This is a genomic window from Streptomyces albipurpureus, assembly GCF_023701525.1.
Taxonomy (GTDB): Bacteria; Actinomycetota; Actinomycetes; order Streptomycetales; family Streptomycetaceae; genus Streptomyces; species Streptomyces albipurpureus.
Window position 1 is genome coordinate 1 of record NZ_JAMQAW010000075.1, and the last position, 57,671, is coordinate 57,671.

Annotated in this window: 46 protein-coding genes (1 of these 46 running past the window's edge); 18 read left to right on the forward strand and 28 right to left on the reverse strand. The window is 69.5% G+C overall.

Features of this window, described 5'->3' with window-relative positions; genetic code table 11:
- The first annotated feature begins 409 nt into the window (after window positions 1–409).
- Together NBG84_RS35000 and ptsP are read left to right on the forward strand one after the other, a co-directional pair.
- Window positions 410–859: a PTS sugar transporter subunit IIA gene (locus NBG84_RS35000; protein WP_250923725.1), complete on the forward strand. Its 450-nt coding sequence runs from the start codon at window positions 410–412 to the stop codon at window positions 857–859.
- A gap of 58 nt (window positions 860–917) precedes the next feature.
- Window positions 918–2,588 (forward strand): phosphoenolpyruvate--protein phosphotransferase, encoded by a 1,671-nt coding sequence (ptsP, locus tag NBG84_RS35005; protein WP_250923726.1) that lies wholly within the window; start codon window positions 918–920, stop codon window positions 2,586–2,588.
- Between the two features lie 53 nt (window positions 2,589–2,641).
- Here the strand turns inward: ptsP and NBG84_RS35010 are convergent, their stop codons facing one another.
- Window positions 2,642–3,625, reverse strand: coding sequence for a hypothetical protein (locus tag NBG84_RS35010; protein WP_250923727.1), 984 nt, complete (start codon window positions 3,623–3,625; stop codon window positions 2,642–2,644).
- 156 nt (window positions 3,626–3,781) lie between these two features.
- Window positions 3,782–5,755: an acetoacetate--CoA ligase gene (locus NBG84_RS35015; protein ID WP_250923728.1), complete on the reverse strand. Its 1,974-nt coding sequence runs from the start codon at window positions 5,753–5,755 to the stop codon at window positions 3,782–3,784.
- Window positions 5,756–6,017: 262 nt separating this feature from the next.
- On the opposite strand from NBG84_RS35015, the gene NBG84_RS35020 reads away from it, so the two are divergent.
- Complete coding sequence (locus NBG84_RS35020; protein ID WP_250923729.1) at window positions 6,018–8,378, forward strand: glycoside hydrolase family 31 protein; 2,361 nt, start codon at window positions 6,018–6,020, stop codon at window positions 8,376–8,378.
- A gap of 58 nt (window positions 8,379–8,436) precedes the next feature.
- Here the strand turns inward: NBG84_RS35020 and NBG84_RS35025 are convergent, their stop codons facing one another.
- From NBG84_RS35025 to NBG84_RS35045, 5 genes are all read right to left on the reverse strand, one after another.
- Window positions 8,437–8,940 (reverse strand): NUDIX domain-containing protein, encoded by a 504-nt coding sequence (locus NBG84_RS35025; protein ID WP_250923730.1) that lies wholly within the window; start codon window positions 8,938–8,940, stop codon window positions 8,437–8,439.
- Window positions 8,941–9,249: 309 nt separating this feature from the next.
- A complete protein-coding gene (locus NBG84_RS35030; protein ID WP_250923731.1) occupies window positions 9,250–9,852 on the reverse strand; it encodes a GTP-binding protein in 603 nt (200 codons plus the stop codon).
- Window positions 9,833–10,237 (reverse strand): DUF742 domain-containing protein, encoded by a 405-nt coding sequence (locus tag NBG84_RS35035; RefSeq protein ID WP_250923732.1) that lies wholly within the window; start codon window positions 10,235–10,237, stop codon window positions 9,833–9,835. The genes NBG84_RS35030 and NBG84_RS35035 overlap by 20 nt, the downstream gene beginning before the upstream one ends.
- Before the next feature lie 9 nt (window positions 10,238–10,246).
- The gene (locus NBG84_RS35040; protein ID WP_250923733.1) at window positions 10,247–10,699 is read right to left on the reverse strand and encodes a roadblock/LC7 domain-containing protein; all 453 of its coding nucleotides are present in this window, start codon (window positions 10,697–10,699) and stop codon (window positions 10,247–10,249) included.
- Window positions 10,696–13,467 carry a sensor histidine kinase gene (locus NBG84_RS35045; protein ID WP_250923734.1) on the reverse strand — a complete coding sequence of 924 codons (2,772 nt, stop codon included), beginning with the start codon at window positions 13,465–13,467 and terminating at the stop codon, window positions 10,696–10,698. Before NBG84_RS35045 ends, NBG84_RS35040 begins: the two co-directional genes overlap by 4 nt.
- A gap of 524 nt (window positions 13,468–13,991) precedes the next feature.
- Between NBG84_RS35045 and NBG84_RS35050 the strand changes: the two genes are divergently transcribed.
- Window positions 13,992–14,432 carry a hypothetical protein gene (locus NBG84_RS35050; RefSeq protein ID WP_250923735.1) on the forward strand — a complete coding sequence of 147 codons (441 nt, stop codon included), beginning with the start codon at window positions 13,992–13,994 and terminating at the stop codon, window positions 14,430–14,432.
- 439 nt (window positions 14,433–14,871) lie between these two features.
- Complete coding sequence (locus NBG84_RS35055; protein ID WP_250923736.1) at window positions 14,872–15,090, forward strand: hypothetical protein; 219 nt, start codon at window positions 14,872–14,874, stop codon at window positions 15,088–15,090.
- A gap of 81 nt (window positions 15,091–15,171) precedes the next feature.
- Here NBG84_RS35055 and NBG84_RS35060 read toward each other — a convergent pair whose 3' ends face one another.
- The 3 genes from NBG84_RS35060 to NBG84_RS35070 all read right to left on the reverse strand — a co-directional run bounded on the left by NBG84_RS35060 (window position 15,172) and on the right by NBG84_RS35070 (window position 23,053).
- A complete protein-coding gene (locus NBG84_RS35060) occupies window positions 15,172–20,394 on the reverse strand; it encodes a hypothetical protein (protein ID WP_250923737.1) in 5,223 nt (1,740 codons plus the stop codon).
- 54 nt (window positions 20,395–20,448) lie between these two features.
- Entirely contained in the window at window positions 20,449–21,357 is a 909-nt protein-coding gene (locus tag NBG84_RS35065; protein WP_425608759.1) for a hypothetical protein, read from the reverse strand.
- A gap of 169 nt (window positions 21,358–21,526) precedes the next feature.
- Window positions 21,527–23,053 (reverse strand): hypothetical protein, encoded by a 1,527-nt coding sequence (locus NBG84_RS35070; RefSeq protein WP_250923738.1) that lies wholly within the window; start codon window positions 23,051–23,053, stop codon window positions 21,527–21,529.
- A gap of 1,156 nt (window positions 23,054–24,209) precedes the next feature.
- On the opposite strand from NBG84_RS35070, the gene NBG84_RS35075 reads away from it, so the two are divergent.
- The 3 genes from NBG84_RS35075 to NBG84_RS35085 are packed head-to-tail and all read left to right on the forward strand — an operon-like array spanning window position 24,210 to window position 26,448.
- The gene (locus NBG84_RS35075) at window positions 24,210–24,974 is read left to right on the forward strand and encodes a LamB/YcsF family protein (protein ID WP_250923739.1); all 765 of its coding nucleotides are present in this window, start codon (window positions 24,210–24,212) and stop codon (window positions 24,972–24,974) included.
- Window positions 24,971–25,585, forward strand: a complete 615-nt coding sequence (gene pxpB, locus NBG84_RS35080; RefSeq protein WP_250923740.1) for a 5-oxoprolinase subunit PxpB — start codon at window positions 24,971–24,973, stop codon at window positions 25,583–25,585. The genes NBG84_RS35075 and pxpB overlap by 4 nt, the downstream gene beginning before the upstream one ends.
- Complete coding sequence (locus NBG84_RS35085) at window positions 25,582–26,448, forward strand: 5-oxoprolinase subunit C family protein (protein WP_250923741.1); 867 nt, start codon at window positions 25,582–25,584, stop codon at window positions 26,446–26,448. Before pxpB ends, NBG84_RS35085 begins: the two co-directional genes overlap by 4 nt.
- A gap of 274 nt (window positions 26,449–26,722) precedes the next feature.
- Here NBG84_RS35085 and NBG84_RS35090 read toward each other — a convergent pair whose 3' ends face one another.
- The 3 genes from NBG84_RS35090 to NBG84_RS35100 all read right to left on the reverse strand — a co-directional run bounded on the left by NBG84_RS35090 (window position 26,723) and on the right by NBG84_RS35100 (window position 32,653).
- Window positions 26,723–30,325, reverse strand: coding sequence for a hydantoinase B/oxoprolinase family protein (locus NBG84_RS35090; RefSeq protein ID WP_250923742.1), 3,603 nt, complete (start codon window positions 30,323–30,325; stop codon window positions 26,723–26,725).
- A gap of 264 nt (window positions 30,326–30,589) precedes the next feature.
- Window positions 30,590–32,008 (reverse strand): HEAT repeat domain-containing protein, encoded by a 1,419-nt coding sequence (locus tag NBG84_RS35095; RefSeq protein WP_250923743.1) that lies wholly within the window; start codon window positions 32,006–32,008, stop codon window positions 30,590–30,592.
- 252 nt (window positions 32,009–32,260) lie between these two features.
- Window positions 32,261–32,653 carry an ankyrin repeat domain-containing protein gene (locus NBG84_RS35100; RefSeq protein ID WP_250923744.1) on the reverse strand — a complete coding sequence of 131 codons (393 nt, stop codon included), beginning with the start codon at window positions 32,651–32,653 and terminating at the stop codon, window positions 32,261–32,263.
- 434 nt (window positions 32,654–33,087) lie between these two features.
- Here NBG84_RS35100 and NBG84_RS35105 point away from each other — a divergent pair, with 434 nt between their 5' ends.
- Both NBG84_RS35105 and NBG84_RS35110 read left to right on the forward strand, forming a co-directional pair.
- The gene (locus tag NBG84_RS35105; RefSeq protein ID WP_250923745.1) at window positions 33,088–33,282 is read left to right on the forward strand and encodes a hypothetical protein; all 195 of its coding nucleotides are present in this window, start codon (window positions 33,088–33,090) and stop codon (window positions 33,280–33,282) included.
- 52 nt (window positions 33,283–33,334) lie between these two features.
- Entirely contained in the window at window positions 33,335–34,885 is a 1,551-nt protein-coding gene (locus tag NBG84_RS35110; protein ID WP_250923746.1) for an ATP-binding protein, read from the forward strand.
- 138 nt (window positions 34,886–35,023) lie between these two features.
- On the opposite strand, the gene NBG84_RS35115 is transcribed toward NBG84_RS35110, so the two are convergent.
- Entirely contained in the window at window positions 35,024–36,523 is a 1,500-nt protein-coding gene (locus NBG84_RS35115) for an SCO1417 family PLP biosynthesis transcription factor (protein WP_250923747.1), read from the reverse strand.
- Window positions 36,524–36,623: 100 nt separating this feature from the next.
- Here NBG84_RS35115 and yczE point away from each other — a divergent pair, with 100 nt between their 5' ends.
- The 4 genes from yczE to NBG84_RS35135 all read left to right on the forward strand — a co-directional run bounded on the left by yczE (window position 36,624) and on the right by NBG84_RS35135 (window position 40,190).
- Entirely contained in the window at window positions 36,624–37,376 is a 753-nt protein-coding gene (gene yczE, locus NBG84_RS35120) for a membrane protein YczE (RefSeq protein WP_250923748.1), read from the forward strand.
- Complete coding sequence (locus tag NBG84_RS35125) at window positions 37,373–38,137, forward strand: glycerophosphodiester phosphodiesterase family protein (RefSeq protein WP_250923749.1); 765 nt, start codon at window positions 37,373–37,375, stop codon at window positions 38,135–38,137. Before yczE ends, NBG84_RS35125 begins: the two co-directional genes overlap by 4 nt.
- A 40-nt stretch (window positions 38,138–38,177) precedes the next feature.
- A complete protein-coding gene (locus tag NBG84_RS35130) occupies window positions 38,178–39,548 on the forward strand; it encodes an MFS transporter (RefSeq protein WP_250923750.1) in 1,371 nt (456 codons plus the stop codon).
- Between the two features lie 267 nt (window positions 39,549–39,815).
- Complete coding sequence (locus NBG84_RS35135; protein WP_003959706.1) at window positions 39,816–40,190, forward strand: RNA polymerase-binding protein RbpA; 375 nt, start codon at window positions 39,816–39,818, stop codon at window positions 40,188–40,190.
- A gap of 283 nt (window positions 40,191–40,473) precedes the next feature.
- On the opposite strand, the gene fxsA is transcribed toward NBG84_RS35135, so the two are convergent.
- From fxsA to NBG84_RS35155, 4 genes are all read right to left on the reverse strand, one after another.
- Window positions 40,474–41,076, reverse strand: coding sequence for an FxsA family membrane protein (gene fxsA / locus NBG84_RS35140; protein WP_250923751.1), 603 nt, complete (start codon window positions 41,074–41,076; stop codon window positions 40,474–40,476).
- Window positions 41,077–41,186: 110 nt separating this feature from the next.
- Window positions 41,187–41,972, reverse strand: a complete 786-nt coding sequence (locus tag NBG84_RS35145; protein WP_250923752.1) for a polyprenol monophosphomannose synthase — start codon at window positions 41,970–41,972, stop codon at window positions 41,187–41,189.
- Window positions 41,973–42,570: 598 nt separating this feature from the next.
- On the reverse strand, window positions 42,571–44,211 hold the full coding sequence (locus NBG84_RS35150) for an amidohydrolase (protein WP_250923753.1): 1,641 nt from the start codon (window positions 44,209–44,211) through the stop codon (window positions 42,571–42,573).
- A gap of 20 nt (window positions 44,212–44,231) precedes the next feature.
- Window positions 44,232–44,672, reverse strand: coding sequence for an Lrp/AsnC family transcriptional regulator (locus tag NBG84_RS35155; RefSeq protein ID WP_250923754.1), 441 nt, complete (start codon window positions 44,670–44,672; stop codon window positions 44,232–44,234).
- A 202-nt stretch (window positions 44,673–44,874) separates the two neighbouring features.
- On the opposite strand from NBG84_RS35155, the gene NBG84_RS35160 reads away from it, so the two are divergent.
- On the forward strand, window positions 44,875–45,282 hold the full coding sequence (locus tag NBG84_RS35160; RefSeq protein ID WP_250923755.1) for a hypothetical protein: 408 nt from the start codon (window positions 44,875–44,877) through the stop codon (window positions 45,280–45,282).
- Window positions 45,283–45,721: 439 nt separating this feature from the next.
- On the opposite strand, the gene NBG84_RS35165 is transcribed toward NBG84_RS35160, so the two are convergent.
- From NBG84_RS35165 to NBG84_RS35175, 3 genes are all read right to left on the reverse strand, one after another.
- Complete coding sequence (locus NBG84_RS35165) at window positions 45,722–46,894, reverse strand: acyl-CoA dehydrogenase family protein (RefSeq protein ID WP_250923756.1); 1,173 nt, start codon at window positions 46,892–46,894, stop codon at window positions 45,722–45,724.
- Between the two features lie 326 nt (window positions 46,895–47,220).
- Window positions 47,221–47,892 (reverse strand): hypothetical protein, encoded by a 672-nt coding sequence (locus NBG84_RS35170; RefSeq protein WP_250923757.1) that lies wholly within the window; start codon window positions 47,890–47,892, stop codon window positions 47,221–47,223.
- Window positions 47,893–48,811: 919 nt separating this feature from the next.
- Entirely contained in the window at window positions 48,812–49,486 is a 675-nt protein-coding gene (locus NBG84_RS35175) for a TetR/AcrR family transcriptional regulator (protein WP_250923758.1), read from the reverse strand.
- Between the two features lie 134 nt (window positions 49,487–49,620).
- Here NBG84_RS35175 and NBG84_RS35180 point away from each other — a divergent pair, with 134 nt between their 5' ends.
- Window positions 49,621–50,493: a GNAT family N-acetyltransferase gene (locus NBG84_RS35180; protein ID WP_250923759.1), complete on the forward strand. Its 873-nt coding sequence runs from the start codon at window positions 49,621–49,623 to the stop codon at window positions 50,491–50,493.
- Between the two features lie 45 nt (window positions 50,494–50,538).
- Here the strand turns inward: NBG84_RS35180 and NBG84_RS35185 are convergent, their stop codons facing one another.
- On the reverse strand, window positions 50,539–50,679 hold the full coding sequence (locus NBG84_RS35185; protein WP_250923760.1) for an SCO1431 family membrane protein: 141 nt from the start codon (window positions 50,677–50,679) through the stop codon (window positions 50,539–50,541).
- A 144-nt stretch (window positions 50,680–50,823) separates the two neighbouring features.
- Window positions 50,824–52,200 (reverse strand): peptidase C39 family protein, encoded by a 1,377-nt coding sequence (locus tag NBG84_RS35190; protein WP_250923761.1) that lies wholly within the window; start codon window positions 52,198–52,200, stop codon window positions 50,824–50,826.
- Between the two features lie 161 nt (window positions 52,201–52,361).
- Here NBG84_RS35190 and NBG84_RS35195 point away from each other — a divergent pair, with 161 nt between their 5' ends.
- Together NBG84_RS35195 and NBG84_RS35200 are read left to right on the forward strand one after the other, a co-directional pair.
- Window positions 52,362–52,991, forward strand: coding sequence for a uridine kinase family protein (locus NBG84_RS35195; protein ID WP_250923762.1), 630 nt, complete (start codon window positions 52,362–52,364; stop codon window positions 52,989–52,991).
- 370 nt (window positions 52,992–53,361) lie between these two features.
- Window positions 53,362–55,275, forward strand: a complete 1,914-nt coding sequence (locus tag NBG84_RS35200; RefSeq protein WP_250923763.1) for an AAA family ATPase — start codon at window positions 53,362–53,364, stop codon at window positions 55,273–55,275.
- 135 nt (window positions 55,276–55,410) lie between these two features.
- Here the strand turns inward: NBG84_RS35200 and NBG84_RS35205 are convergent, their stop codons facing one another.
- The 5 genes from NBG84_RS35205 to NBG84_RS35225 form a co-directional block, all read right to left on the reverse strand.
- Window positions 55,411–55,869, reverse strand: coding sequence for a PH domain-containing protein (locus NBG84_RS35205; RefSeq protein WP_250923764.1), 459 nt, complete (start codon window positions 55,867–55,869; stop codon window positions 55,411–55,413).
- Between the two features lie 15 nt (window positions 55,870–55,884).
- Window positions 55,885–56,733, reverse strand: coding sequence for an ATP phosphoribosyltransferase (hisG, locus tag NBG84_RS35210; RefSeq protein WP_250923765.1), 849 nt, complete (start codon window positions 56,731–56,733; stop codon window positions 55,885–55,887).
- A gap of 70 nt (window positions 56,734–56,803) precedes the next feature.
- Complete coding sequence (locus tag NBG84_RS35215) at window positions 56,804–57,076, reverse strand: phosphoribosyl-ATP diphosphatase (RefSeq protein ID WP_250923766.1); 273 nt, start codon at window positions 57,074–57,076, stop codon at window positions 56,804–56,806.
- A 34-nt stretch (window positions 57,077–57,110) separates the two neighbouring features.
- Window positions 57,111–57,596: a 6,7-dimethyl-8-ribityllumazine synthase gene (ribH, locus tag NBG84_RS35220; protein ID WP_250923767.1), complete on the reverse strand. Its 486-nt coding sequence runs from the start codon at window positions 57,594–57,596 to the stop codon at window positions 57,111–57,113.
- A 60-nt stretch (window positions 57,597–57,656) separates the two neighbouring features.
- A protein-coding gene (locus NBG84_RS35225) for a bifunctional 3,4-dihydroxy-2-butanone-4-phosphate synthase/GTP cyclohydrolase II (protein ID WP_250923768.1) crosses the window boundary here: on the reverse strand, window positions 57,657–57,671 show its final stretch. It continues 1,371 nt past the right edge of the window; only the last 15 of its 1,386 coding nucleotides appear in the window; the start codon falls outside the window, past its right edge; the stop codon is at window positions 57,657–57,659.

The window sequence follows — 57,671 nt, forward strand, 5'->3', positions numbered from 1 at the left end:
GCGTTTCCAACCTTACCAGACCGTTTTCTCATTCCGTTTCCGGACTTCGAATTCAATCCAACACCTGATTGGAAGGGCTTTTGCCTTTCGGCTGATCCGAACTTTACCAGCCCTTTTCCGGCTTCCCGACCGACGCTCCGCAGACATGCAAAACACCGGGCCGGTTTGGGTCTCAGGTTGGTAAGTCGCCGCCGACCTCAGACGCAATGTCATGTTGGGGCCAGGCAGGGGTACGACACTACCTGGCACTGAGAGGCGGAGGCAAATCGCCTCCGAGGTACCACCTACGCCACCAAACACTAGCTATCAGTCTGAACTAGGACTTCGCATGACATACGCTGCTGAACAGTACGTCGTCTGATACGGGCAGTGACGGCGTTCAACCGAATCTCCGCCTCTGGGAGGCCCCATGACCACAGTGACGTCCCCGATTGCCGGACTTGTCATCGGACTCACGGCGGTACCGGACCCGGTGTTCTCCGGTGCGATGGTCGGCCCGGGTACGGCCGTAGACCCCGTGCGTGAGCCTTCGGTGGCCCTGGCTCCGGTCGACGGCGTTGTGGTGTCCCTGCATCCGCACGCCTATGTCGTCGTGGATGGCGAAGGGCACGGCGTACTGACGCATCTGGGCATCGACACCGTCCAGCTCAATGGCGAGGGCTTTGAACTGCTCGTCAACAAGGGTGACACGGTGAGCCGGGGGCAGGAGATGGTGCGCTGGAACCCGGTCGCCGTGGAGGAGGCCGGTAAGTCCCCCATCTGCCCGATCGTGGCTCTCGAAGCCACCGCCGACTCGCTGACCAACGTCCGGGAGAAGGGCGATGTGAAGGCGGGGGACGAACTGTTCGGGTGGCAGTAGCGGCGGGGCAGCATCCAGTACGGCGGCGCAAGTCGTCGCTCAATCGGAGACGGGTGACATGGAGACAACTCTGCGAGGCGTCGGTGTGAGCCACGGCGTGGCGATCGGCGAGGTCCGACACATGGGCACGGCGGTGCTGGAACCGCCCGCGAAGCAGAACCCGGCGCAGGACACCGGGCGGGAACAGGGCCGTGCCCGCCAGAGTGTGGAAGCTGTGTCCGCTGATCTGATCGCCCGGGGAAACCTCGCCGGCGGCGAGGCGCAGGCGGTCCTGGAAGCCCAGGCCATGATGGCGCAGGACCCCGAGCTCATGGCGGATGTCGAACGCCGCATCGCCGTGGGCAGTACGGCCGAGCGCGCGGTCTATGACGCGTTCGCTTCGTACCGTGCCCTCCTCGCAGGGGCAGGGGAGTATCTGGCGGGGCGGGTCGCCGACCTGGATGACGTACGCAATCGCATCGTGGCGCGGCTGCTGGGAGTGCCGATGCCTGGCGTACCGGACAGCGACGAGCCCTATGTGCTGATCGCCCGCGACCTCGCGCCGGCGGACACGGCTCTGCTCGACCCCACCTTGGTGCTCGGCTTTGTGACCGAGGAGGGCGGGCCGACGAGCCATAGCGCGATTCTGGCGCGGGCTCTCGGCGTTCCCGCCGTGGTGGCGCTTCCCGGTGCCGGAGAGTTGGCCGAGGGAACGTTGATCGCCGTCGACGGCAGCACCGGTGAGGTCTTCGTCGAGCCGAGCGACGAGAAGCGGGCTGCTCTTGAGCGCGCCGCTGCCGAGCGGAAGGCGGCGCTGTCGACTTCCAGTGGGCCGGGTACGACGTCGGACGGGCACAAGGTGCCGTTGCTGGCCAATGTCGGTGGTCCCGGGGATGTGCCGGCGGCTCTGGAGGCAGGTGCGGAAGGCATCGGTCTGTTCCGTACCGAGTTCCTCTTTCTGGACGACAGCAAGCAGGCTCCTTCGGAGGAGAAGCAGGTCGAGGCCTACCGCCAGGTGCTGACAGCTTTCCCGGAGGGGCGGGTGGTCGTGCGGGTACTGGACGCGGGCGCGGACAAACCGCTTGACTTCCTGACGCCGGTCGACGAGCCGAACCCGGCCTTGGGTGTGCGAGGTCTGCGGAGTCTGCTGGACCACCCCGAGGTGCTCCAGACCCAGCTGAGCGCGCTGGCAAAGGCAGCCGAGGGGCTGCCGGTGCATCTTGAGGTCATGGCACCGATGGTCGCGGACCGCACCGACGCGCGGGCCTTCGCGGAAGCGTGCCGTACGGCGGGGCTGCGAGCGAAGTACGGCGTGATGGTGGAGATCCCGTCCGCCGCGCTACGGGCGCGCTCCCTTCTCCAGGAGGTCGAGTTCCTCTCACTCGGCACCAATGATCTGGCGCAGTACACCTTCGCGGCCGACCGGCAGGTCGGTGCCGTATCCCGGTGGCAGGATCCGTGGCAGCCGGCGCTGCTCGATCTGGTGGCGTTGTCGGCGGAGGCGGCCAAGGCCGAAGGGAAGAGCTGTGGGGTCTGTGGTGAGGCAGCGTCCGATCCCCTGCTTGCCTGTGTGTTGACAGGGCTGGGTGTGACATCACTGTCGATGAGTGCGGCGGCCATTCCCTATGTACGGGCGACACTGGCGAAGTACACAGTGGCTCAATGTGAGCGGGCCGCGGCCGCGGCCCGCGCCACCGACACGGCCGATGAGGCACGCACCGCCGCGCGGACAGTGCTCTCCGGCGAGTAGAGCGCGCTCCATCCCGGAGGGGCCCTGCCACGGCGGGGCCCCTCCGGCACCCCCTAGTGGTGGGTCTCCGGATCGTCGATGGTGATGCCGAAGCCGGCGCGGTACTCGACGCCCGGCTCGGGTGGGAGCGGATCGCCCGTCTCCGTATCGGTGCAGTAGGCGCTGAAGACCTCGGCCTCGGTGAGCGGAAGCAGACGGCCCTGGTGCAGTCGCCAACCGTGGAGGTGGTCGGGTGCCTCCGGACTCCTGGTGCGCAGGACCAGTCCTCCTGCGGTGCCCAGGGCGATTCCGGTGGCGAGGACGCTCACGAATTCCGCCCCGTCGGACGTGTCGAGCTCCATGGCGTGCGGCGGGGAGTCCTCGGTGCTGGCTGCGTGAAGTGAGGCGAAGAGTTGTTCGCTGGGGGCGGGGACGCTGCATACCAGGTGGTGACTGCCGGGACCGGCTCCTTCGAGCAGGCGGCCCAGCATCCGGGACGCCTTTTCAAAGGCCGCTCGGCCGATGTCCTGCCCGCAGTCAGCGCACTCTCCGATATCGGCGAGGAGCTTGGTCGCGTACTGCCAGGTGGCCTCGCGGACGGATCGTTCGATCAGCTGGGGCACCAGACTGTCCAGTGCCTCTCCGCTATAGGGGAGGGTGCCGAATCGCCCCGCGGCGTCAGCCGTGTAGCGACTGCGGCTGAGTGGGGAGTCGGGGTCGATTCCCTCCTCGGAGCAGAACGCGCTGAAGTCGTCCGGGTCGAAGAGGACGACGGTGGTGTGCAGATGGCGGGATGCCAGGGATCGCAGCAGGACCTGGAGCTGGCGAAGGTAGTCAGTGTGATCGTCGAAGGCGAAGGTGCGATATCGGCGCATGGCCGCGAAATCCGAAGCGTCGGCCAGCACACCGATGGTGCTGACGGTCTCCTGACGCAGGGCGCGCCGTGGCGATGTCTTGTTCCGAGGGCGGTCGCCGGTGCGGCGTGGGTGGCCGCCACGGCCGCGACGCCTTCTGGTGGTGCGTTCGGTGCGGCTGCCGGATGTGTTGTCGTACGCCATTTCTCCCCCTGCGGTCTGTCACTACTGATGACTCACCGTAGAGGGCGCCACTGACATCGGTCCTCGTACCCGCGGCTGAGGACCTGCCGGACTGCCTTGCCCGCTGTTTCGTCGCGTCGCCGGAGCCTGTGCGGCGGCGGGATCGCAGGGGAGCCTTCATGCCTTTCTGGTCCGCCCGAGTTCTGCGTAGAACGAGAGCAGTTCGGCGTTGTCGACGGAGCCGGGGTTGACCGCCTTGGCCAGGGCGATGCCCTGGAGGAGGCGCTTCACCGGGACTTCGAGGCGCTTGCCGGTGAGGGTGTGCGGGACTGCGGGGATCTCGATGATCTCGTCAGGGATGTGTCGAGGGGAGAGCTCCTCGCGGATCGTGCGCTTGATCCGGTCGCACAGAGCGGCATCGAGGGTCGCGCCGTCGGCGAGGTGGACGAAGAGGGGCATCCAGTAGCCACCGTTGGGCTCCTCCAGACCGATGACGAGGGATTCCCGGATCTCCGGCAGCCGCTCGACGGCTTCGTAGATGTCCGCTGAGCCCATGCGTACGCCCTGTCGGTTCAGGGTGGAGTCGGAGCGGCCGTGGATGACCACGGATCCCCGCTCGGTGATGGTGATCCAGTCGCCGTGGCGCCAGACCCCGGGGAACATCTCGAAGTAGCTGTCGCGGTAGCGGCTGCCGTCGGGGTCGTTCCAGAACCGGATGGGCATCGACGGCATGGCTTTGGTGACCACCAACTCGCCGACCTCGCCGATCAGCGGCTTGCCGTGGGGGTCCCAGGACTGGAGGTCGGTGCCGAGGCAGGGGGCCTGGATCTCTCCGATGTACACCGGGAGGGTGGGTACCGCTCCCGCGAAGCAGCTGCAGACATCGGTGCCGCCGCTGACCGACGCGATCCAGATGCCATGGCCGACCTCGTCCCGGATCCAGCGGAAACCGTCGGGTGGGAGCGGCGATCCGGTGGTGGCGACGCAGGCGATGCGGGAGAGGTCGTGATCGCGCGCGGGGTGGACCTCGGCCTTGCCACAGGCCATCACATAGGCGGCAGACGTACCGAAGAAGGTGGCTCCGGTGCGCTCGGCGATGCCCCATTGGGCTCCGGTCTCGGGGTAGCCGGGGCTGCCGTCGTAGAGGACGACCGTGGTGCCGGTGAGAAGGCCGGAGACGAGGAAGTTCCACATCATCCAGCCGGTGGAGGTGTACCAGAAGAAGCGGTCTTCCGGGCCGAGGTCGCAGTGGAGGGCGAGCTGCTTGAGGTGCTCCAGCAGGATGCCGCCCTGTGAGTGGACGATGGCCTTGGGCAGCCCGGTGGTGCCCGAGGAGTAGAGGATCCAGAGGGGATGGTCGAAGGGAACCTGCTCGAAGAGGGGCTCGACGGTGTTGGCCGTGATGTCGGACCAGTTGAGAGCGCCTTCGGGGGTGTCCTTGCCGAGCAGCGGGATGTTGATGACGGCGCGCACGGTGGGCAGTTCCCCGCGCAGTTCGGCGACCGTGTCGGTGCGGTCGTGCTCCTTGCCGCCGTAGCGGTAGCCGTCAACGGTGAAGAGGACTACGGGTTCCACCTGCTGGAAGCGGTCCAGGACGCTGCGGGCGCCGAAGTCGGGGGCGCAGGAGGTCCAGACACCACCGACGGCCGCGGTGGCGAGGAGCGCGGTGACGGCCTGGGGGATGTTGGGCAGGTAGCCGCTGACGCGATCGCCGGGGCGGACCCCGATGGCGCGGAGTTCAGCGGCGACGGCACCTACCTGGCGGCGGAGTTCGGCCCAACTGACGGGGGTCTGTTCCTGGGTCTCGTCGACGTAGAGGAGCGCCGGGTCGGCGGGGCGTTCGTCGGCTGCCCGCAGGGCGTGCTCGGCGTAGTTGAGCGTGGCGCCGGGAAACCACCGGGCGCCGGGCATCGCCGGGTCGGCGAGGACCGTCTCGTAGGGGGTGGCGAAGCGGACGTCGGACCATTCGGCGAGGGCTCGCCAGAAGCTCTCCAGCTCATCCACGGACCAGCGGTGCAGGGCTGGGTAGCCCCCCTCAGCGGGGGCTCCGTGGTGGTCGGCCGCCCATGCCTGGAAGCGGGTGATGCGCGCGGTGGCGATCCGGTGGGGATCCGGTTGCCACAGGGGCGTGGGGTTCGCTGCTGAGGTCATGGGGTTCCGCTCCCGGGGGCTGTGCGCGGTGGGGGGTGCCGGTCGGTGTCCAGTCGTGGTCCGGGTACGCGCGCGCGTGACTCGGTTGACAGGACGATGCCATGTGATCGTCCCTCGCACCAGGGCGCTCTCCGCCAGGCGCGGAGGAGGGACGCGTTCGGGGCCGGCGGGGTCCTTTGTGCTCTCGCTGGGTGTATTTGTGCGGGTGAACCGGGGCGAAACAGCTCCGCGCATATGCCGGGCCGGTGGCAGGGTGAGGTGTATGGAGTGTCGGGGACTGGTGCGCGGGGTGCGGAATCTGACGACGCCCCGGGGAGTGCGTGCGCTGCTGTCGGCATGGCGGCACCGCCGGTTGGACTCTCGGGAGCTGCCGCCGCGGGCTGTGCAACGGGCCAGGGTGCCGGGAGCGCTGGTGGGCGCGGAGCCTCTCGCGGGTGGTGGGGTCATCCGGTTCGCCCGTTCTGAGCTGCGGATCTGTGTGGTGGCGGGCGGCGCGGTCTTCTGGGGCTGGGACGGGGCGGGCCCCGAACCGTCGTACGCGTTGGCGGGTGCTCCGCCGGAGCCGGATCAGCGGGCGACCTTGGAGCCGGACAAGGACGGCGGTTGGCGTGTGGTGTCCGAGCGGGTGATGGTGCAGGTGTCGCGGATGGGCGCGGTGGAGATGCGTACGCCTGGTGGGGTGGTGCTGCGCCGGGATCTTCCGCCTCGCTGGTGGGAGTCGGCGGCCGGCGGGCCGGCTCGGTGGATGGTGCGGTCCGAGGTGGCGGCGGACGCGCGCTTCTTCGGTCTGGGCGGCCGGTCGTCGGGACCGCGGCTGCGGGATGGGACGTACGGTCTGTGGAACACCGATCCTGAAGGTTCCCTCGGTCCCGGTGATGACCCGCTCTCGATCACGATGCCCGTTCAGTTGGTGGTCGCGGATGCGGGCACGCACCTTGCGTTCCATGACAATTCCTGGGGTGGGAGAGTCGTGCTGCGCGAGGGTGCGGAGGGTGCGGGTTCGGGCCATGACCGGCTCGGGAGCGTCGAGATCCGGATGGACGGCGGCCCGTTGCGCTGCTGGGTGGTGGTGGGGACGCCGGCCCGGGTGTTGGCCCGTTGGGCCCGGTTGACGGGGGCGCCCGCCGCGCCGCCTTCCTGGGCGCTGGGGTTGCAGCACGGACCCCGGGGCGCCACCGGCGAGCGGGACGTGCGGCGGATCGTGGCGGGCTATCGGGAGCGCGGGTTGCCGCTTTCCGCGCTGCATCTCGATGTTGATCACTATGACGGGCACCGGGTCTTCACCGTCGACCGGAAGCGGTTTCCTGATCTGCCGGCACTGGCGAGGGAGCTGGGCCGGGACGGGGTGCGGCTGGTCTCGGCCGTCGGTGCGGCGGTGAAGGTGGAGCCGGGGTATCCGGTCTACGACAGTGGGGTGGCGGTGGGGGCGTTCGTAGGGGACGCGCGTGGCGGCGAGGTACGGGGTGCGGCCCGGCCGGGTGAGTGCGTCTATCCGGACTTCACTGATCCGCGGGTGCGGAGCTGGTGGGGGGCGTTGTACGAGGAGCGGTTGGCGCAGGGGTTCTCGGGGGTGTGGCATGACGTGAGTGAACCGTTCTCCGGTACGCCGTTCGGTGGCAACGCCTGGCCGCGGTCGGCCCGGCACGCGTTGGAGGGGCGTAGCGGTGATCATCGTGAGGCCCACAACGTGTACGGCCTGGCGATGGCGCGAGCGGGCTATGAGGGGCTGCGACGGCTGCGGCCCGATGAACGCCCGTTCCTCTTCTCCCGCTCGGGCTGGGCGGGGCTGCAGAGATACGGCGGGACCTGGTCCGGTGATGTCTCGACGGGTTGGCCGGGACTGCGGGCCTCGCTGTCCCTCGTCATGGGCCTGGGGCTGTGTGGGGTGCCTTACTCCGGTCCTGATGTGGGTGGGTTCGATGGGGTTCCATCGGCCGAGCTCTATCTGCGTTGGTTCCAGCTCGGTGCGTATCTGCCGCTGTTTCGCACCCGCGCGACGATGGCCGCGGGACCTGGGGAGCCATGGGAGTTCGGGCCGTTCGTCCTGGAGCACGCGCGGGAGGCGCTCGTGGAGCGGGAGCGGCTGCGCCCCTACTTCGTGACGCTGGCCCAGCAGGCGCGACTGACCGGAGCCCCCTATGTCCGCCCGTTGTGGTGGGGCTACCCGAAGGACAGGGCGTTGCGTGCGTGTGAGGACGCGTTTTTGCTGGGGGACGCGCTGCTGGTGGCGCCGGTTCTGGACGCGGGGGTCGAGCGCCGGCCGGTAAGTCTGCCGCGAGGCCGTTGGTATGACACGGCGACGGGGCGGGCCTACCAGGGGCCGGGTCAGGTGGTGGTGGATGCTCCGCTGTCCCGGATTCCCGTGCTGGCGCGGGGCGGCTCGGTGGTGCCGGTGCGGGGCGCGGACGGGGCGACGGAGTTGGAGGTGTGGGCTCCGGCAGCCGGGCGTAAGGGGGGCGGTGTGGTGGCGTCGGGCAGTGGTGACGGGTGGGGACGGGCCGAAGTCGAGCGGTACACGACCCGACTGGTCGATGGCCAGGTGAGGGTGAAGCAGATCAGGGGAGATGGAGCGGGGCCGCCCAGGCGACCGGTACGGGTGCGCGGGCTGGGTGCCGGATCGTAGCGGGGCTGCTCGGTGAGCTGGCCAATGCCTCAGCCGAGCTGGCAGGACCGGGTGCCACTCATTCGTAGCGGCCCATGAACCATCTGCGTACCGCGATGGTGTGCAGCGGGAAGGCGAGCTCCGTCGGGGTGCGCAGCAACTGTCGGTCCGATGTCTCGTCCGTAGCCGCCATCGGTGGCAGTTCGGTGTGCTGACGGATGGGCAGCACACCGAAGAGCAGCAGATGGCCGGCGGGCGCGCTCATCGCGTCCGCGAGGCGGACTTCGCTGGCGGCGGCTTCGATGCCGGTCTCTTCCTTCAGTTCTCGGATGACCGCGTGCTGCCACGCTTCACCGAAGTCGATAAAGCCACCTGGTAGGGCGACTCCGCCCAGGGCCGGTTCGATGGCGCGGGTGATGACGACCAACCCCGTGCCGTCCTTGTCGCGTACGGGCTGGAGGGCAACGGCGACCGGAAGCGGATTGCGGTATGCGGTGGATCCGCACGCCGAACAGGTGCGGGGCCAGTCGGTGCGGGAACCGTACGGTGCTCCGCAATTGCCACAGAAGGAGTCGTTAGGCACCTCGCGGACTGTAATCGATCGATTGGTGCGCCGTGGGCGGGAACGGAAACTGATGGCTGGTACGCCCTCCGCCCCTGGTACGCCCGTCCCCGCGCAGGGTCACGGTCCGCACGGGTTGGCCCGTCCCGGCGCAGGGCCGTGAACCGCCTTTCTCCGCCGTCGCCATCGCGGGCGGCGACTGCTGGGGCTGGGCCGCCGGCTTCGGCAGGGTCCATGCGGTGGTGACTCGCGCCGGAACCGTCGACCGCATGGCCCGTACCCCGGTTCGGTGGGAGTACGGGCCATGTCGTCGCAAGGAGCCGCGTCGGTCTAGGTGGTGACGTGGGGACGCTGTCCGCCTACGCGGGCCAAGGCGTGTTCCACCACGGACACCAGCACCATCTTGGCCGACTCGCGCTCACGTGCGTCACACAGGAGCAGCGGCACCTCGGAGTCCAGGTCGAGTGCTCCCCGGACGCTCTCGGCGGGGAAGCGGTCGGCTCCCTCGAAGCAGTTCACGGCCACGGTGAAGGGGATACCGCGGCGCTCGAAGTAGTCGACCGCCGCGAAGGAGTCCTCCAGGCGACGGGTGTCGGCCAGCACCACCGCGCCGAGCGCGCCCTGCGCGAGTTCGTCCCAGAGGAACCAGAAGCGGTCCTGGCCGGGGGTGCCGAAGAGATAGAGCACCAGGTCGTCGCGGAGGGTGATGCGTCCGAAGTCCATGGCGACCGTGGTTGTTGTCTTGTTCTCCACTCCCGCCGTGTTGTCGACCGGACGGCCCACTTCACTGAGGGTCTCCTCAGTGCGCAGGGGCTTGATCTCACTGACTGCCCCCACCAGGGTCGTCTTACCGACGCCAAATCCACCCGCGACCAGAATCTTGAGGGTCACGGGTTCGACGGGTCGTCGGCTGCTAGAGCGCCCGAAGACCATCAATCACCTCGCGGAGAATACTCACATCCGGCAGTTCGGCCGGCGGAACGGGACGGGTTACATGGACCAGCTCGTCCTCGACGAGATCGCCGACCAGGACCCGGACCACCCCAACGGGAAGATCCAGAGCGGCCGCGAGTTCGGCGATCGACTGCGGTGCTTGACCGCAGAGTTCAACGATTTCGACATGCTCGGGTGAGAGTGACTGATCCCGGCCAGGATGATCGGCCGCCGGCTCCGTGACGACCAGGGCGATGAGATCCATCCGGTGCTGGTTCACACTGCTCGTTCGACCACGGGTCATCGCGTAGGGGCGAACGACCGGGCCGGCATCAGCATCGAAGAAATGGTGCGGGTGCTGGGCGTGATGAGTCGATTCACTCATGCCAAACCCTCACCCGCCGGGGGCGTGACCGGTCCGTGGCGCGGTGGCGAGGTGGACTCCAACCCGCTTGACCATGAGCGTCATCTCGTACGCCACCTGGCCCACATCCGAATCGGCGTCGGCGAGTACGGCAAGGCAGCTGCCGTCGCCGGCAGCGGTGACAAAGAGAAAGGCCTCGTCCAGTTCAACGACGGTCTGGCGGACCTGACCCGCGTCGAAGTGCCGCCCGACCCCCTTGGCGAGGCTGTGGAATCCGGAAGCGACGGCGGCGAGATGTTCGCTGTCCTCCCGGGTCAGCTCACGGGAGGTGCCGGTGGCCAGTCCGTCGCTGGAGAGCACCAGGGCCTTGTGGATACTGCCGACTCGGTCCACCAGTTCGTCGAGCAGCCAGTTGAGTTCGCCCGATCCTCTCGTGACCGGGCGGGCGCCTGAGGCGTTCGCTGCGGTATGCGGTGCGGTCATCGACCGTCCCCCTCTGATGTCGTTCGTGGTGCTGTCTGACCGGGGCTGTTGCCGCCGGCCTGGGCGGCGCCGTCCACCCCGTGTGCGTTTCTGAGGCGGCCCCGCTGCCAGCCTCGTTGCATGGAAGCCATGCGGTTGCGTACTTCTTCCGCGTCGCGTTCGACTTCCCGTGCCGTCTCCCTGGCCGGGGTCCGTTCGGCAGCGGCGTTCTCCCTGAGTTGGGGGGCGAGACTCGCCTGGCGCACCCGGCGGGGCAGACCGTCGATCCGCGCGGGTGACGTCCCTTGGGCCCCGGGGTGGGAGGTGTCGGTTCGGTACGCGCGCAGGGGTTCCTCGGCGCGTGCGGATGTGGCGGCCGGGTGGGTCCGGCCCTGGTCGTCCACTCTGCGGCCGTGGTCGGTCACGAGGGTGGGCGGTTTACGACGCGGCAGCGGCACGGTTTCTGAAGTCCGTTCCGGCGCCGGGTCCAGCGCCTGTTGGTGCTGTTCGTCGGAGATGGCTCGACGGGAGCCACGAGCGCGTGGGCGGAACATACCGCTGTTGTCGCCCCCGTTGTCACCAAAATCGCCGACCTCGGATTCGCTGCGGTCGGATTCACTGAGGTTGGGGAAGCCAGCGAAGGGATCGCGGGAGTCATGGCCACCACCGGCTCCCACGAGTCCATCGCCACGGACGTTGCCCCCGTGGTGTGTCCCCAACGGACCCAGATCGGCGGCGCCCTCAAGGTCGGCCTGGCCGTCGAAGAGCGCGGGCAGGTTCCTGCGGCCGGGGCCGGAGAGCGCGGAGAGCGCCGTCAGTTTGCCGTCGCCGCCGCGTCGGCCCGCCTGCGCATCGCTCTTTCGGTCGAGGCGGAAGCCCACGCCCCGGGTCTCTGGTGCGTCGGTGAGCAAGGCGGCGGGAATGAAGACGATCGCCGTCGTTCCTCCGTAGGGAGACGGCTGGAGCGAGACCCTGACGTTCTGGCGTTGCGCAAGGCGGCTGACGACGAAGAGACCGAGGCGGTCGGTGTCCGAGAGTTCGAACTCGGGTGTCTCCGCGAGGCGCAGATTGGCGTCGAGGAGGAGTTCAGGGGCCATGCCGAGGCCCCGGTCATGGATTTCCAGAGTGAAGCCGTTGGCGACGCGCTCGCCATGCACCTGCACGGCCGTGTGCGGCGGCGAGAAGACCGTGGCGTTCTCCAGCAGTTCGGCTATGAGGTGGGTGAGGTCGGCGACGGCCGGGCCACCGACACCGATGCGCGGCAGCCTACGCACTTCGATGCGCTCGTAGTCCTCGACCTCGGCGACCGCGGCCCGCACGATGTCCATCAGCTGGATCGGCTTGCGCCACTGCCTGGAGGGGGCCGCGCCGGAGAGGATCACCAGCCCCTCGGCATGTCGCCGCATCCTGGTGGTGAGGTGGTCGAGACGGAAGAGGTCGGCGAGCTCGTCGGTGTCCTCGGTGCGGCGCTCCATCGCATCGAGGAGGGTGAGCTGCCGGTGGAGGAGCACCTGATTGCGGCGGGCGAGATTGACGAAGACCTCGGAGACCCCGCGGCGCATATCGGCCTGCCGGACGGCGGCTTCGACGGCGGCGCGCTGAAGGGTGTTGAGCGCCTGGCCCGCCTGGCCGATCTCGTCCTTGTCGTACTCCAGGCGCGGTGCTTCGGTCTCCACATCGACGGTCTCGCCGCCGGCGAGTCGACGCATCACGCTGGGCAGTCTGACCCCGGAGACCTCATGGGCCTCCTTGCGTAGCCGGGTCAGGTCGCGGATGAGCGCGCTACCGATGCGTACGGAGACGACGATCGACACCAGCAGCGCGAGGAAACCGACCACGCCGGCGACGCCAGCGAGGATGAAGACGTTGTACGCGGCGGGGGCGACGCGGTCCTGGTAGCGCTCGCCCGAGGCCTTCGCGGTCTCCCGCAGCTCGTCGAGGACCGGGGTCGCCGCCGACTGCCACTCCTTGGCCTCGGCCTCGCTCGCGTCCCTGACCGATCCCTCTTCGATGAGGCGTTCCTCGGCGTCGCGCAGGGGTTTGGTCTCGGGGCTGCGCCAGAGCTGTAGGTACACCGCCCGCTCCTTGGCGGGCATGGCCTCCAGATTGAGCTCGTAGTACAGCTCGCGGTTGGCGACGAAGTCGGAGAGCTGGCGGACCTCCTTGGAGCTGACCTTGCCGGTGGCCAGGGCGGAGGCGATCAGGGCGTCCTCGCGGGAGAGCAGTTCCATCGCGCGGGAGAGACCGACGAGGCCTCGGCCCTGGCGTTCCATCTCCTCGTCGTGCAGGGCCTGGAGGGTGGTGAGGAAGCCGAAGCCGGGGTCGACGATGCGGTTGTAGAACTCCAGTGCCTCACCGCGCGAGACGGCAGCCGACTCCACGGAGCGCCGCAGGGCGATGAGGCCGTCGAGGCCCTCCATGAGGGAAGTCAGCTTGCGCTCGGTGTCCGAGCGCAGATCGTCGCGGACATCGGGCTTCGCGGCATTCCTGGTGATACGCGCGACCGCCCGGTCGGTGGCCACGCGCGTCTCACGCAGCGCGGGCAGCGCTCCGGACGCCCGGCGGTCGGCGAGATAGATCAGCGTCTGGCGTCGTTCTTCTTGGATGTCGTGGAGCGCATCGGCTACCGGTTCGCCGATCTCCTCGGCGACAGAGCTGGCCTTGAGAAGCTCGCTGGCTTCCTGACCAGTCAGTACCGTGGCAAATCCCCACAAAGCAGTGAGAGAAATAAGCGGCACCAGCATCAACGCCACGATCTTCCGGCGGATGGACTTCCCGCGAAAGCGCATGGCCTCCCCCTGCTCAACCTCGCCCGGTCTGGGCCAAGTTCCGTCAACAAACGGCGTGAGCCTACTACTGCCACACAGACAACTCGAAGACGCGTCCGGACGATTTTCGGCCTACGGGGGGCGAATCGATCGCAGGTTGTCCCGGTATTCAAGGAGTTGGCATTCCCGGCGTGTCGTGCTGCGGCCAGGGGTACGTCACCTTCTGGACAGCGGTAGATGGCTGGAATTGTTCGCTCTTGGGCCAGTGCTAGGGAATCATCCGGGCTCGTCATTCGTCATGACATACGGGGGTTGTGCGGAGTCGTGGGGCTGTCCGGCCCAGGTGATGCCCAGCCCCCTCGCCAAGTCCGGTGGGTCGCGGGCGGTTTACCCGACCGCCCTCCTTCACTGGACCATCCCGCTCCGTTTGCCGGAGGGGGCGCAGGGAAGATGCAAGGCTGGAGTAAAGACGAGTAAAGGCGTGAAAATCGGGCAGCCACCCTGAAGCCGGACAGACATGGGGGGCGTGGGGAGTGAGTACAACCATGGATACGGATGAGCGCCGCGGCGAGCGATGGGCAACAGGCCCTACTCCGATACCGCGGCAGCTCTGGGTAGAAGAGCCGACAACACGCAGACGGATGGCCGATCCGGTGCGCACAGCCGCGGTCCGGGCGGTGCTCATCGTGGCGCTGACCCTGATTCAGGCGATGGTCGCCTTTCTCTCCACCTTGGCAGGCTCGTGGCTAGCCTTTCCGATGGTGCTCAGCAGCGTCGCCAGCACGGTGGTGGCGACCTGGGGGGTGCTCGATGTGTGGGTGACCCGCCAGGTGTGGAACCAACGCAATGGCGTGATGTCGGAGCCGAGCAGCAGCGCACGGCAGTTGCGGCGTGAGCGCCGCCGGGCGCGGCGGGTGGCACGAGCAGAGGCTCGTCAGGGCGCTCGTATACGGCGACGGGGGCCCGGGCGACTCTCCCGGGCCTGAGACTCTCCCGGACCTGAGACTCTCCCGGGCCTGAGCGACGGACGGTACGCGGAGGGAGCCAGGGTTCGCGCTGGTGGAAGGCCGACGCCAGAGCGCCTGAGCTGGCGGGAAGAGCACCGCGAGCGGTGCGGCCGCGGGGTCGGCCATGGGCCCCTGGCCGCACTGGCACCCGGTGCTCCGAGGCTCTGGTGCCCTGCTCTGCCAGCGGTGAAGGTGGCCCGAGGGCTCCTCCAGCGGTGGCCTCGGTCCGGCGGGGACACCCGGTGCGCCACAAGGGCTTCGTAGAGCAGGCCCCTGACGGCCACAGCGTGGCGCGCCCGCAGAATCCGTCTGACGCAGGCTCGTCGCCCCGCGAGGAACAGAGAAGAACAGATCCGTGATCGCTCCCGTGCTCGCGGTTGGCCTGGCCGTGCGCGCTCGGCCGTACGGTTCATCCGCCATGCCGAGCCAGCTGTCCTCGCCAGATGTTCTCCATCGCTGCTTCGGCCCGTATGTCCATGTCACCGAGCAGACCGCACCACCCAACGCACCGCGTCACCGGATGTGCCCCGGAGTTGGCCAAGGCAACCCCGTCGAAGGGGCCACGGCGGCAGTGAACAGCTTCTACGTCCTGGCGAGTGTGTCAGGACAGCTGGAGACCTTCCCTGACCGCGGCTGACCGGCAGGGCAGGTTCAGCCGTCCCATTGAGCCGGCGCGCGGTGTACTGCCTCCGCCCGTCCGCCCATGAGCCGTGGCTCGCTACTTCCTGGTGGACGAGGCGGGCGCCGACTGGTCGGCGGTGGCGGAGCTGCGGCGGAACATACGCGTGGCGGTGATCTCTCCGTGCACGCTCTCGTCCGAGGGGTCCTGTTGCGGCAGACCAGGGCGCAGATGCTCCTCGACGCTGATGTACTTCAGCCCGGCTCGAAGGTCGGCGTCATTGCGAAGCCGAATCACCAGGGGGAACTCCGCGAGCGCGGTCGTATCGAACAGCCCTGTCGTATAGAGCAGCTGAACTCCCAGGGCGTCGGAGACCGCCCGCTGGAGCTCTAGGAGATAGGTGGCGTTGGCCCGGCCGATGGGGTTGTCGAGGAAGAGGGTGCCCGCATGGCGATGGCGGTCCCGTCCTCGGTCATTGCTGCGCAGAGCCGCCATCGTGCAGTACAGGGCGATGGCGGCGGTGAGGAGCTGACCTCCGGAGAAGACATCACCCATCTGTCCGACGGGGACTCGCTCGGCCCGCAGCACCGCGTCCGGTTTAAGGATCTCCACGGCGATGCCCTTCGGTTGCAGCGCCGCTTGAACCCCCCGGAGCAGCAGTGACATGCCGTCCCTCCGGCCTTCGCCGTACGCGGCCGTGGAGTTCTTCCGCACCGCGGTACGCGTCGCCTCGTCGATCACTTCGCCCAGGCGCTCGGCCAACGTCGCATGATCGGGCTCCTCAAAGCGGATGCGGAGGAATTCCTGGCCCGACCACTCCCCCAGCCCCTCGGGCAGTCTGGACAGGCGTTGGGCTGAGCGGAGCGTCGCCAGTGCGGACTCCACCAGCCCGCGCAGCCGGTCCACGATGGTGTCACGGTTGCGATCCAGTTGCTGGAGCTCATCGGTGAGTACGCGCAGCCGAGGGGCGAACGCCTCGGCCCACTTCGCCGCGTGCTCGGGCAGTGCGGCAGCGGGCAGTTCGCGGATCTGCTGGCGGGCGGGGGTGCGCACCTGCTCGTAGCGGGTGGAGTTGGCGTGGCGCACCAGCACATCGCTCGCCTCGCGTACGGCGGCTTCGGCCGCGGATAGTTCCGCTGCGCAGCCGCGTAGCGAACGACGGGCCTCAGCGGCGGACTGCCGGGCCTCGGGAAGACTGCCGGGATAGGACTCGACGGTCTCGGCCGCCGACTCCTCGTCATCGCGGTCTCGCAGCAGGTCGCGCAGGAGCGCTGCGGTCTCCTCGAAGCCGCCAGCGGCGTCCTCGGCGGCCCGATGGGCCTGGAGCAGACCGGTGTGGGTGTCGCGAGCCGTCGCCAGAGCATCGGTGCCCAGGGCGAGTTCGCCGGTGGCGCTGCGCAGGAGGGTCTGTGCCTGCGCGGCGTCGGCGGGAACGAGTTCATCGGGGAGACGGGTGTGGGACTCGGCGTCGGCCGGGGCCAGCCGCTCGGCTTCACCGCGCAGCCTCCCCAGTTTCTCGCTGGCTTCCGAAGCGCGTGTCTCCAACATCTGCACCAGCGACTCCGCGCGTGCCGCAGCCGCCTGGCGGGATGGTCCGTCAGCGCCGTCGGTGCCCTCCAGCAACTGGGCGGCCCTGGTGCGGACCTTGTTGCTCAGCCGATCGAGGTCGGTGAGGGAGGCGCTCTCATCGCTTTCGGCGCGGGCCTGCTCGGCACGGAGGTCCGCGCCGACGCCGACCTTCTCGTACAGCTGTGAAGCCGTGCGATAGGCCTCGCGGAGCTCGGGCAGCGCGGCCCGGGGGGCGTTGGGGTCGGGCTGCGGGAGGCTCTCGGGCGCGCCCGCGATTTCGGCGCGCTCGGCTCGCAGGGCCCGGGCCGTCCGGCGGGCGTCGTCGCCCGCTCGCTGGGCCGCCCGGCGATCCTCGTCGGCGGCCTTCGCCCGCTCCAGGCAGACCGTGGCGCGGGCTTCGGATTCGGCGGCTTCATCGGCCAGTTCGCGCAGCTTGACCTGCCAGCCGGCCCGTTCCCGCAGACGGTAGGCCAGTCCGGCCAGCGCGTCAGCCGCACGGCGGGCGCGCTGGGCCGCTTCCTGGCGCTCCTCGCGGACGCGGGCGGCGTCGGCCGCGGCGTCGTCGACCTCCGCGCGTACCGTACGGGCCTCGGTCAGCTCTGCCTGCGCTTCCTCAGCGAACTCGCGGGCGGTCTGAGCGGCGCGGGCGAGCTCGGCGAGCATTCCGGGAGGGCAGTCAGCGCGCCAGGAGGCAAGGCGCGCGGCAATCGAACGATCACCCGCGAGGCGGGCCGCCAGGGTTCGGATCTCGTCATCACGGGCCGCCGCGCGTGCCCTGAGGGTCTGCCGTTCTTCGTCGGCGGCCTGCTCATCGTGCATGGCTGGGTTAGGCGGGACGAGAAAGACGCTGGTCGCGGCCGGGTGGTCGTCGGTGCCGGGCGCTGGTACGGGTGCGAGCAGCGCGGCGGCGGTGCCGACGGCCACGGCCGAGCGGGGTAGCAGTGCGGCGCCGGTGAGTGCCTCACGAGCTCGGTCATGTGACGCGGGGTCGGTGATGACGACTCCGTCGACCAACTCGGGCCGAGCGCTCAGCACGGCCGCGTGGTCCACGGGGTCGACCGCCTGGGCGAGGTAGCGCCATCCGGGGAGCGCGGGGATGCCGTGCTCACCCAGGTATTCCACGGTGGCGAGGACATCGGGGCTGGGGGGCAGCAGGCCGCCGTCGCCGAGGGCTCCCAGGATGCGTGCGTCGTCGGCGGCGACGGTCCGCAGTTCGAAGAGCTGGCGCTCGGCGGAGGTGACCTGTTGGTCGAGGAGCTCACGCAGCTCTTCCGCGTAGCGGTCCAGTTCCTCTGCGGAGAGCGGGCTTGCGGCAGGGCGCGGTGCGGGGTGGCCAACCGTTTCGGAGCGGTGTCGCTTGCGCTCTCGCCCGGTGTGGATGGGGGTCTCGGCCGCCGGGGGGTACTCGGAGACGTCCTCGGCGGCGGCGGTTGAGGTGTCGGCGCTGCCGGTTGGGGCGTCTGTCGACATATGGACCGCGCGCGGGGGGCCGGCGTGGGTGGATGGCGCGGGTTCGTCGAGCGCGTCCTCCTCGGGGCAGGGGTCCGGGTCGGCTGCGCCGTGCTGTCCAGCCGTGGGTTCATCTGGTCGGGTGCGGGGCCCGGAGGAGCCGTCCGTGGCCCCTTCTGGAGCGGCTTGGGCCGATTCAGGGGTGACGGGATCGCGGTGGGCGGTGTCCGCTGCCACGGCGGATGATGCATCGGAAGGCTCTGTCCCGGTGCCGGATCGGGCGCCCGTAGCCGTGTCCGCGGCGGTCGGCCCCTGTCTGTCGACCGCTGGGGTCGGCCCGTCCGCGGAGGCGTCGGGCAGCGCCGGGGGGCCGTCGACTCTCGCGTGCACCGCGCCCGGCTTGCGGGCGTCGGCCGCGACGGTGCCCTTGCGGGGCGACGGCACAGGTGTGGCCACCGGCGCCGGCAGGCTCAGCAGCTCGGCCAGCCGATGGTCTTCGGCGATGGAGGCCGCGGCGCGACGTTCTGCCTCGTAGGTGTGCTCGGCCGCCCGGGCCGCGTCGGCCGCGCGTGCCGCGGCCAACTCGGCCCGGGCCTCGGTCGCCGCGGTTTCCTTCGCCCGGTCGGCGGTTGCCTGTCCGGCTTCGCGGGCGGCGTCCCAGGCGGCGACGGCCGCCTTCTCGGCGTCATTCGCGGCCAGTGCCGCCCTGGCCGGGTCGGCGTCCGGAGCCGTGTCGTCGAGCCAGCCGGCCCGTACCGCTTCGGCTGTCTCCTGTTCGACCTCGGTCAGGCGTTGGCGTAGATGGCCGATCTCGCTACGGGCGCGCTGGGTCTCGGTGGCCGCGGCGGTCGCGTCCCGGTGCGCGGCTTCCCCCATCTCTTGGAGGGCGGCGGAGCGTTCTTCCTGCTCACCAGCGAGTTGCTCACCGCTTTCCGCTGCCGAGTGGAGCGCGCGGACGAGGTCAGCGGCGGCTCTGGCCCGGGCTGCGAGGGCGGGGGCCGCATCGCGCTCGGCGTCTTGGATCGCGGCGGCGACCCTGGCGCTGCGGTCGGCGGCGGCCCGGTGTCGTAGGACAGCCTCGGTGGCCTGCCAGGCCAAGTGCAGGGTGCGGGCGTCGCTGAGTTCGCGGCGTTGGGCGGCGGCGCCCTTCTCCGCGACGGCCAGGGCGAGCGATGCGTGGCGGTAGGCCAGCTCGGCGGCGATGAGCGAGCTTCGGCCGCGCCGCTGCTCGGCCTCGGTGACGGTGTGCGCTGCGGCGGTGACCTGCGCGGCGAGGTCGGTGGTGCGGGTGCGCTCCACCACGGCGCGGGCGGAGAGCCGGCGGGCGAGGGTGCGCGTACGTCGCTCGGAGCCGGTGTGGATCTCTCGGGCGCGGCTACGTGCTTCGGCGGCTTCCACGATCCGGCCGAGCAGATCGACGGAACCCGCGGTGAAGTCGCGTTCGGCGGTGAGTTCGGCACGTCGGCCGAGCTTGTTGCCAAAGCTGCTGACGAGGTCGGCGAGACCGTCGGTGTCCCGGGTGTCGGTGACCGCGCGCAGCAGGAGATCGGTGAAGTCGGAGTCCTTCTTGACGGCGAAGAGTCCCGCCGCCTCGCCTTCGTCCGCGTTCATCTCACGCTGGTAGCGGAACAGTTCGGGGTCGAGGCCGAGATCACCGAGATGCTCGTTCCAGCGGTCGTGGATCTCCTCCCAGGAGACTTCGAGATGCGGATACACCTTGCCGGCTTCGGTGATGGCGTCCCGGAAGCCCTTCATCGTGCGGCGACGGCCACGGGCACCGGATGCACCATCGGTCGAGGGGCGCATCGCGGTGGATTCGGCGACCGGGAGTGAGTCAAGGCTGAGGCCGGGGCCGGGGCGGAAGGAGTACCAGGCTTCGGCGAACTTGCGCGGGTCGTTGGAGACCTGGCGCCCGCGCCACTCGCTGACCTTGCCGACGACGATCAGTTCGCCGGTGAGGGTGTGCTGCCACTCCAGGGCGACATGGCCGCAGTCGTCGGCGAGGAGGAATTTGCGCAGTACACCGGAGCTGGCGCCGCCCAGGGTGTTGCGGTGGCCCGGCAGCATCACCGAGAAGATCAGTTTGAGCAGGACCGACTTCCCGCCGCCGTTCTCCAGGAAGAGGACTCCGGCGGGGGCGGGGCGGCGGGGCGGGCCGACGGGCTCTTCCTCGAAGAACTCCGCCTGGGCAGGGGCGGGATGGGGTACCGGCGCACCCACTCCGCGTAGATCCAGCACGGTGTCGGCGTAGCGCGCACCGGCGGGCCCGATGGAGTAGAGGCGAACGCGGGACAGCTCGTACATGGCGGCGGACTCTCGTGGTTGGCAGGCCGGGTGGGGGGATGGGGTCGACGGGTGTCAGGTGTGGAAGGGGAGCCCGGCGTCGGCGACTAGCTCCAGATCGTCGGCCTCGGACGGCGGGACGAGGGTGGCGGTGCCGTCGCTGATGGGTACGACGCCGAGTTCGAGTAGTTCGGCCATGGCGGCGCTGCCCGCCATATCGCGGACTTGAAGCTGGTAGCGGGCGGTGGTGCGGTAGGCGCCTCCGGCGTCGTCTCCGGTGCGCTGGAGGAAGCCCGATTCGGTGAGGAAGGCGACTGCCTTGCCGATGATGCCGCTGGTCGAACCGGCGAGTCTGCGGGCGTCCTTGGTGGCTCCGGTGGCGCTGCGGCGGGCGTAGATCCGCCAGGCGGACTCCAGGCCCGGGGCGTCGGTGGCGGGGTCGGTGTTCTGGCCCTGGTCCTCGGCGCGCTCTTCAAGACGGCGGCAGGCCTGTCGTACGAAGGCTTCGACGCCGTTGACCGTGATGCGGCCGATGTAGCCGTCGTCGGCGAGGTCTTCGGGGCGGGGAAAGGACATGGTGGCGACGGCCAGATGGGCGAGACCGTGCAGAAACCGGTCGGCGGAGTCGACGGCTGCTCGACGGGCGTAGTCGCCCATGCGGACGGCGAAGACGGAGTCCTCCGCGGCGGCCAGCGCCATCCCGGCACGGGGGGAGACCTCAAGCACGATCAGCCCCAGACCGGTGGCGACAGCGTCGGCGAGCCGGGCGAAGGCTGTCTCCTCTCGGTAGCGGCGGAGTAGTTCGGCGTACTCCGCGTCGCGTGCGGGCATCAGTTTGGGCTGAAGCCCGCAGGAGACGAGGCGGGCGGCGTCGGCCGCGTCGGCGGGGGTGATGCGGGGACCGCCGGCGGCTGCGGGGTCGGCGGGCACTTCACCGGTGTCCGAGGCACGCCAGGGGTCGCGCTCGGCGTGAGGGTCGGTCACTTCGGTGACTCCTTCGGACGGGGATGCGGACAGGTTGGGGAGGGCGGAGGGCCGGCCGGGTCTCTGGTGGTCAGCCGATGGCTCGTCATCGGAGGGGAGCGTCGGACCGCCGCCGTGCGGGGGGATGGGGATATCGCGTGTGGTCCTGCGGGCGGCGCGCTGTGGCCACTCATGCGGCCTCCGCGCGGTCCGCGGCCATCCCGGCCGCGTCCAGGAGGGCGGTGCCCACGATCAGATCCGCGCCACCGAACTCCGGATCGGCCAGCTCGGTGCCGTCGTCCACGGCGAACAGCAATCGCTCCTCGCCCTGGCGATAGGCGGTGCCCACAGGCGGGCTGGCCGCGTGGACCGCCAGGAGCGCCACCAGATAGGGCAGTTCGGGGTCGATGCCACGGGCTTCGGCAAGCAGGCCCGAGAGGCGGCGCGGGGCATCGTGTTCCAGATCGAGCAGTCGCAGGGCTCGGGTGAGCTGCTCCTCGCTGAACCGGCTGTCATCGGGAGTCGCGATCAGATCGGGCTCGGGCATCTCGGCGCCCAGATGCTCGCGCTCCAGGGGTGGGGTCAGCAACATGTCGACCAGGTCCCCGACCCTTACCGACGACGGCGTGCGCAGTCCCGTGCCGCGGGCGAAGAACGCGTCGGTGACCTGGATCGCGCCCTCCAGCGGAAGCGACAGCACCGGGGCCATCAACTGTCCGTAGAGATCGAGTCCGGTATGGGTGGTCGGCCGGGCGAACGCCTGACGGTCCTGCTCAGCGCGGAAGAGCGGACCGGCTTCCAGCAGCCTCGACTGGAGCTGGGTGTGACGGCGGATGCAGTCCTTCACGATGTCGACCAACTCCGCCGCACGACGCCTGTTCTCGGGCTCCTCGGCCTCGTCACGCGCCTTGCGGATGTTCGTCAGGATCGCGTTCTCATGGCGGTAGCGGTCGGCGACATGGTCGAGGGCTTCGGCGATCATGTCCGGGACGGCGTTCAACCAGTCGACGGCGCGGACATTGCGACGGGTGGCCTCCAACGTACGGCGGAGGGTCTCGGCATACTGCACGGTGCGGTATCTGGCCTGCTCGGCGGCGAGCTGGGCGTCCGCGAGCTTGCCTCGGCTGATCAGGACCTCCAGCTTGACCTCCGCCGCGATCTGCGCGCTGGTGACATCGGTATCGAGGGCACCCACCAGGACGTTGACCGCTTCATCGGTGGTGCGGAGATAGACACTGCCGCCGGGGCCCGGGACCTCCTCGATCAACTTGAAGTCGTAGTCCCGGCGGATGTAGACGCCATCGGGTCCGAAGGTGCCGTACACCGCGCGGAATCCTCGGTCGACGCTTCCCACGTTGATCAGATTCTCCAGCACCCAGCGGGCGACCCGCTCATGCTCGGACACCGGTCGCGCCGGGGCCTGCGCGGCAACCCTGGGCAGAAGCCTGGCCACTATCTGGTCGTGATCCGCGCCGGTATCGAAATCCATGTGCAAGGTGATGAGGTCAATGGCGGAGAGAGCCACCTCCGCCATGGCGTAGACCGTGTACTCACCGGCGAGATTGGCCTTGCGGGCGTCCAGATCGTGCAGCGGCGCGGTGCACGCGAGCGCGCGCAGGCGCCGCGCGAGCCCTTCGTCGGCGGCCGGGCCCAGCGCGAGCCGCGGCCCCACGCTGAGCTGGGGCGGAACGAAGTCCGTCGGGGCTGGCGAAGTCACGTTGCACAGACTAGGTCCTCGCACTGACAACGGTCGAAACGGCGCAGAAGCGACCGCCCCACAGCGGCGCCGCGGCTCGGGCGCACCACTGACCCGGGTAACGGTTCAGACTGCCCCGGAACAAGGGAACAGCCTTGGCTCTCGTCCTCCAACACCAGGTGTGCGGAGGTCTCGACCCGGCGTTCACGGGCGTCTTCGAAGTAGGCCGGTGGCCGTTCCGCGCCAGCGCCGTCTCCCGAGCGCAGGGGTTTTGCCGCAGTCGCGGACGAGGCAGGGCTGGTGGAGGTCGCGCGGGTTCTCGACCAGGTGGAAGGCGAAGCTCAGTTCGGCCGGCACGCCATGCGACAGTTCCCGGTGCGGGCACTGCCCCGGGGAGGGCGACCAGCCCCACGGTGGAAGTGGGCGTTGGCGGTGGAGACGCCCGTCCAGTCGGCCCTTGCGCCCCGCGGACGACCGCCTCGAACTGCCCGAGCGCACAGGGCGGCCCATCGATGCCGTGGACTACGGCGCACCCGACGGCTGCGGGGTGCGGCAGCGGTCAATGGCGCCCCGCACGGCCAGCGGCGGCACGAAACCACCGCGTCCGAGTTCACGGACCAGGAGACGTTCACGGGTCGGTGACGTTCACGAGTCAGGAGACGTTCACGGGTCGGTGACGTTCACGGGTCGGTGACGTTCACGGGCCAGTGGTCGAAACCCCTCCCGCGAGCTGTCATGGGAGACGAGCAAGAGCCTTCAGCCCGCAGGTCCGCTCCATGGAGCGATGGCGGGCATCGATGTGCCCGATGCCACCCGAGGACCTCGACACGGCGGCCGGACAGAGTGCCATGATGCCCGCAGTGCATGGCGCGGCGCGGTGCACCACGGCAATCCAAGCGGGCTCGGCACAGCGGACCTCGAACGTCCGGACTTCGACACCGTCCGGGCTTCGGCGATCCGGTGCTGGCGAGCCCCAGCGCCATTCCGGTGTTCTGTGTTGTCTGTTCTCTGTTCTCTGTTCTCTGTTCCGGGCAGATGGAGTCACCCCGCAGACAACGGCGACGGCTTCGCCCGCGGCGTTCGCCTTCGTCGATGCGCCGGGGCAGGTGTTCCGCACAGACGTGCGGGACGCGCACTACCGCGTGGCTTGAGGCCGGGCACAGCAGAGGAGGAGTACATGACCTGGGCGTCCATCGATCTCAACGCCGACCTCGGTGAGGGCTTCGGCCGCTGGCGGCTGACTGACGACGAGGGGCTGCTCTCCATCGTCACCAGCGCCAATGTCGCCTGCGGCTTCCACGCGGGAGACGCCTCGACCATGCAACGGGTCTGTCGGCTGGCGGCCGAGCGATCCGTACGCATCGGTGCCCAGGTCTCCTACCGCGATCTCGCCGGGTTCGGCCGCCGCTCCATGGACGTCCCCCCGGACGAACTGGCCGCCGAGATCGCCTATCAGATCGGTGCGCTCCAGGTGTTCGCCAGAGCCGCGGGTTCCCGGGTGTCCTACGTCAAACCCCATGGCGCTCTGTACAACCGCGTGGTCCATGACGAAGAGCAGGCTGCCGCCGTGGTCGACGGCGTGCTGTTGACGGGTGAGCGACTGCCCCTGTTGGGGCTGCCCGGCTCCAAGCTGCACGCCATGGCCGAGAAGGCCGGACTCCCCGTGATCACCGAGGCCTTCGCGGACCGGGCGTACACCGCCGAGGGCACCTTGGTACCGCGTCGCGAGGAAGGCGCGGTGCTCACCGATGAGAACGCCGTGGTGGAACGGTCGGTCAGCATGGCCCGCTTCGGTGTGGTCACCTCACGGTGTGGAAGGTCGGTGGCGGTGCGCGCCCGATCGCTCTGTCTCCATGGTGACACCCCGGGGGCCGTCACGCTGGCCCGTCAGGTGCGCCACCAATTGGAGACCGTGGGTGTGCGGGTGGAGGCTTTCGTATGAGAACGCTTCCGGTCGGTGACCGAGCCCTGCTGATCGAGATGGCGGACGGTGAACAGGCCGGGGCGCTGCACGCCGAACTGCTGCGCCGCCGGAGCGCTGGGACGCTCCCCGCGGTACGGGAGATCGTGCCCGCGGCCCGGACCGTGCTGCTGGACGGGGTGGACGATCCCGGCCGGTGGGCTCGGGAACTGCCCCACTGGAAGATCCCCTCCCTTCAGATCGAGGAGATGGATGTGATCGAGGTGCCCGTCCGTTATGACGGCCCCGATCTGGCAGAGGTCGCCAGCCGATGGAGGGTGGCACCGAACGAGGTCGCCGAAATCCACTCCTCGATCGACTTCCGGGTCGCCTTCTGCGGCTTCGCCCCCGGGTTCGGCTATCTGACCGGGCTTCCCGAGGACCTGGCGGTACCCCGTAGGGCGACCCCGCGCACCGCTGTGCCCGCCGGGGCGCTCGGGCTCGCCGGCAGCTACACGGGTGTCTATCCCCGGTCATCCCCAGGAGGCTGGCAGTTGATCGGCCGTACGGATCTGAAGCTGTGGGACCCCGCCCGGGAGCCCGCCGCGCTGCTCTCGCCTGGTGCCAGGGTTCGCCTGGTGGCGCGGCGATGACGGACGGTGCCATCGCGGTGGTCCGGGCAGGTCTGCTGACCACGGTGCAGGATCTGGGGCGGCCCGGGCATGCTCATCTCGGGGTGTCCCGCTCCGGAGCACTGGACAGGCGGGCCGCCCGGCTGGTCAATCGACTGGTGGGCAACCCCGAGAGCGCGGCCGTTCTGGAGAGCACCTTCGGTGGCTGCGCCATCAGGCCCCGCCGGGCCGTGATCGCCGCCGTCGGTGGAGCGCCGTGCCCTGTCCTGGTCAACGGGCGTCCGGTCGCTTGGGGTGCCTCGGTGCGGGTGGAGGCGGGGAGCCTGCTGGAGGCCGGCTGGGCCACTTCTGGGGTGCGGAGCTATCTGGCCTTCGCCGGCGGGATAGCCGTCGAACCGGTGTTGGGCAGCCGTGCCACCGATCTGCTCTCCGGGCTCGGTCCCCCGCCGCTCGCGGACGGCGCCGTCCTGCCGCTTGGCACTCCGACCGGTCAGCGATCGCCCGTGGACGGCACGCTGCCGTGGGTGGCCCCGCCCCTGGAGTTGGTGCTGCGCGTCCGGTTGGGGCCACGAGCCGACTGGTTCACGGCTGCTGCGCTCAAGGCCCTGACCAGCGGCGTCTATCGAGTGTCAGCTGCGAGCAACCGCATCGGGCTGCGCACCGAGGGCCCCGCGTTGGAGCGCGTGCGCCCTGAGGAGTTGCCCAGTGAGGGCATGGTGCTCGGGGCGGTCCAGGTGCCGCCGGATGGCTGTCCGGTGGTCTTCCTCGCCGACCATCCCACCACCGGCGGCTATCCGGTGGTGGCGGTGGTCGACGATCGCGATCTGGGGGCGGCGGCGCAGGCCGCGCCCGGTACGCCTCTTCGATTTGCCCTGCTGGGCTGAGAGGAAGGCGGTGATCTGGGTTGCGCACGGTCCTCCCAGGGCAGGCCGGTCCAACCCAAGGAGGTACGCACGGTCCTCCCAGGAGCAGGCCGGTCGGGCGCGAGGAGGATGGACCGGCCGAGATCAAGTGGCCGTCCCGCTCTCGGTGGCCAGCCGCCCATCACGCGCGTCAACAACCCCGCGGGTCATGGCACCCAGCGCCCAAGGGCACGGGACGGACGCGGAACAGGGACGTAGTTGCAGACGCAGGACGTCGAACAGACGCAGACGGTCTCTAGGAGTCTGCCTGTTCGACACGTGGCCCGTACCCGCCACCTCCCGGGGTCTCGATGACCAGCACATCCTGTGGGCCGACCTCGACCGAGTCGACCCCCGCCAGCGCGGCCACCGAACCGTCCGCGCGCTCCACCGCGTTTCGTCCCAGCGCACCCGGTCCGCCGCCCGCCATGCCGTAGGGAGCAACCTTGCGATGGCCGGTGAGCAGCGTGACCGTCATGGGTTCCAGGAAGCGGATTCGACGGATGGCTCCCCGACCGCCGTGCCACCGTCCCCTACCGCCGCTGCCGTCCCGGACGGCGAAGGAGTCCACGCGAACCGGATAGCGCCATTCCAGTACTTCGGGGTCGGTGAGACGGGAGTTGGTCATATGGGTCTGCACCGCGTCGGCGCCGTCGAAGCCGTCTCCCGCGCCCGAGCCACTGGCGATCGTCTCGTAGTACTGCACCCGGTCGTTTCCGAACGTCAGATTGTTCATGGTGCCGGAGCCCTCGGCCTGGACACCGAGCGCGGCATAGAGCGCTCCGGTGATGGCCTGGGAGGTCTCCACATTGCCCGCGACGGTGGCGGCCGGGTACACCGGTGCGAGCATCGAGCCCTCCGGCACCCGTACCTCCAGTGGTTCCAGACAGCCGCTGTTCAGCGGGATGTCCTCACCGACGAGGGTGCGGAAGACATAGAGCACGGCGGCCATCACCACCGAGGTGGGGGCATTGGCGTTGCCCGGCTGCTGGGGTGAGGTGCCGGTGAAGTCGATAACGGCGGAGCGGTTTTCGCGGTCGACTCGCACGGCGACCTGGATGAGGGAATCGTCATCGGTCCGATAGCGGTACTCGCCATCGCTCAGTCCGGCAATGATCCGGCGCACCGATTCCTCGGCATTGTCCCGTACGTGCCGCATATAGGCATGCACCACGTCGAGGCCGAATTCATCGACGGTACGGGCCAGTTCCGCAATTCCCTTCTCATTGGCCGCGATCTGCGCGCGGAGGTCGGCGATATTGATGCCGGGGGCCCGGGAGGGATGGGACGCACCGGTGAGGAGCCCGCGGGTCTCCCGCTCGCGCAGCCTTCCGTCCCGTACCAGCAGCCAGTTGTCGAAGAGGACGCCTTCGTCGTCGATGGTCTGGCTGAAGGCCGGCATCGAGCCGGGGGTGATGCCGCCGATCTCGGCGTGGTGACCGCGCGAGGCAACGAGGAAGCGCAGCTGGTCCGCTGCGAAGACGGGCGTCACGACCGTCACATCGGGAAGGTGGGTGCCGCCGTGGTAGGGGTCGTTGATCGCATAGACATCGCCGGGTCGCAGCTGTCCTTCATTGCGACGCAACACCTCTTTGATCGACTCGCCCATCGAGCCGAGGTGAACGGGGATGTGCGGGGCATTGGCGATGAGATTGCCCTCGGGGTCGAAGAGAGCGCAGGAGAAGTCGAGCCGTTCCTTGATGTTGACGGAGTGCGCGGTGTTCTCCAGCCGGACGCCCATCTGCTCGGCGATGGCCATGAAGAGGTTGTTGAACACCTCAAGGAGCACCGGGTCCGCATCGGTTCCCACGGCGGTTCTGGCCGGTCGGGGCCGTACGCGGGTGAGCAGCAACTGCCCCGTGTCACCAGCCCGTGCCTGCCAGTCGGGGTCGAGCACGGTGGTCGCATCGGCCTCGGCGATGATCGCGGGGCCGGTCACCGTGTCGCCGGGTGCCAGAGCGCCGCGGCGGTGGAGCGGCACTTGACGGCTGGTCCCTGCCACGAACATCGCTACGGGGACGCTGCCCGGCGTCCCCGGGTCGCCCGTTTCGGCGATCTGTTCGCCGTGGCCGCCCGCCGTGCCGACGGCTTCCACCGATACGGCCTCCGCGATGAGGGGCTTGTCCATGGTGAACGCGTAGCGGGCGCGGTGGACGGCGGTGAAGGCTTCCCTCATGGCGCTGGCCGTGTCCAGCGGTACGGGCAGGCTCGCATCGGTGCCCGCGTACCGGAGCAGTACCCGGGTCCGGGTGGTGATCGACGCGGCCGGGATGTGGTCGGCTCGCAGTTCGGCGCTGGTGCGCTCGGCGAGTTCGGCGCTCAGGGCCCGGACCCTGGTGAGGGTGGTGGCGTCGAGTTCCGCTTCGATGGACTGCTCCCGCATGGCGGTGGCATCCGCGAGGCCGATTCCGTAGGCGGAGAGCACTCCGGCGAGCGGAGGCACGATCACCGTGGTGATGCCGAGGGCGTCGGCGACCGCGCAGGCGTGTTGGCCTCCGGCGCCGCCGAAGGAGTTGAGGGCGTAGCGGGTGATGTCATGGCCGCGTTGTACGGAGATCTTCTTGACGGCGTTGGCCATGTTGAGCACGGCGATATCGAGAAAGCCGGCGGCGACCTCCTCGGGGGTGCGGTTGCTGCCGCTCTCCTGGCTGACCCGCGCGGCCAGTGCGGCGAAGCGCTCCCGTACGGTCTGGACGTCGAGGGGCTGGTCGCCGTGCGGGCCGAAGACCGCGGGGAAGTGGGTGGGCTGGACGCGGCCGAGCATCACGTTGGCGTCGGTGACGGTGAGCGGGCCGCCTCTGCGGTAGCAGGCGGGGCCGGGGGCCGCGCCCGCCGAGTCGGGGCCGACTCGATAGCGGCGGCCGTCGAAGTGGAGGATGGAACCACCGCCTGCGGCGACCGTGTGGATGCTCATCATGGGGGCGCGCATCCGCACTCCCGCGACCTGGGTCCCCAGCTCGCGTTCGAACTCGCCCGCGTAGTGGGAGACATCGGTGGAGGTGCCTCCCATGTCGAAGCCGATGACCCGGGAGAAGCCCGCCTGTTCGGCCGTACGCGCCATGCCGACCACTCCGCCGGCCGGGCCGGAGAGAACGGCGTCCTTGCCACGGAAGTGGGCGGCCTCGCGCAGGCCCCCGTTGGACTGCATGAACATCAGCCGAATCCCGCTGAGTTCCCGGGCCACCTCATCCACATAGCGGCGCAGGATCGGCGAGAGATAGGCGTCCACTACGGTCGTGTCACCGCGTGGGATCAGTTTGATCAGTGGGCTGACCTCGTGTGAGCAGCTGATCTGGGTGAAGCCGGCGGCCCGGGCGGCGGCTGCGAGACGGGTCTCGTGGGCGGGGTTTCGGTAGCCGTGCATCAGCACGATCGCGGCGCTGCGAAAGCCGTCCGCGTGGGCGGCGCGCAGCCGTTCGACCACGGTGGGCAGGTCGAGCGGGCGGACGACGGCGCCGTGGGCGTCGAGGCGTTCGGGGACTTCGATGACCCTCTCGTACACCGCTTCGGGAAGGATGATCCGGCGGTCGAAGATCCGGGGACGGTTCTGGTAGGCGATGCGCAGGGCGTCGCGGAAGCCCTCGGTGATGATGAGCACGGTGGGTTCGCCGCGTCGCTCCAGCAGTGCGTTGGTGGCGACGGTCGTCCCCATTTTGACGACGGCGACCTGGTCGGCGGGGATGGGGAGGTCGGGTTCGATGCCGAGGAGGAGTCGGATACCGGCGACGGCGGCGTCCGGGTAGCGCTCGGGGTCGTGGGAGAGGAGTTTGTGGGTGACGAGCCGTCCGTCCGGGCGTCTGCCCACGATGTCGGTGAAGGTACCGCCACGGTCGATCCAGAATTCCCAGCGCCCGCTCATCTCCCCATTCTGGCAAGCGGAGCCCTCGCTGACGCGGCGACGCGAAGCGCTATCGGTGGTTCTCGGCCGGTCCCGGCCGTCCGGGGACCCTCGCTGTCCGCTCTGCGGGGCATCGCCTCCGCGCGCTCGCGCAGCGAGGGCTGTGACCAAAGCCCTCCCATGCCGGCACTCTCACCGCGGCGGAGCGGCGGCGATGTTGGGCATGTCCGGTGTGCGGCAGCGGTGAGGCCGCCGGCCAACGGACATGCCCGTACCCGTGGCAGGTCATCCGACCGGTGCGTCAGGGCCCATTCTGCTGCGTACCGCCGTTTGGACCTCGGCTTCCTCCGCGGGGTCCGCGGCGAGCCGGCGCAGTCGTTCGGCGACCCGTACGTCACCGGTCGCCGCGTGCCGTGCGGCGACCTCTCGGGTGGTCTCCTCGCAGTCCCACAGGCATTCGACGGCGAATCCCGTGGGGAAGGAACCGTCGGTGGCAGCCAGTGCCCGCGCCGCGCGCCCCCGGAGTTGGGACGAGGCGGTCTCGCGGTAGATGTGGCGCAGGACGGGTGCGGCGCAGGTGATGCCGAGACGGCCGGTGCCGTCGACGAGCGTGAAGAGCATCGGAGCGTCGGGGCCATCGGCCCGTACGGTCTCGCGCAGCGCGCCGAGGACGAGTCGGCCATCGCCGGCATCGCCCCGGCAGGCGAGCACGCCGGCCGCGGACCTGCCGAGGGCGTCGGGCCGGTGGACCCAGCCGCGGGCCCGGTCGACGGCCTCGGTGCCGCACATCCGCTCAAAGGCGGCGACCGCCGCGTCGCAGACCGTGCGGGAGCCGTACGAGACCGCTGCTTCGATGAGGTCGAGTACAGCGGGATCGCGGGACTCGGCGAGATAGTGCAGGGAGGCGCAGCGGGCACCGTCGGTGCCCGCCCGGGCCGCTGCCAGGATGGCCGGCCGGTCGTTGGTACCGGCGACCGCGGACAGGCAGCGGGCTGCCGGTACATGCAGTGCGGCGCCACGCTCCAGGCCCTGGTCGGCCCAGTCGAACACGGCTTGCACGCTCCAGCCGGGGCGCGGACCGCTGGGCCGCATCTGTCGCTGCCAGCGGTCGAACGAGCCCGATTCCTGGGCGGCGCGGACCCGGGGGCCCACGCTCTCCCGCGGGTCGTCGGCCCACAGTCGCCAGGGCCGGGGCTCGAAGGCGTCGCGGACGGTGACGGCCAGTTCGGCGTTCCCCTCGGCGGTGCTGGGGAATCTGGCGAGGATCGGCACCGCCAGCGAGCGCAGTCCCGCATCGTCGTCGCGCAGTGCCAGCTCATCGAGGGCCCAGGCCCAGTTGGCTCCGCGCTCGGCGTAGCGGCGCAGCAGCACGAGGGCGTCCGCCCTGCCGTAGGAGGCGAGATGGCCGAGCACCGCGAGCGCGAGGCCGGTCCTGGCCTCGTCGGTGTCGCAGAGGTCGTCGGTATCGCAGAGGTGGTGCTCGATCGCCTCAAGACCACCGTGGAGATCCAGGTAGAGGCGTGCGTAGTAGAGGGAGCGGTTCTCGACCTGCCAGTCGTGGCGGGGGTCGTGAAGCACACAGTGGTTGAGGGCGGCTAGCGCTTCGGCGCGAGGTGCAGCGAGGGCGTGCAGCGTGCCGTCGCCGCGGCCTCTCTGCAGCAGGCCGAGCAGCGTGCCGCTCGGCGCTATGACTGGATCAAACATAGGGAAAGCCTCACATCAAGCTCTCGACGCAACCGGGGAGTGAAGTGCCTAGGCCGCGCAGCAACATGTAGGGCCGCCCGTCGTCTGCTGCTTGGTGTAGAGCATTTTCCTACCTCTCGTCGGTGGCCCCAGGGGGAATTCCCGGTGATGTCCGGGATAGGGCTCGACGTCATGATGACCCACCCATATCGCCACCGCGACCACATTTACGACGCCCCTGTCGGGACCCCTTGGATGTGACGCCCAAGAGCGTCATCTGCCACGGAACAACTCCAGAAGATCTGTCTTCCCAAACATCCGCGCGGTATCCACGGCGGAGAGCGTTCCGGCGGCCGGATCGGCTCCACCCGCCAGCAGGACCCGGATCACCTCGTCCTCGCCTTTGAACACGGCTCCCGCCAGCGGAGTCTGGCCGCGGTCGTTGGGGCGGTCGGGCTGTGCGCCACGGTCGAGGAGTGCCTGTACGGCGGGGGCGTGGCCGTGGTAGGCGGCCAGCATGACCAGGGTGTCGCCCCGGTCATTGGTGAGGTTGGCCGGGACTCCGGCGTCCACATAGGCGGCCAGGGCCTCGGCCTCACCGCGCCGGGCGAGGTCGAAGACCTTGGTGGCGAGCTCGATCACCTCGGGGTCGGGAACCTCACTCATCGGGTGGACCGCCTTTCCTTCTGGTGACCATCGTCTGTGACCCAACTAACTCGTGTCGCCCGGCCGCCCGCTCCGCCCAGTACGCCCTCGCTCGCCAAGGGCGACCCGAGGCACCGCCGCGGCCGGCCGACTCACCGAACACACCGGACGACCCAGGTGCGCGACCGGCACACCCGTACGGATGACACGCCAGAGTACTGCCCTGGCCTCTGGCCGGAGCGAGCCCGTCCATGGTCCTGGGCGGTGCCGGAAACGGCGTCGGCGAAGGCACTGTGCCCGGTGGCGGCGGAGTGTGCCCCTCGGGGGACCTCCTCCCTTCCGCCAGTTCAGTGAAATACCGGATTTTTCACTCATTTGCACCTTTTATCGCATAGATACTTCCTGTGAGGTTGGAAGAACTCATGGTGACTGTCCCCTCGACCAGGAGAAACCTCATGATCCTTTCCATGTCAGGTGTGGTGCTGCTCGCGATCATCGTCTTCCTCTTCTTCCGAAAGGGCGGGCTGAAGGCGTCCCACGCCGTCGCCTGCGCGCTCTTCGGGTTCTTCCTGGCGGGTACCGCCATCGCCCCCAGCATCGAGGCCGGTAGCCAGAGCCTGGCCAGCCTCCTCGGTGGGATCAAGTTCTGACCTCGACAGCCCAGCCCAGCGCACCCCGCCCCACCACCCTCAGGAGAACGATGTGCCCCGGCGCCCACTCCCCCGCATTCTGAGCAGCGGAACCGCGCGGATCGCCCGCGGCAGGGAGATCGCACGCACGGCCGCCGACGGCGCCACGGATGTCCTCCATCCACTGATCGTCGTCTCCCGGGGGCTACGGAAGCTGGCGGGGCTGGCCGGACAGAGATGGGCCGCCACCCCCAAGGAGAAGCGTGGTCCCACGCTTCTCCTGGCCGCCTGCGGTGTCATGGCGGTCGCGCTCATCCCCTACGGGCCGGTGACGGCCCTCATCTCGGTGATGGGCGCGGCGGCCTGGCAGGGGCGCGCGCGCGATCCCGCGAGGACCGGCCCCGACGAAGCCGAGACCGCGCGGCTGCAAGCACTCTACGAAGCTCTCGTACCGTATTTCTCGGTGGCCGAGGACCCCGCCCCGCTCTACGCCCACGGCGGTGCGTGGGCCGATGCCTTCAGCGACTACGCCTTCGACGGGAACGGCAGACTCACCGGTCTGCGCATCTCCTACCCCGCGTACTTCACGGATGGCGAAGACGAGTCCCGGGCCCGGGTCGAGCAGGTGCTGCACGCCAAGTCGGGCCGTGGGCGCGAGTACCGCTTCGTCTGGGACGAAGAGGGCAACCGGCTGGTGATGAACGTCCTGCCGGCCCTGTCCACGGCCATCGCGGCCCAGCGGTTCATCACCGCCCCGGGTGAGACCGTGCTCGGTTTCACCGACTCCGAGGCCGTGCAGCGCACCGTACCGGTGACGGACGGGGAGGAGACCTGGGACGCTCCCCCGGTGATCTGGCGCACCGGGCCCCGATCCACCGAGGCCCACCTCCTTGCGGTCGGCGAACCCGGGAGCGGCACCACCACCCTGCTGCGCTCCATCGCCCTCCAGGCCCTCCCGCACGGAGACGTGCTGATCGTGGACGGCTCAGCGACTGGTGAGTACTCCTGCCTCACCGGGCGCTCGGGCGTCCTCGCCATCGAATGCGGACTGACCGGGGCGCTCAGCGCTCTGGAGCGGGCGGCGCAGGAGACCGAACGACGGCTGGTCGCCGCCAACCGCGCCCGGCAGGCAGGAGAGCCACCGCCGGACGACATCCGTCGCCCGCTGTGGATTCTGGTGGACCGGCCGAGCATCCTCGGTCATCTGGCCGCGGCCGACGGGCAGCCCGATCCCCAGCAGCTCCTGGAGATTCCCCTGCGGCACGGGCGGGCGGCACAGGTCACGGTCGTGGTGGCCGAGCAGTTCGACAGCCTGGGCTCGCTCACCGAGACCGTGCTGACCCACACCCGGGCCCGGGTGGCCCTGGGACCCGCCGGGTTCCATGAGATCGCGGCCGTACTCGGTACGGTTCCGCACACCACCCCGACCCCCGATGTCCCACCGGGCCGTGGCTACGCGCGGCTCAGCGCCGGGCCGGTGGTCAGACTTCAGGTGCCGGCCACCCCCGACCCCTTCGACGACGCGACGAGCGAGGCGCACCGGCAGGCGGTGCTGGCGCTGCTGCCGGAACGTCGTGCGACAACTCCGGCCCAGGTGCCGGCGCCCGTCCCAGCGGAGGGCTGACCCACGCCTGCACCCGCTCGGAAGTGCTCGGGCGCTCCTGCCGCCGCGCCGGGGCCTTGGGAGCGCCGCGCCCGTGAAGTGGCGACGGCCGCACCGCCCCCAGCGCCAGACCCGTCTGAGGGCCCGACGGGTGGGTGCTCAGGCGACGAAGGTGCGCGGTGCCTCTGTTCCCGTCGTCGCGCCCGTCTCCACCAGCCGTGCCGCCGCCGCCAGCCGGGCGGCCGCCTCATCCGCGACCGGCCCACCGACCGTGAACGGCAGTCGCACAAACCCCTCGAACGCGCCGTCCACCCCGAACCTCGGCCCGGACGGCACCCGCACCCCCACCCGCTCGCCGACCTCGGCGAGCCGGGAGCCGGACAGCCCACCGGTGCGCACCCAGAGCGTCAGCCCACCGCGCGGCACCGCGAACTCCCAGGACGGAAGCTCCCGACGCACCGCGCTCACCAGCGCGTCGCGGTTCTCCCGCGCCTGTGTGCGGCGCGCCGCTACCGCCTGCTCCCAGTTGCCGGTCCGCATCAGCCACAGGATCGCGAGCTGTTCCAGTACGGGCGTACCGAGGTCGGCATAGGCGCGGGCGGCGACCAGCGAGCGGATCACATCGGGGGCCGCCCGCACCCAGCCGATGCGCATGCCCGCCCAGAACGCCTTGCTGGCCGAGCCGACCGTGATCACCGTGCTGCCCGCTGGATCGAAGGCACAGGCCGGTCGGGGCATCTGGAGATCGTCATCGAGACGCAACTCGGTCATGGTCTCGTCCACCACGAGCACCGTGCCGGCCGAGCGGGCGGCGTCCACCAGGCGCCGCCGCTGGTCCTCGTCGGCGAGGGCACCCGTCGGATTGTGGAAGTCCGCGACGACATAGGCGAGCCGGGGGGCCGCGTCCCTGAACACCTGGCGCCACCGGGAGAGATCCCAGCCGCCGAGCCCCTCCTCCATGGCCACCGGCACCAGCCTGGCACCTGCCTCCCGCATCAGCTGGAGGATGTTGGCGTAGGACGGTGACTCGACGGCGATGCGCTCACCGCGCCCGGCGAAGAGGTGGCAGATCGCGTCCATCGCGCCCATGGCGCCGGTGGTGACCATGATCTGCTCCGGCATCGTCGGGATGCCCTGTGCGGTGTAGCGGTCGGCGAGCATCTGACGGAGCGCGGGGATGCCGGCCGGATAGTCGCCATGGGTGTGGGCGTAGGGGGGCAGTTCCTCCAACGCGCCCTGGACACTGCGGGTGAGCCAGGGCTCGGGCGCCGGCAGCGCGGCGCACCCCAGGTCGATCATGGAACCGAGTGATTCCGGTGGCAGCGGCTCCAGACCGCGTGCCGGCAGTGGATTGCCGGCCGGTACGGCGGTCCAGCTGCCCGCGCCTCGCCGTGACTCCAGAAAGCCCTCACCGCGCAGGGCCTCGTAGGCGGCGGCGACGGTGGTACGGCTCATCGACAACGCCACGGCCAGTTCGCGCTCCGCCGGCAACCGGGCCGCGACCGGTACTCGCCCTTCCAGTACCAGCAGCCGAACGCCGTCGGCGAGCGCACGGTACGCGGGTGGCTTGCGGGTGCCGGGCCCGGCCGGGCGAGGCTGCTGTGCGCTCAGCTGTCTGGCCAGCTGAGCCGCACCCACTGCGGAAGTCCACTGAGCCATAGAAATCAGTCCACCTTCCCGGAATTGGCCATGGTTGCAATAAGTTCTCTAGCCACAGAGTGTCATGAGTCAGTCCAATGCCTCCAGAGGGGTCGCCATCGTGTCCATGGATTCAGCCGATTCACCAGCCAGCAAGGCGGCGGCCGTGACACCGGTCGAAGCGGTCGGCCCCCCGGAGGTCCCGGTCACCGACTCGGCCGGAAGACCACCCGCGGCGCTCCCCCGGCGACTGATCCAGCTGTACGCCGGTCTGGTCCTCTACGGGGTGAGCTCGGCCCTCCTGGTGCGCGCCGGCCTCGGTCTCGAACCGTGGAATGTGCTGCACCAGGGCATCTCCGAGCGGACCGGGCTGACGATCGGCACCGTGGCGATCATCGTCGGCGCCGTGGTGCTCCTGCTGTGGATACCCATCCGGCAGCGGCCGGGGCTCGGAACCGTCTCCAATGTCGTGGTTCTCGGGCTGGCCATGGACGCCACCTTGGCGTTCGTCCCGGACGTCCACGGGCTCCTCGCCCAGATCCCCCTGATGGCCGGGGCCATCGTGCTCAACGGCATGGCCACCGGCCTCTACATCGCCGCGCGCTTCGGTCCTGGGCCGCGGGATGGTCTGATGACCGGCCTCCACCGGCTCACCGGCCGATCGATCCGACTGGTGCGTACGGGAATCGAGGTGACCGTGATCGCCACGGGCTTTCTGCTGGGCGGGTCCGTGGGCATCGGCACCGCCGCCTACGCGCTGTCGATCGGTCCGCTCGCCCAGCTGTTCCTGCGGCTGTTCGCCGTCCCTGAGCGGAGCTCCGCCACCACCGTCGTCGCCTCCGGTTCACCCAAGCGGGCGATACTGCGACGGTGACCGGCGTTCCCCACCCCTATCTGGACCATCCCGCGGTGCTGCCGTTCGCCCACCGGGGCGGCGCGGCCGACGGGATCGAGAACACGGCAGCGGCCTTCCGCCGCGCCGCTGGGCTCGGCTACCGCTACTTCGAGACCGATGTGCACACCACCGCCGATGGGCGTCTTGTCGCCTTTCATGACGCGACGCTGGACCGGGTGACGGACACCCGAGGCCGGATCGCGCGGTTGCCCTGGAGCACGGTCCGGCGAGCCCGGGTGGGCGGCCGGGAGCCGGTGTCGCTGTTCGAGGAGTTGCTGGAGGAGTTCCCCGACGCGCGCTGGAACGTGGATGTCAAAACGGAGTCCGCGGTGCGCCCGCTGGTGGATCTGATCCGCCGGACGGGTGCCTGGGACCGGGTCTGTGTCGGCTCGTTCTCGGAGCGCCGGGTGGCGCTGGCCGTACGGCTGGCCGGCCCCCGACTCGCGACCTCCTACGGTGTCCGGGGCGTTCTCGGGCTGCGCCTGGCCTCGCTCGGACTGCCTGCGGGGGTGCGCGGGGGCGGAGTGTGCGTCCAGGTCCCCGAGGTCCTGAACGGGGTGCCGGTGGTGGACCGTCGTTTCCTCCGGGCAGCGCACGCCCGGGGGCTCCAGGTCCATGTCTGGACGGTGAACGATCCGGATCGGATGAGAACCCTCCTCGACCTGGGCGTGGATGGCATCATGACCGATCATCTGGAGACGCTGCGCGGGGTGCTGAACGATCGAGGCGCCTGGGCCTGATCCGCGCGTCCACATCGGGGCGACGAGTGAGGGGGCGCGGATGACGGTCGAACCTGCCGACGGCGCTGACACGGGGACCGGTACGGACGGCGCTGCGCTTCGGGAACGCCGGCGTGAACAACAGGGCTGGTACTTCTACGATTTCGCCTGTTCCGTCTATTCGACGAGCGTTCTGACCGTTTTCCTCGGCCCCTATCTCACCTCGGTGGCGAAGGCGGCGGCTGACGCCGAGGGCTTTGTCCATCCGCTGGGCATCCCGGTGCGGGCGGGCTCCCTCTTCGCCTACTCCGTCTCCCTGTCGGTGATCGTCGCGGTCCTGCTCATGCCGCTCGCGGGCGCCTGGGCGGACCGCACCGGCCTGAAGAAACCACTGCTCGCGGTGGCCGCCTATGTGGGCGCCGCGGCCACCACGGGAATGTTCTTCCTCTCGGGAGACCGCTATCTCCTCGGCGCGCTCCTCCTGATCATCGCCAATGCGTCGCTCTCGGTGTCGATGGTGCTCTACAACGCCTTTCTTCCGCAGATAGCCGAGCCGGCGGAGCGTGACGCGGTCTCCGCGCGGGGCTGGGCCTTCGGCTACGCCTCGGGCGCGCTGGTGCTGCTGCTGAACCTGGCCCTCTACAGCGGCCATGACACCTTCGGCCTGTCGGAGTCGGCCGCGGTACGGATCTGTCTGGCGTCGGCGGGACTGTGGTGGGGGGCGTTCACCCTGATACCCCTGCGCAGACTCAGGGACCGGCGCATCCCCCCGAGCGGAGAGGGCGCCGTGGGCTCCGGATGGCGGCATCTGGTGGCCACCATCAAGGACATGCGCCGATACCCGCTGACGCTGTCGTTTCTGCTCGCCTACCTCGTCTACAACGACGGCGTGCAGACCGTGATCTCCCAGGCCTCCATCTACGGCTCCGAAGAGCTGGGCCTCGACCAGACCACCCTGATCATCGCCGTGCTGCTGGTGCAGATACTCGCGGTGGCGGGGGCGCTGGGCATGGGCCGGCTCGCGAGGACCCACGGCGCCAAACGAACGATCCTCGGTTCGCTTGCCGTCTGGACGCTGATCCTGGCCGCTGGCTACTTCCTGCCCGCGCGCTCTTCGTGGTGGTTCTTCGCCCTGGCCGCGGGAATCGGTCTGGTACTGGGCGGCAGTCAGGCGCTTTCCCGATCCCTCTTCTCCCATCTGGTCCCGCGCGGAAAGGAAGCGGCGTATTTCTCGGCGTATGAGATGAGTGACCGTGGGCTCAGCTGGCTCGGTCCGCTCGTCTTTGGGCTCGCCTACCAACTGACCGGCAGTTATCGGGACGCGATCATCTCGCTCGTGATCTTCTTTGCCTTGGGATTTCTCCTGCTGGCGCGGGTACCCGTACGAGAGGCGGTGGCCGCGGCGGGTAATCCCGCACCGGAACGGATTTAGACGTTGAACTGAAAGGGCGGTAGTGTACGCGTTTGGCCTGCCAGGCGGACCGTTACTGCGCACAAAGGGAAGTGGAATCTACGGGTGACACTTTCTGCCAGATGTGACAAACCGGGCACTGGTGGGTACCCCAACGTAGGGGCAAGCAGCGGCACGACGGGCGACGCGTGACCCGGAACGGGAATCTTTACGGCCGACCGGACGTTGACCGGATGACGACGACAGCGACACCTGTCCTGTGGGCGACAAGCCCGGGAGGCACGATTCATGAGTGAGCGAGCTCTCCGCGGCACGCGCCTCGTGGTTACCAGCTACGAGACGGACCGCGGCATCGATCTGGCCCCGCGCCAGGCGGTGGAGTACGCATGCCAGAACGGACATCGGTTTGAGATGCCGTTCTCGGTCGAAGCAGAGATTCCGCCGGAGTGGGAGTGCAAGGCGTGCGGCGCCCAGGCACTCCTGGTGGACGGGGATGGCCCCGAAGAGAAGAAGGGGAAGCCCGCGCGGACGCACTGGGACATGCTCATGGAGCGGCGTACCCGCGAGGAGTTGGAGGAAGTGCTGGCCGAAAGGCTGGCGGTCCTGCGCTCCGGTGCCATGAACATCGCCGTGCATCCTCGGGATAGCCGCAAGTCCGCATAACCGGCACTGCATCGCGTACCACCGCACCACCAGATAACAGCGTCAAGCAGTACAAGAGCCGCGGGCTGTGTGCACACCATGTGTGTGCCGCAGCCCGCGGCTCTTGGTGCGTTCCGGGCGCTGCTCTCGTGTTCTGCCCGGCGTCTCGCGCTCTGCCCGCGAGTCTCACAACACACCCCCGGCCCATCAGACTCGGCCGGAGGCTCGGTGGGCGCGCGGCGCGCCCGGATGCGGAGACACCGAGGAGGCCAGTGGCGCGGCCCTCCTGCGGGGAGCGGTCCGATCAGGGGGTCAGAGGCGGCTTGGGGCCGGTGGAACCGGTGCCTGACGACCCGCGCTCACCTTCTGGACGGCCCGCGTCCTGGCGAATGACCTCGCCCGGGACGACCTTGCCATCGGGCCGATGGATACGGGCCTGCTGGAACGCGTCCTGAAGACTGCCGGGGTTGGCCGCCCGCATCCGGCGCTCCAGCGACCTCTCCGCGTACCGCCCCAGCAGGGAGCGCACGGGGGGCACCAGCAGGGCCAGACCCAGCACATCGGAGAGCAGACCGGGGAGCATGATCAACAGCCCACCGAGCATCAGGAAGCCGTTGCCGTCGCCCTTGCCGCCACCGCCGGCCTGAGGCTCCGAAAGCCCGCTCTGCTGGCGTTGGAGCGTCTCCGAGAGGTTACGGAAGGCTCGGCGGCCCGCCCGCTTGATGACGGCGCCTCCGAGCAGCCCCGCTCCGATCAGCAGGGCGAAAACGGTCAGCCCGCCCGCGACGTCGGCGACAAGGATGAGCAGCCATACCTCCAGGACCAGCCAGGCGGCGATGGCGAGCGGAACAAGGCTGCGGGCGCGGGAGCGCTTGGGTGCGGTCGGGGGCGTGGCGCCGGTCGTCATGTCCCCAGTGTGCCTGGCCGTGCGCGGAAGTGGCGTAAGGGGGCGATGAAGAGGACCCCGCTCCGGCGGAGCGGCCGCCGCTGAGGCCCCCGGCCTCCCGGCTATCGGCCTCAGAGGGGCTTTCGGCCGCGGAGGCCGTTCGCCCGGGCTCTGACTCCCCAGCCGGCCACGCGCCACAGGGCCTCGACGGCGATCTCCCGGTTCATCTTGGAGTCACCGAGTTCCCGCTCCACAAAGGTGATCGGGACCTCCACCACGTGATAACCCGCCGCCACGGCCCGGCGCGCGAGGTCGACCTGGAAGCAGTAGCCCTGTGAGGTGACCTCGTCGAGCCCGAGGCCCTGAAGGGTTTCGGTGCGGAAGGCGCGGAAGCCGCCGGTGACATCCCGGATCGGCAGTCCCAGCAGCAGCCGGGAGTAGGTGCTGCCGCCGCGGGAGATGAACTTCCGGTACTTGGGCCAGTTGACCACTCGGCCGCCGGGCACCCAGCGCGAGCCGAGGACCAGGTCGGCGCCCTTGAGCGCGGTCAGCAGTCGGGGCAGCTCTTCCGGCTGGTGGGAGCCATCGGCGTCCATCTCGATCAGTACGCCGTAGCCGTTCTCCATGCCCCAGGCGAAGCCGGCGAGGTAGGCGGCGCCGAGACCTTCCTTGCCCTTGCGGTGCAGGACCTGCACCTGGCTGTCCGCGGCCACGATCTCATCGGCGATCTTGCCGGTGCCATCGGGGCTGTTGTCGTCGGCGATGAGGATGTCCGCGGCGGGGACAGCGGCCCGTACTCGGGAGACGATCTTCTTGACGTTCTCGGCCTCGTTGTAGGTCGGAATGATCACCAAGGATCTGCCGAGCGGCCCGTACCGCTTCCCCTGGGCTTCGCTGTCCCTAGCGCCGTCGTTCACTACTTCCCCTTTTAATGTCCGTGCACAGAGCCCCACCTTAACGAGCGCCCCGCACCGGCTCACGACGGCACGGACCTGGGGTGCAGTCATGGGGGCGGCGCTGGTTGGCGGTGCGGGTCCGGCCCCCGCGACGGGGAGGATTCACCGGTGGTCCCACGGACGGTATCGCGAGAACGGGGGGTATCGCCAAAGGTGCGGATCGGGGCCCGGCGTCCTTCGGGCCGGCCTGGGACCCGCTGGCTGCGGGTCGACCGAGAGCCGTTGTCTACTGAACACCGGACCCCATCCGGGTCGCACCTGCCGGCCGGCTGAAACCTTCCCTCGCCCCCGAGGCGCGGATGCTGGACCTGGCTCCCAGTGGCGGTGCTCCGGTGCGGCGCACTGCCCCCTGACCCAACGGCGTTCAACGACTGCGTGGAGGTCCCACCGGCCGGACGTCCTGTGGTGGACTCGGCCGAACCTACCCGCCCGTGGGCGCTCCGTGTCAACAGTCGTGCGATCTGCGCGGTTTGCCCATTTCGGCCGGGTCCATGGCGAAGATGTGCAGGTCGTGGCTAACCGTCCTGGACGCTGATCGACCGTACGAAATGTCCGTACGTCACTCGTTCGGCCGGTTGAAGACGGTCTCCCCGCTGACCACCGTCCGCAGGCACACCGGCAGTTCGCCGCCGGGGGTGAGGTCCGGCAGCCCGGGGGTGCCGGAACGGGGGTCGGTGGACCAACGCGCCACCCGGTCGTCCGGGGCCTGGACGACCAGTTCCCCGGTGCGCCACAGAGCGTAGTCAGCCGCGGCCCCGGGCACCAGGGTGCCGGCGTCGTCACGGCCGGCCGCGCGCCAGCCGCCTCGGGTGTGGGCCGTGAAGGCGGCCCGGACCGAGATGCGGTGCTCGGGCGTGCGGTGGAAGGCGGCCGCGCGGACCGTGCCCCAGGGGTCGAGCGGGGTGACGGGGCTGTCGGAGCCGAGCGCCAGCGGCACCCCGGCCCTGAGCAGGGCGGCGAACGGATTGAGCGTACGGGCGCGCTCGACGCCGAGCCGCTCGACGTACATGCCCTCCTCGCCGCCCCAGGCCGCGTCGAAGGCGGGCTGTACCGAGGCGGTCAGCCCGAACTCGGCAAAGGCGGCAATGGTCTCGGGCGTGAGCATTTCGGCGTGCTCGACGCGGTGCCGAGCGGCGCGCACCCGGTCATGGCCGAGCCTCTCGGCCGCCGCTCTCACGCCTTCGGTGACGGTGGTGAGCGCGGCGTCCCCGATGGCGTGGAATCCGGCCTGGAGCCCGGCTTCCGTACAGGCGGCGACGTGGGCGGCGACCGCGGCCACGTCCAGCTGCGCGAGGCCGGTGTGGGCGGCGTCGGCGTATGACGAGTGGAGGCAGGCGGTGTGGGAGCCGAGCGAACCGTCGACGAAGAGGTCGCCGGCCGCTCCCACCGCGCCCAGCTCCTTGATCCCCTGAGCACCCTTCGCATCCGTGATGTGCTCGGCCCAGTAGCCGACGACCCGCGGCCCGGAATGAGTCGCGGCAGACGCCAGCAGGGCGGTGAAGTCATCCTCGTCGGAGATGTCGGGGCCGGCGCACTCATGGACGGTGCCGATGCCGAGCGAGGCCGCCTGATCCAGTGCGGCACGCTGGGCCGCCGCACGCTGGGCCGGGCTGACGGCGTCATGCGCCGCGGCCCGTACCGCGTGGTGGGCCGCCGCGGTGAGCGGCTCGTCCGGACGGTATCCGGTCAGGTCGGTGACCCCCGGCACCAGGTCAAGCAGTGCGGTGGTGACCACAGCGGAGTGAACGTCGATACGGGTGAGATAGAGGGGGCGTCCGCCGCTCGCGTCGTCCAGTTCCGCACGGCTGGGATGGCGCCGCTCGGGCCAGCGTGCGGCGTCCCAGCCGTGCCCCAGCAGGACCCGGTCCGCGGGGTGGGCGGCGCTGTGCTCCCGTACGAGCACGAGGGCGTCGGCGAGGGTCCGGGCGCCGGAGAGGTCAAGGCCGGTGAGGGCGAGCCCGGTCGCCGTTGTGTGCACATGTGCGTCGGTGAACGCGGGGGTGACCAGAGCACCTTCGAGGTCGACGATCTCGTCGACGCCGTCGGCGAAGGCATCGGCGGCCCCCTCCGAGCCGACCCAGGCGATATGGCCTCGTTGGACGACCATCGCGGTGGCGAAGGGGTCGGCCGGGCTGTGGACCTCTCCCCCGCGCAGCAGGGTGGTGCGCTGTGCGCCGGGGGCGGTGGTGCTCTCGATCATGTGCCTAGCCTAGGCGTGGCTCAGACGCGCGGCGGGCGGGCCTCGTACGGAGTCGACAGGACGACCGTGGTGCGGGTGGAGACGCCGGCGAGCGAACGGATGCGGGTGAGGAGGTTCTCCAGGTCCAGGGGCGTGGCGACCCGGACCTTGAGGATGTAGTTCTCATCCCCGGCGACGCTGTGGCAGGCCTCGATCTCGGGTACGTCGGCGAGGCGTTCGGAAATGTCGTCGGGCGCGCTCGGGTCGAAGGGCTTGGCCGAGATGAACGCCGTGAGCGGTAGCCCGACCGCCTCCGGATCCACGACCGCCACATAGCCGCGGATGACTCCGCGCTGCTCCAGCCGACGCACTCGCTGATGCACCGCTGATGTGGACAGACCAGTGGCCTTGCCCAGGTCGGTGTAGCTCATACGCCCATCTTTAACGAGCAATTCAACGATCTGACGATCCAGCTCCTCCATGCGGATCAACCTAAGTCCCCAGGTCGGCTACGGCACAGTCATATGTGATCCCGGAGGGCACTTACGGCCACCATGTGACGAACGCCACACGATCGGCGAGCGCTCGGCCGTGACCGGATGGTTATGCGCCGACCCGGATGGGAAGTGCTTGCTGTGGTCGAGGCCACATGTGCCTGGTTGGCCCACCCGAGGGGGAGATCCCATGCAGAGTGTCAGGAACATCAGCCGTATCGAACCGGAGTCTCTTGCTTCGGCTGAGCCCGCCGAAGCCGATGAGCTCGACGCGTACGACACCTTTGAGATGTACCGGGTGATCTGCCCGGACTGCGCCCAGCCGATCGCGCTCCTCGCGGACGAGGACATGCTGCCGGAGCACGCGCTGTGCCCCACGCCGTGGAATCCGTTCGGGCTCACCGTGTGCAGCGGGACCGGCCGGGCCGCAGCGCAGGCGCGTCCCGCCGATGAGAGCCTTGAGGCCCAGGAGCAGGAGATGGGGCTGCTTCTGACGCTGCCTCAGGGGCTGGACTGGCGGATGCAGCCGTTCTCGCATGTGGGTGGCCCGGGCTCACGCCCCCGGCGGGTGCCCCCGATGCGCAGCCGCGCCGCCTAGCGGCCGCAGCGGCCCTGACGCCGCGCGCTCGACCCCGTACCTTCCTTGCACCATGGCGGCCGACCGGCGTGGTGCGGGAGCAGCCGACACGGGCTCTTCACCCCCGCGCGAGCGGGCGCCGCGCCGTACGGCATTCTCGACCTCGCCTGATGCGAGGCGACCGGGACACAGCGCCGCCGCCACGGGACAGACCCTTCCCGGAAACAACCTCGGCGCCCCGACTGCTCGGGCTCGGACCACGCTGCCGCCCCGCGCTGCACCACCGGAGCGTGTGGACGGATCGAAGGCCAGCGGCCCCGTGATCATCTTCGACCACTGAGCCGTCCGAGGTAAATCGTCCGATGAACCGGCTGGCACCGATCCCCCGGTGCTGCCGGTCGAGCGCCCCCGGCACGGAGCTGTCAGGGTTGCTCGACCGACCGCTACCGCCGCGCCGCGATCAGCGCGACTCAGGGCCGATCAGCTGGCGGGCGATCACCATGCGCTGGATCTGGTTGGTGCCCTCGACGATCTGCAGCACCTTGGCCTCGCGCATATAGCGCTCCACCGGGAAGTCCAGTGTGTAGCCATAGCCACCGAGCACCTGAACCGCGTCCGTGGTGACACTCATCGCCGCGTCCGTACAGAACAGCTTGGCCATGGCGGCCTGCCGGGAGAAGGGCCGTCCCTGGTCGCGGAGCCGGGCGGCAGCGAGATACAGGGCGCGCCCCGCCTCGACCCTGGTGGCCATGTCGGCGAGCAGGAAACGCAGCCCCTGGAAGTCGGCGATGGGGCGGCCGAACTGCTGACGTCCCGAGGCATAGGTGAGCGCCTCGTCTATTGCCGCCTGGGCGACACCGATGGCACAGGCGGCGATGCCGAGGCGTCCCGAGTCCAGTGCGGAGAGCGCGATGGCGAATCCCTGGCCTTCGTCGCCGATGCGACGCGTATCGGGGACCCGGACGCCGTCGAAGTTCAGTTGCGCGGTGGGCGACCCCTTCATGCCCATCTTCTTCTCGGGAACGGCAGCGCTCAGGCCCTCGGCATCACCGGGGACCAGGAAGGCGGTGATGCCTCGGGCGCCCTCTTCGCCGCTGCGGGCGAGGACGGTGTAGAAGTCGGCGATCCCCCCGTGGGTGATCCATGACTTGGTACCGGTGATCACCCAGTCACCGCCGTCCCGTACCGCCTTGGTGCGCAGGGAGGCCGCATCGGAGCCGGCAGAGGGTTCGGAGAGGCAGTAGGCACCGAGGAGGCCCCCGCCGAGCATGTCGGGCAGTAGGGCGGCCTGCTGCTTGTCGGTGCCGTAGCCGGCCAGCGCATGACAGGCCAGGGAGTGGACGCTGACGCCCAGGCCGACCGTCAGACGGGCCCCGGCAAGCTCCTCCAGGACCTGGAGGTAGACCTCGTAGGGTTGATCCCCACCGCCGTACTCACCGGCGTAGGGGAGGCCGAGCAGCCCTGACTCGGAGAGGAGCGCGAAGAGTTCGCGGGGGAAGTGCCCCGACTCCTCCTCCTCGGCTGCGTGGGGAGTGATCTCCCGCTGAACGATCTCTCGTACCAGGGCGATGAGGTCCCTGGACTCCTCAGTGGGCAGCTGACGTTCCACCGGCTGCGGGGCGCGGTCGGACATTACGGCGCTCTCCTCCCTCTTCGGGCGCTGCGGCGTTCGCGCGCGAAGGGTGTGGCGCGCGTCGCCGGTCTTGCTGCCAGACCGATGCTGCCCCTCCGGATCACGGAAAGGGCCTGATGACAGCGGTGGCGCGTTGAGTATGCCCGATCAGCGGAGTTCCGTCACTGGTGCGCTTCGGCACGTTTGCGAGCTCAGGGGACCGGATGGGGCGGTGGACGCACCGGGGTACCGCTGAAACGTCGATCCGCCGCGGTGCTGCCGGCACCGGCTCTTCACGGCGCCCCTCCCCACGGAATCCGCTGCCGCTCGGCATCAGCGTGGGGGTCTCACCCGGGTGGACTGGCGGGTGGTGGGTCCCACTGGTCGCGGTATTCGATGTGGATTTCCCGCGCATGGCCCAGGACGCCATCGCGGGAATGGAGTTCGGAGCAGTAGTGGTGGTTCGGGTGGGTGGAGCTGTGGTGGGGACCGTTCTGGGCCACATCGAGGAAATGGTGGGCGGTTTCCCTGAAGACCCTGGCACTTCCGGTCATCAACAGCGTCTCCGCGTGCAGATGTTGGTGGAAGAGATCCCGGTTGGCTCGATGGTGCCGCGCCCGATGGCCCGCGTCGGCTTCGCCGTGGGGCACCGAGGTGGGGAGCGTCATCGTCCGTGGACGCCCCGGGCCCAGCCGTCCCCGTATCTCCTTCCAACGCGATGGCCGGAACTGGAGCGAGTGGTGCAGGAGGACGAGATCGAGCTGACGCGGCCCCTCTTGGCGCGGCTCGTCGGAGGGCAACTGGTTGCCTCGGATGGGCAGATGAATCAGCGAGCGGGGCGAAGACGCGGCGAGCTTCCATAGGTCGCCGATGGATTGGGCGGCGTCCTGGTCGAGATAGGCGCCCAGATATCGATCGTGGTCGATGAGCACGGCGTGGGCCAGGGGGAGGGCTGGCCGGATGACGGTGAACTCGGTTGATCCGAGTCGTGCTTGGTGAAGGGTGATGGGTAGCTTCATCGGCTCTTCCGGAGACGGTGGCTGATGTCGACGGCAGGGGTTACCAGGGCGTTCGCAGGGGGTTCTCGCTGGAGTGGTGGGCGTTCTGGCGCGCTGGAATGACCGGCACCGCACCCGGCGGGAGGAGAGCTTCAGTAGATTGGTCCAAACCATTGACCCAATGGTCTAGTCCTCCTACCGTTTGCATCAGCGCACAATCGAGTCGGTGTCATAACGCCCGCCGGTTGCCTGCGCCTCCCCGCTCGATTCTCCCTCCCCCACGAGGAGAACCTGATGCCATCCCCATGCCGTTCGCATGCCCGCCTCAGGGCACAGCTCGTCGCCCCAAACACCGCCACCCGTGAAACAGTGCAGCTCAGACCTATGGTGACGGTAACCAGCGCAGGGCACTTCGCCATCAGCTCCGCTATCGCGCCAACGGGCACACCGTCCGCTACGCAGCCGCTCAGGAAACGCCTGACCGCCACCCTCACGGAGGCCGTCAGCCGGGTGATCAATAGCCGAGGCCATCAGAACGTGTACGGTCGCAACTATCGATCCTGGGGCATCCGCTCCCTGAGTCAGGGCGATGCCTCGCCTCCCATCGACGCGGGGAGCGCCATGCACCACCGATGCCACTCCACGCCCGGGTGGAGTGCCGCCGTTCCCGCCCCCCGCTCGCGAGGAACGGCCCGCCATCGCCGGAGGCCGGGCGGCGCCCGCCCGAGCACGCCGAGCGACGATATCCCGATCAGCGCGCCGATCCGAGCGATTTACTGAGCGGGGGCAGGCGGGAAGCGATCCGATGGCTGATGCTCCCCGACTGGCCGACGCACGGCAGGGTCCGACCCTCCGCCCGCCGTCAACCGGACGTCGGCCTACCCGCTCGCCGCACCCGAGATCGCCACTGCACCGGCCCACCAGCCCGCCCGGCTCCCGGCTACACCTCAGCGGAGAAGCCCTGGAGCACCGGACCACCGGCGGACGGTTCCTCAGCCGGCGGCTGGGGGCAACTCGGCTCGAACTCCTCGATGGTGGCGAGAGTGGCCCGCAGCAGCCGGGTCAGCAACGCGCCGACCGCCTCCCGGTCCGGCACCTGGTCGCCAATCCACTCCAGGGCGATCAACTCCACGGCACTGAGCCAGCCGAGCAGCGCGAGCCGGGCCAGCGGCGGTATCTCGCGCCTGCCGTACGCGCCTTCGGCGATGGTGGCAACCAACTCGGCGCGCACCACCTCGCGTATCGACTGCACATCCGTGTCGAACCCCACGCCACCCGTGACGATGGTCCGAAAGGCAGCCTCGTTGTGCTGGGCATACCGCAGATATCCATCCACCGTGCGGCGAACCCGCTGGGCCCTCGGCAGTTCGGTGTGCCCCGCGGCGCGCGTCACCAGATCGGCCACCGAGTCCTCGATGATCGCGAGGTAGTACCCGCGCTTGCTGCTGAAGTAGTAGTAGATAAGCCCCTTGGCGACCCCCGCACTCCGGGCGATGTCATCCATCGACAGTGCGTCATAGGACGTATGGGCGAACAACTTCCGCCCGGTCGCTATGAGTTCAGCGCGGCGGGCCTGCGATCTTCCGCTGGTGCCACGCCGTTCACCGTTAATCATTTTGGTCCTCGCCCCGACCTGACTCAGGATTTCCGCAGTATCGCAGACCGTCTCACGACGGCATCCCGTGCGCCTCCCCTCGCGTCATACGCACTCGGAGCCCCATCCGCAGCCCTACCGAACCTGGAGAGACCTTGCCGGTACACATAACCCCGCTCACCGACCCGAGCCCGTCCGCGTCCAGCCGTCGGCTGGTCCTGCTGGCCACCGACACCTCGGGGCATCCGGTCGGATCGGCGTGTCTGCGGCTGTTCACCGCGGCCGGCCAGCGGCATCTGGTCGAGCTGGATCTCCATGTCCACCCGGCCGACCGACGCCTCGGCATCGGCACCCGGCTGCTCAAGGCCGCAGTTCAACGAGCCAAGGAGGAACACAGACGGAGTGTGATCGTCCAGGCCGACGCCGGCTCGCCCGGCGATGCCTTCCTCTCCGCACGGGGTTTTCGACGGGTACTGTCGCTGACCTTCGCCCGGTTGCCGCTGCCCGATGCCGATGCCCATGCCTTGGCGGAGACCCCACGCCCCGGCTACCGGCTGCTGTCATGGCTGGGGAGTGTCCCCGATGAGCTGGCCGAGAGCTTCGCCGCCTCGCGCAGCGCCATGGACGACATGCCGATGGACGGGACCGACTACGGCACGGTGGTCTGGGACACGGACCGGGTGCGATCCGCGGCCAAGGTGATCGAGGAACGAGGCGATCTACTCCGTACCGTCGTCGCCGTGGACGAGTCGGACGGCACCATCGCGGGATTCACCGAGCTGGTGGTTCCGGGGGATGGGCACGGTGATGCCCAGCACTACGGAACCGGGGTTCTGCCACGGCATCGCGGGAACGGCCTCGGCCGGTGGATGAAGGCGGAGTCGATCCGCCAGGCACAGCAGGCCCACCCTGGCCTCGGCGGGCTGCTCACCGACACCGCCGAGTCCAATGCGCCCATGCTGCGGATCAACGACGCGTTGGGCTACGCACCCACCCACCGGGCGTTCGAGTACCAGCTGGATCTCTGAGCGCCAGGCCTCGGACCAGGGCGGGGCCCGGGGCCAGCGGGGAGGCTAGAGCAGACCGAGCTGGGTGACCAGCATCGCCAGCACGACCACCAGGGTCCAGCCGAGGACGTGTTCCAGCACCCGGGAGCCATCATCAGGGCCACCGGTACGGGTCTGGGCGCGGGTTTCACTGACGTATGTGTTCATGGGCGTCTCGCTCGGTCGACGACAGGTGCCGTCGCCGTCGAATCAGAAGACGGGCGGACGAGCACTGGTGACGCGACCACAGTGCCAGCGCTACGGCATTCCGGGTAGAGACGCAGATCACTCCCCCAGCGGCCGCGAACGCGCTCAACGGATGCCGAGGGACGCCAGTACCTTGCGCTGCAAGGGCGTGGAGCGCTCCGGCCAGTACAGGTAGCAGACGCCTCCTGTGCCGGAAGACACTTTTCCACTGGCGTTGTACCGCTTTGTCCGAAGCCAGATGTTCTCGAACTCCCGGCGGCGGTAGACCCTGCGTACGGCCTCGTTGGTCGGTGCCGCCGGATCGTTGGCGATCACATCACCGTCGGTGGTGAACCCGACGACGGTCATCAGATGACCGGCGGTGCCGTAGCCCGCTCCCGTGAGCTCCTCCTGGACGAAGGACTGGGAGGTGATGACGGGGATTCCGACGCGAACGAGCCGCTCCGCGTCCGCCAGCGAGGAGAGCCGGGTGACCACGGCGTTCATATCGCGGTAGGTCGCCGCGTAGGCGGCGTTGAAGGGCCAGTTCCCGCAGCCGTCGTACTGGTGGTCGAAGCTGAAGCGGGCCGCATGGGCGACCTGGGGATCGGAGAAGTCGGGATCGACCCAGTCCAGCTGCTGCGGGGAGGCTCGACGCCCCCAGTACTCGATGATCATCTGCGATGACGTGGGGCTGCACCAGGCCTCGCCGCCGTTGTCGTATTCGGGGTACCGACCGATATGGGTGTTCTGCGAGTAGCGCGGCACATCCAGCTCCCGGGCGTACCTGGGCTCCGCGGCGGGCACGGTGAAGCGATCGGGCAGGGCAGAGGCCATCGCGCCGAGCCGCCAGACCGTGGGGGTGAGCCGGGTGCCGGGGCGACGGTAGAGAGTGAGCCTGAGCTGATAGGCGTCAATACGTGGCCCGCTCGCCGTGTCGTCGATGGCCAAGGTGTCGGTCCAGACCGAGGACCTGCCATCGCTCTGGCCGTCCACGGACGCCCTCTTGATGTCATCGTCGCCGGCCGCCCAGCGGCCCATCACCAGCCAGGGCGTGCTGGTGGAGTCCGAGTAGCCGCCACGCAGCTCGATCTGGAGCCAGGTACCCGCGGGGGTGTCCGCGTTCCAGGAGGCGATCACCTCGGTCGCGGGCACCCGGGGGCGGTGCGGGGGTGAGGTCCAGGTGGCGTACTCCCACGTGGCGGTCCGACCCGTGTGGGGGTCGGTGTGGTCCACGCTTCCACGGGGGCGGGCGATGCCCACCCCGGGTCGGGGACCGGCCACGGTCCGGATGCCAGCCGCCGAACCACCGCGCCAGTCGGTGGCGGAGGCCCAGAATCGGTTGTCCACATCACGAGGCTTCCCACGGCGCTCCACACCCTCCCCCTCAGGGGTCGACAGCATCGGTCGGGCCAGGGCGGACGAGGCGGACAGCGTGCCGGCGCCCGCTGCCACCGCTACCGCGGCGCTCAGGACGGTTCGGCGCGAGGTGCCTGTGGCCATGGGTCCCCCAGGTCGACTACGTGGCTTGCGCATGGGCTGTACCGAGGCCCACTATCGCCGGTCGCGACCGAGGATTTCCAGCATCCGAACCCCGCGCCCCGGCACCAGTACCGGTCTGGTCGACCGGTATGACCTGCGAGGGCAGGCCGTAGGGTGGTCGGGTGGAAGATCTCGACCGACTGGGCACAGGACTGCGCGCCCTGCCGCCCTCCTGCGGGCCGATGCGGCTGATCGGCGTCGACGGGCACGCCGGGTCGGGCAAGAGCACCTTCGCCGCCCGACTGGCAGCGGCACTCGGGACGGACTCCGAGCCGGTACCGGTGCTTCATCTGGATGACCTCGCCAGCCATCGGGAGCTCTTCGGCTGGACGGACCGGATGATCACGCAGGTGATTCGACCGCTGTCCGAGGGGCGCCCGGCGCACTACCGCCCCTACGACTGGGACGCGCGCCATTTCGGCCGACCCCGCCGGCTGGCTACCGCCCCCGTCATCCTGATCGAAGGGGTGGGGGCCGGTCGGCTCGCGCTGCGGCCCTGGTTGGCGGGACTGCTCTGGATGGAGCGGGACGCGGCGGACTCATGGCGACGGGGCCGCGAGCGGGACGGAGACGCGCTCAGCGGCTTCTGGGACGGCTGGACGGCGGCGGAGACACGGCACTTCTCGGCCGACCCTTCGCGCCCTTTCGCCCAAGCGCTGGTGCGGGAGCGACCTGAGGGATATGAGGTACTTCCAGGACCCGCTATCACCTCAGAATTGAAACGTATCTTCACACTCTGTAATCGGAATTAATCCCCTATCGACCAGCCGGAAATCTGCCGGAAGACTGTCTGAACTCTGCTTGACCGACCAGGCGTAGAGGTCTTACGTTCTCAATGTGCGGCTTTTCAGTCGCCCAAGGACGCGAAGCCCCCGGTTGTTCCCCCGTGACCGGGGGCTTCGTTCTGCCCTTTCCCCACATCGCGTCTACCGGCCTTTTTCACCCTCGGTTACCGCGATCCGGATCACTTCACGGCAGCCTTAAGCTGGGCGACCTTGCGCAGGTACGATGCTCTGCGGTGGTGGTCAATTCCCGTCCGCGGCAAGGCGGTTCAATGCGTTTCCCGCGCCGCCCACCCGGCGGGGGACCACCGGCATCGCAGGTGCTCTTTGTGGGGGACTGATGGACATCGGCACACAGGGCGCACCGGTCCCAGCCGAGCGGGCCTGGTTGCGCGGCGTGGACGCGTACACCATGGGGGCCTACCCCCAAGCCGAGGAGGAGTTTCGCACCGCCGTGCGACTCGATCCGCAGATGGCCGACGGCTGGCTGGGGTTGCACGCGCTCCGGGTGGACACCACCACCGCGCTGCTGCGGATGTACCGGGCCCGCGACCGTTTCGGCGAACAGCGCTCCCGACACCATCGCACCCTTAACTCCTGGTACTGGCTGGGCTGGTGGGTGCAGCCGGTCCTGGAGAGCCCTCGCGATCTCCTGCTCGCCCATGCCTCCCACTGGCTCGACGGCCGCCATGTGCCGGAGCTGGATCGGGCACTCGCCGGGCTGCCCCCGATCGACGCCGACGCTCAGGTCCGGTTTCTGCACGCCTGCCGCTCCTATCTGGTCAAGGACTGGGAACAGCTCGTACGACATACCGAACCCCTGGTCAGCGATCCGCTGCTGGGGATCGAGGCCGGGCTCTTCGGCGGCATGGCCAGGGTGCGGCTGGAGATGTACCGGCAGGCCGAACCGTTGCTCGCCACCGCCTTGATGCGCTGCCGCAGTGAGCAGCCCCAGCGCAAGGAGTTGCGCTACTGGCTGGCGAGGGCCCGTGAGGGATCGGGGCGCAGTGCCGCCGCGCTACCGCTGTATCGAGCGGTGCACCGGATCGACCCGGCTTTCATGGACACCTCCGCCCGGCTCGCGGCCATCTCCGAACTCGACGGTCTCGGCAGCCTCGACGGCTTTGACGGGGTTGACGACCCCGACCCGCCGGGCGGGCTGGCCGTGTCCTTCGCCGGGTTCGGCCAGGAGACCGCTGAGGCGTCGGAAGGCGACCCCACCGCGGCGGAGACCGTCGTGGGCGCCGAGCCGGGAACCCAGCTGCCCGGTTCGGTGCCTTCCGCGCCCGTGTCCGACGCGATCCGTCAGCGCGCGGTGGTACCCCGACAGCCGGCGCCGCCGCTCTTTCCCGCGGGCCCCACCGATCCCGGCCTCTTGGCCGAGGCGCTCTCCGAGCTGGAGCGGATGGTGGGCATGGAACCGGTGAAACGGCAGGTCAAGGCGTTGTCCGCGCAGTTGGAGATGGCCCGGCTCAGGGCTGGTCAGGGGCTCCCGGTCCAGCCGCCGAAACGCCACTTCATTTTCTCCGGTCCCTCCGGTACGGGCAAGACCACGGTCGCCCGCATTCTGGGGCGGGTGTTCTACGCCCTCGGGCTGTTGGGCGGTGACCATCTGGTCGAGGCGCAGCGCTCGGACCTCGTGGGCGAGTTCCTGGGGCAGACCGCGGTCAAGGCCAATGAGCTGATCGACTCCGCGCTCGGCGGTGTGCTCTTCGTCGATGAGGCGTACAGCCTCTCCAACACGGGCTACTCCAAGGGCGACGCCTACGGCGATGAGGCACTCCAGGTGCTGCTCAAACGCGCCGAGGACAATCGCGATCATCTGGTGGTGATCCTCGCCGGCTATCCCGAGGGCATGGATCGGCTGTTGGCCACCAACCCCGGGCTGACATCGCGCTTCACCACGCGGGTCGACTTCCCTTCCTACCGTCCGCTGGAGTTGACGGCGATCGGTGAGGTGCTGGCCGCGGAGAACGGCGATATGTGGGACGAGGAGTCGGTGGACGAACTGCGCTCGATCAGCGGCCATGTCGTGGATCAGAGCTGGATCGACGAGTTGGGCAATGGCCGTTTTCTGCGCACGCTGTACGAGAAGAGCTGTGCCTACCGCGATCTGCGTCTGTCCGGCTACCCGGGCACCCCGACCCGCGATGATCTGGCCACTCTGCGGCTGCCCGATCTGATGCAGGCGTACGGGGAGGTCCTCTCCGGGCGCGGTCCGCTGCGGCGTCCCCAGGAACCCCCGCTGGGCTAGCACGTCTCCGGGGGTGCGTACGGCGTCGGGCGCGGCGGGCTGTGGCACTCGGCACGCACCCCTGCTCTCAGCGCGGTTCCACGGTGCGAGGAAACCGGGAGGGGTGGCCGAGCATCGGCCCGGCCACCCGAACGGTCAGCGCTGTTCGGCGCTGCCTCCGCGAGCATCGGCGAGCGCGCGCAGGGCGCGGGCGTCGGTGATGGCCCGTTCCCTGGCGATGCCCGGCTGGATGCCGAGGACCGGGAGGCTGCTGCCGTCGCTGAGGTCGAGGAAGACCCAGGGGTCGCCCGGGCGGAGGTTGACCCGAAGGATCTCCGCCCACTCCAGTCGACGGACGCGGGTGATGTTGACGACGGTGACGCCGTTCTCGTCGGCGACGACCTTCGGGCGGCTGAGCAGCCAGAGCCCGCCGAGGAAGAGCAGCGCGGTGAAGACGAAGCTGATGCGCTCCCCCGGGCTCAGGCGTTCCAGGGTCACGGCGATGGCGGTGATCACGATGAACATCACCGCGCCGATGGTCAGCAGGACGATACGGGTCTGCGTCGGCCGGAAGGTGACCGGGAGCGCGGGGGAGGGCGATGTGGGGGTGGGCATGGTGTCGGTGGTCCCTCAGAGCCGGCAGGCGTGGATGGCGGTGGTGAGGATGGCCCGGGCGCCGAGGTCGTAGAGATCGTCCATGGTGCGCTGGGCTTCCTTGGCGGCGACCATGGAGCGCACGGCGACCCAGCCCTCGTGGTGCAGCGGGGAGATGGTCGGGGACTCCAGGCCGGGGGTGAGGGCGACGGCCTGCTCCAGGTGCTCGACCCGGCAGTCGTAGTCCATCATCACGTAGCTCCGGGCCACCAGGACGCCCTGGAGGCGGCGGAGGAACTGCTGGACCTTCGGGTCCGTCGCGTCGGCCCCGACACGTCGGATGACCACGGCCTCGGAGGTCATGATCGGCTCCCCGATCACCTCCAGGCCGGCGTTGCGAAGCGATGTCCCGGTCTCGACCACATCGGCGATGATCTGGGCGACGCCCAGTTCGATCGCGGTCTCGACGGCCCCGTCGAGGTGGACGACGGAGGCGTCGACACCGCTGTCGGCGAGGTGCTTGGCGACGATCCCCTCGTAGGAGGTGGCGACGGTCATCCCGCCGAAGTCGGCGACGCCGTCGGCCGTGCCCGGCTTGGTGGCGTAGCGGAAGGTGGAGCGGGCGAAGCCGAGCTGGAGGATCTCCTCGGCGTTGGCACCGGAGTCAAGGAGTAGGTCGCGGCCGGTGATGCCGATGTCGAGTCGGCCTGAGCTGACGTAGATCGCGATGTCCCGCGGGCGCAGATAGAAGAACTCGACGTCGTTCTCGGGATCGACGAGTACGAGCTCTTTGGACTCCTTGCGCTGCTGGTAGCCGGCCTCATGGAGCATCGCCGACGCAGGTCCGGACAGTGAACCCTTGTTGGGGACGGCGATGCGCAGCATGAGGTCGGCTTCCTAACGTGATGTGCGGGTGAAAGGGCGGTACGAGTAAAGAACGGGCGGAGCTGTGTGCTCAGAGGTGGGCGTAGACATCGTCGAGGGAGATCCCGCGCGCGACCATCATCACCTGGACGTGGTACAGCAGCTGGGAGATCTCCTCGGCGGCGGCTTCCTTGCCCTCGTACTCGGCGGCCATCCAGACTTCGGCGGCCTCCTCGACGACCTTCTTGCCGATGGCATGGACGCCCTTGTCCAGGAGCTCGGCGGTACGGGAGGTGGCAGGGTCGCCGTTCTCCGCCTTGAGCTGGAGCTCCGCGAAGAGTTCTTCGAAGGTTTTGTTCGCCATGATGGTCTCAGGGTACGGGGTCCGAAGCGACTCCTCAGCGCCAGGGTTCGCTGACGGTGCGCAATGTGGCGGCGGTGGCGACGGCCGCGGTCACCGCCTCATGGCCCTTGTCCTCGGACGACCCTTCGATGCCCGCCCGGGCCAGTGCCTGCTCCTCGGTGTCACAGGTCAGCACCCCGAAGCCGATGGGGACTCCGGTGTCGACGGCGACCTGGGTCAGGCCCTGGGTGACGCCCTGGCACACATACTCGAAGTGCGGAGTGCCGCCGCGGATGACCACCCCGAGAGCGACGATCGCGTCATAGCCGCGGCCTGCGAGGACCTTCGCCACGACGGGAAGTTCAAAGCTCCCGGGCACCCTGAGCAGGGTGGGTTCATCGATGCCCAACTCGCCGAGGGCGCGGAGCGCGCCGTTGACGAGACCGTCCATGACCTTTTCGTGCCACTGGGCCGCGATGACCGCGACACGGAGGTCCTGACAGTTGCGTACGGACAGTTCGGGTGCGCCGTGGCCGCTCACGCTTCTCCTCGGTTGTTGGCTGGGGTGGGTTGGCTGGGGTGGGTGGTCTGCTGGGGGTGACTACTGGTTGCCGCA

Coding starts and splice junctions, on each gene's coding strand:
- NBG84_RS35155 (WP_250923754.1), bottom strand. CDS start 44,672: ATGGAGGAGCTGGATCGTCAGATCGTTGAATTGCTCGTTAAAGATGGG.
- NBG84_RS35160 (WP_250923755.1), top strand. CDS start 44,875: ATGCAGAGTGTCAGGAACATCAGCCGTATCGAACCGGAGTCTCTTGCT.
- NBG84_RS35205 (WP_250923764.1), bottom strand. CDS start 55,869: ATGCCCACCCCCACATCGCCCTCCCCCGCGCTCCCGGTCACCTTCCGG.
- NBG84_RS35040 (WP_250923733.1), bottom strand. CDS start 10,699: ATGACCGCACCGCATACCGCAGCGAACGCCTCAGGCGCCCGCCCGGTC.
- NBG84_RS35170 (WP_250923757.1), bottom strand. CDS start 47,892: ATGAAGCTACCCATCACCCTTCACCAAGCACGACTCGGATCAACCGAG.
- NBG84_RS35030 (WP_250923731.1), bottom strand. CDS start 9,852: ATGGTCTTCGGGCGCTCTAGCAGCCGACGACCCGTCGAACCCGTGACC.
- hisG (WP_250923765.1), bottom strand. CDS start 56,733: ATGCTGCGCATCGCCGTCCCCAACAAGGGTTCACTGTCCGGACCTGCG.
- NBG84_RS35090 (WP_250923742.1), bottom strand. CDS start 30,325: ATGAGCGGGCGCTGGGAATTCTGGATCGACCGTGGCGGTACCTTCACC.
- NBG84_RS35215 (WP_250923766.1), bottom strand. CDS start 57,076: ATGGCGAACAAAACCTTCGAAGAACTCTTCGCGGAGCTCCAGCTCAAG.
- NBG84_RS35130 (WP_250923750.1), top strand. CDS start 38,178: ATGACGGTCGAACCTGCCGACGGCGCTGACACGGGGACCGGTACGGAC.
- NBG84_RS35100 (WP_250923744.1), bottom strand. CDS start 32,653: ATGAGTGAGGTTCCCGACCCCGAGGTGATCGAGCTCGCCACCAAGGTC.
- NBG84_RS35185 (WP_250923760.1), bottom strand. CDS start 50,679: ATGAACACATACGTCAGTGAAACCCGCGCCCAGACCCGTACCGGTGGC.
- NBG84_RS35150 (WP_250923753.1), bottom strand. CDS start 44,211: ATGATCGAGAGCACCACCGCCCCCGGCGCACAGCGCACCACCCTGCTG.
- NBG84_RS35045 (WP_250923734.1), bottom strand. CDS start 13,467: ATGCGCTTTCGCGGGAAGTCCATCCGCCGGAAGATCGTGGCGTTGATG.
- NBG84_RS35035 (WP_250923732.1), bottom strand. CDS start 10,237: ATGAGTGAATCGACTCATCACGCCCAGCACCCGCACCATTTCTTCGAT.
- NBG84_RS35075 (WP_250923739.1), top strand. CDS start 24,210: ATGACCTGGGCGTCCATCGATCTCAACGCCGACCTCGGTGAGGGCTTC.
- NBG84_RS35010 (WP_250923727.1), bottom strand. CDS start 3,625: ATGGCGTACGACAACACATCCGGCAGCCGCACCGAACGCACCACCAGA.
- NBG84_RS35000 (WP_250923725.1), top strand. CDS start 410: ATGACCACAGTGACGTCCCCGATTGCCGGACTTGTCATCGGACTCACG.
- ptsP (WP_250923726.1), top strand. CDS start 918: ATGGAGACAACTCTGCGAGGCGTCGGTGTGAGCCACGGCGTGGCGATC.
- NBG84_RS35135 (WP_003959706.1), top strand. CDS start 39,816: ATGAGTGAGCGAGCTCTCCGCGGCACGCGCCTCGTGGTTACCAGCTAC.
- NBG84_RS35175 (WP_250923758.1), bottom strand. CDS start 49,486: ATGATTAACGGTGAACGGCGTGGCACCAGCGGAAGATCGCAGGCCCGC.
- NBG84_RS35050 (WP_250923735.1), top strand. CDS start 13,992: ATGGATACGGATGAGCGCCGCGGCGAGCGATGGGCAACAGGCCCTACT.
- NBG84_RS35115 (WP_250923747.1), bottom strand. CDS start 36,523: ATGGCTCAGTGGACTTCCGCAGTGGGTGCGGCTCAGCTGGCCAGACAG.
- fxsA (WP_250923751.1), bottom strand. CDS start 41,076: ATGACGACCGGCGCCACGCCCCCGACCGCACCCAAGCGCTCCCGCGCC.
- NBG84_RS35020 (WP_250923729.1), top strand. CDS start 6,018: ATGGAGTGTCGGGGACTGGTGCGCGGGGTGCGGAATCTGACGACGCCC.
- NBG84_RS35095 (WP_250923743.1), bottom strand. CDS start 32,008: ATGTTTGATCCAGTCATAGCGCCGAGCGGCACGCTGCTCGGCCTGCTG.
- NBG84_RS35085 (WP_250923741.1), top strand. CDS start 25,582: ATGACGGACGGTGCCATCGCGGTGGTCCGGGCAGGTCTGCTGACCACG.
- NBG84_RS35105 (WP_250923745.1), top strand. CDS start 33,088: ATGATCCTTTCCATGTCAGGTGTGGTGCTGCTCGCGATCATCGTCTTC.
- NBG84_RS35190 (WP_250923761.1), bottom strand. CDS start 52,200: ATGGCCACAGGCACCTCGCGCCGAACCGTCCTGAGCGCCGCGGTAGCG.
- NBG84_RS35200 (WP_250923763.1), top strand. CDS start 53,362: ATGGACATCGGCACACAGGGCGCACCGGTCCCAGCCGAGCGGGCCTGG.
- NBG84_RS35060 (WP_250923737.1), bottom strand. CDS start 20,394: ATGTACGAGCTGTCCCGCGTTCGCCTCTACTCCATCGGGCCCGCCGGT.
- NBG84_RS35165 (WP_250923756.1), bottom strand. CDS start 46,894: ATGTCCGACCGCGCCCCGCAGCCGGTGGAACGTCAGCTGCCCACTGAG.
- NBG84_RS35015 (WP_250923728.1), bottom strand. CDS start 5,755: ATGACCTCAGCAGCGAACCCCACGCCCCTGTGGCAACCGGATCCCCAC.
- pxpB (WP_250923740.1), top strand. CDS start 24,971: ATGAGAACGCTTCCGGTCGGTGACCGAGCCCTGCTGATCGAGATGGCG.
- NBG84_RS35055 (WP_250923736.1), top strand. CDS start 14,872: ATGCCGAGCCAGCTGTCCTCGCCAGATGTTCTCCATCGCTGCTTCGGC.